This is a genomic window from Mameliella sp. CS4, from assembly GCF_019392335.1.
GTDB lineage: Bacteria > Pseudomonadota > Alphaproteobacteria > Rhodobacterales > Rhodobacteraceae > Antarctobacter.
In genome coordinates this window covers 1-55,952 of record NZ_JAHXRQ010000026.1, presented here as the reverse complement: position 1 = coordinate 55,952, position 55,952 = coordinate 1, and the positions used below count along the sequence as shown (strand labels likewise).

The window sequence follows — 55,952 nt, the reverse complement described above, 5'->3', positions numbered from 1 at the left end:
CAAGATCTGGTCGCGCCGCTCGACGATCCTGCCCCAGTTCGTGGGTCTGACGTTTGGCGTCTACAACGGCCAGAAGCATATCCCGGTCAACGTGTCCGAGGACATGATCGGCCAGAAGTTCGGCGAATATGCACCGACCCGTACCTACTACGGTCACGCAGCCGACAAGAAAGCGAAGAGGAAGTAAGCCATGGGCAAGGATAAGAATCCCCGCCGCGTGGCGGACAACGAAGCGATGGCAAAGCTGCGCATGCTGCGCACCAGCCCGCAGAAACTCAACCTCGTCGCACAGTTGATCCGCGGCAAGAAGGTGGACAAGGCCCTCACGGACCTGACCTTCTCGAAAAAGCGGATCGCCGTTGACGTGAGAAAGTGCCTGCAGTCGGCCATCGCCAACGCCGAGAACAACCACGGTCTGGACGTCGACGAACTCGTCGTTGCCGAGGCTTACGTGGGCAAGAACCTGGTCATGAAGCGCGGACGCCCCCGGGCCCGCGGTCGTTTTGGCCGGATCAACAAGCCGTTCTCGGAACTCACCATCAAGGTGCGCCAGGTTGAGGAGCAAGCCTAATGGGTAACAAGACCAATCCGATCGGCATGCGCCTGCAGGTGAACCGCACCTGGGACAGCCGCTGGTACGCCGACACCAAGGACTATGGTGATCTGCTTCTCGAGGATCTCAAGATCCGCGAGTTCATCTTCAACGAGTACCGCAACCCGCCGAAGCAGGCTGGCATCAGCCGCGTTATCATCGAGCGTCCGCACAAGAAGTGCCGCGTCACGGTGCATACCGCGCGCCCCGGTGTCATCATCGGCAAGAAGGGCGCGGACATCGAGGTGCTGCGCAAGAAGCTCTCGTCGATGACCGACTCGGAACTGCACCTCAACATCGTTGAGGTCCGCAAGCCCGAGCTCGACGCACAGCTGGTCGGCGAGTCGATCGCCCAGCAGCTGGAGCGCCGTGTCTCCTTCCGCCGCGCGATGAAGCGGGCTGTGCAGAACGCCATGCGCATGGGCGCCCAGGGTATCCGGGTGAACGTGGCTGGCCGTCTGGGTGGCGCGGAAATCGCACGGACCGAATGGTACCGCGAAGGCCGCGTGCCGCTGCACACGCTGCGCGCCGACATCGACTATGCCAACGTCGAGGCAACCACGCCTTACGGCATCATCGGCATCAAGGTCTGGATCTTCAAGGGTGAGATCATGGAACATGATCCGCAAGCCCGCGACCGCAAGAACCAGGAACTCCAGGACGGTCCGGCCCCCCGTGGTGCCGGTGGCGGCCGCCGGGATGATCGGAGGTAACCATGCTTCAGCCAAAGCGTACTAAATTCCGCAAGGTTCAGAAGGGCCGTATCAAGGGCCTGGCCAAGGGCGGTTCCGATCTGAACTTTGGCGGCTACGGCCTCAAGGCTCTTGAGCCCGAGCGCGTGACCGCGCGCCAGATCGAGGCAGCCCGTCGTGCCATGACGCGTCACATGAAGCGTCAGGGCCGCGTCTGGATCCGTATCTTCCCGGACACCCCCGTGACCGCCAAGCCCATCGAAGTTCGTATGGGTAAGGGTAAGGGCTCGGTCGACCGCTGGACCTGCAAGGTCAAGCCCGGTCGCGTGATGTTCGAGATCGACGGCGTGAACGAGGAAATCGCCCGCGAGGCGCTGCGTCTGGCCGCCATGAAGCTGCCGATCAAGACCCGCGTCGTGGTCCGCGAGGACTGGTAAGGGAAGGGTCTGTGACCCGTCCCAAAAAGTTTGGCCCCCGGCGCGACAGCGGCGGGGGTTTTTTTGTTTATCCTGCGTAGTGCGATCCAGATTTCAGATTCTTGAGGTTCTTAGTGAAACGTGTCGATCCGATCATGCCTTGGCGGGCGCCCGCGACGCGGTTTCCCACATTGGTGGAAGGCCAAAGCCCTCACTTGTTGTTAGAGACTCTTGGTGACGTCTTGCTGCCGCCGCTGGCCAAATTCCACGACACCGCAGGCCGTCGCATGCCACGGTTCGACAACAAGGACATGATGAGGTTCGTAAACTCAGGCACTATGTCCTGGGGTCAGGCCTTGTTAATCACCGAGGCCAATCTGAAGGGGGAGATACTGAATGGCGGGGTAGACCAGTTCTTTTTCAACAGCCCCTTTCTTGCCATTGAGATACCCGAGGTGCTGGACCGGTTCGCGCCGGCGGAGATGGCGCTGGTATACCGGCGGATCATTCCGGAAATGACTCGATCCATGGCGCGATTTTCTCTGGAAGACCCGGTGGACCATGATCTCCTGCACGAAATCTGCGAATTGCCGAGATCGCGTCATGGCGATGTGCTGAGTGATTTCGAGGACGCATTTTGTGGACTCGATGAGACCCTTCGGTTCGCCGATGATCCTGTTTCGGAATCGTCCTGGTCAAACATGCTTGCCGACACGGTCGTGAGATATGTGATGGCCAACAAGACCGAGTTCGTCATGGGAGCGTAACGGTCACCCCGCAAAAATCCTTGCCATCGCCCCGTCGAACCGCGCCCAGGTCATCGTCGCCTTGTTGCCGGCGTAACCCTCGTAATAGCTTTCGCCTGAGGGCAGGGGGAGCCCGGCCCAGACCTTGGCCAGCCGGTACATGAAACTGCGCCGCGTGATCTCTTTGCGCTGGAAGGCCAGGAAGCCGGCATCGACCAGAAGCTCATGCGCCAGACGGTCCTGCAGATCGGGGGAGAAGCGCGCGCCGGGATGAACGCCAAGTTCCCGGATCAGGTGCCGCAGCGTATCGGGAATGAACTGATAGCGCCCGATGGCGTGGGGCTGGCCTGGCGTGGCCTTGATCCAGTTCAGGATTTCCTGAACCGTCATTTCCGTGGGACGCTTGGGCGGTTTGACACGAGCGCCGTGGATCACGGCATCGTAGCCGCCATGGGCCGATTCCGCCTCGGCAATAAGGCTAAGCAATTTCGCGGCGGCGGTATTGCCCGCCAGCGCGTCGCCCCGGTCGGCCCGCGGCTGATCGACGGGCTTGGGCAGAGGGGCCAGGAAGCCGAGTCTTTGGCCCCCGGCGAACAGGCTGCCACCTTGCGCCTGCGGCATGGGCGAGGGTTTGCGCATGGCCACGAGAGGCGCGCGCGCGCTACTGTCACCATGCGGGAAAAGAGACGCGCTTTGCGCGGCGGCGGCGTTGCCAAGGGCCAGCAGTGCCATCAGGATCAGGCAGCGGATCGGGAACATTCTGTTCTCACTTCTCGTTTGGCTGCGACCATGCCGCCGAGAGGTTGAGATTCCATTTCCCCCGGTGGTCACCTTGGGCTAAAGCGCGGACATGACCCAGATCCGTTCGCTTTTTGCCACCCGTCTCTACCAGGCCCGGCTGTCCGAGCATGGCGCCATCGACACCGATGAACTGGAAGGTTCGTGCTATTCCATCGCCGAGGATGACGAGGCGGGACAGGACTGGTGCGAGCAGCAGGGGTATCCCGGCTACACCTCCTATGCTTCGCTGACGGATCTGCCCTGGCGCTTCCCGATCTTCGCCGATCTCGTAAAGGTTCTCGACAAGCATGTGGCGGCCTTTGCCGAGGATCTCGAATTCGATCTGGGTGACAAGAGCCTGGTGCTCGAGGATATCTGGATCAACATCCTGCCCGAGGGTGGGACGCATTCCAGCCATATCCATCCGCATTCGGTGATTTCCGGGACCACCTATGTGGCCATGCCCGAAGGCGCCTCGGCGCTGAAGCTGGAGGACCCCCGGCTGGCGATGATGATGGCCGCCCCGACGCGCAAAAAGGGCTGCCGCGAGGAGCTGCGCTCTTTCATCTACGTGGCGCCTGGGGTGGGCGAGGTTCTGTTGTGGGAAAGCTGGCTGCGCCACGAGGTGCCGCTGAACATGGCCGAGGAAAACCGGGTCTCCGTCAGCTTTAACTACAAGTGGGAGTGAGGCGCGGTCCGGCCTAGCTTGCAAGCTCTCCACCAGAGAGATCGAGCGCCGAACGGGCGGAGGTTGTCAGCCCCCCGGGGTGACCGACTGTCGAGGCATGGGCCTGACTTTCTCAAGCAAGGTCGTGATCGCCGCGCGCAGGTCCGGGGCGGGCACCGGTTTTGCCAGGACGAGGTCGATCCCTGACCCCTCACCACCTGTGCCGGGCTTGGCGAGGCCCGTCAGCAGGATCGTCGGTGTCGTCGGGTGCCGGGCCTTTATCTGCGCGGCAATCTCGGCGCCGGTGGAGGCGCCGGGGACATGGTTGTCCAGCAGCGCAAGGTCGAACGTGGCGCCATCAATGGCCATCAGGGCCTCCTCGGCAGAGGCTGTGGCTGTGACGGAGAACCCCCAGCTGCGCAGGTTGCGCAGCAGCACGTTGCGGATCGAGGCCTCATCTTCCAGCAACAGCACATGCAGCTTGTCGAATTGCGCAGGCTCGCCGGTGGGCGCCGGGGTCTCAACCGTGCATTTGCCCTTGTGCAGCGGAAAGAACAGGCGGACGCAGGTCCCGACATCCGGCTCAGACTCGATGGCGATTTCGCCGCCCAGCTGCCGCATGAAACCGGCCGCCATCGACAGACCCAGGCCCGACCCCTTGGAACGCGGCTTGGTCGTGAAGAAGGGTTCGGTGACGCGGGCCAGATGCTGGGCGGCGATGCCCTTGCCGTCGTCCCGGATCGACAGGCAGGCGTATTCGCCAACTGCGACCATCGGGCTGGCGGCTGCTGTTTCACTGCTGATCCGGATCGTCCCGCCTTCGCGGATGGCGTCCAATGCGTTGATGAGGATGTTCAGGATCACCGATTGCAAGTTGTCGCGGTCGGCAAAGATGGGAATGACCCCTGGCGTGCGATCGACAAAAATGGTCGGCTTTTTGAAGGAGGTCCTTGCGAACATGGCGACGGCGCGCGCCGTTTCTTCGCCCAGATCCAGTGCGACAGGTCGGATCGTGGCCTTTTGGGCAAAATTCAACAGGCTGCGGGTCAGGGTGCCGCCGCGTTTGGAGGCGGTGACGATTTCCGTCAGCAGCTGGTCGGTCAGCGCGCTCTCGGCGTCCTGCTGGAGCAGTTCGGCGTTGCCCATGACCACGGCCAGGATGTTGTTGACGTCATGCGCGACACCGGCGGTCAATTCACCCAGGGCGGCGAGCCGGTTGGCCTGGGCGCGGCGTTCCTCGGCGCGGCGGGCATCGGTGACATCCAGGCTGCTGCCCAGGCCGCGCACGATCTCACCGGTCTCGCCAGCCTCGGGGGCGACGATTTCGCGGATGTAGCCAAGGCTGCGATCAGGGCGGAAAAAGCGGTATTCCATCTCGATGGTCTCACCCTGCAGGAGGCGCTGATAGGCCTCGCGCAGCAGGTTGCGATCCTCGGGGTGGATCATCTCCATCTCGCCTTCCAGGCCGCTGACGGAGGCGATGAATTCTTGCGGGGTCTGCCCGAATATCGCCGCGTGGCGGACCGAGCAGACCTCGACGATGGACTGTCGCACGTTGAAGACGAAATAGCCCAGCTGCGCGATGCGCGCGGCCTGTTCCAGCATCAGGGCATGAGACTGTCCGTCGACCCCGATCCGGCTGTAAAGCGCGTCGTCGCCAGAGGTCGACCGATCCGACATGCGCTGCATCTCCCTGCTCGTCAGGTGCGACTATACCGAGGCCACGAATGCCTCGGCAAGCGGGCAGAACGGAGCGCGAGAAGAAGACGCAGGCGCGCGCGGGCTCTTTCTTTCGGGTTTTGACATGATTCCCACGGAAGCGTTGAGCATTGGTTAATTTCCGTGCCGGAGTCCCTTTCGAATCCCCGACAGTTTACGGCCATTCGTAGACCAAGAATTCACGTTTCTCCCCGCGTACTAGGAACGGAGATAATTCGGGGATTCAGATGGACAGTCACATCACCGGGAGCGGGCCATTGGCGGCAAAGCCTCATCGCCACCAGGCACTTTTGCAGAGTTTGGAGCGGGGCCAATCCGCCAACTCCGTGGGGCATCGCGCCAAGGCCCTGGCGCAGGCAGCCTGTGCCGAGGGTGAATGCTTGCGCCAGGGGCAGGCGGCGTCGCGGGTCGCGCGCAGGGCAGAAGGGAGCGCGGTCCTCGAGACCAGTTTTGTCAGCCTGACCTATAGTGCGACGGCCGTCTCCGCGCATTTCGGGTCCGACCTGCCCACGGACCCCGCAATGGCAAAGGTAGAAGAGGCGGCCCCGGGCCCGGCGCAAGGAGAAGAGGAGGGGGCCAACGCCTACAGTGCATCGGCAATCTTTGTCTCGGCCCATGTCACCTATTCTGCCGCGAGCGTGGCATTGGAACTGCTGCGTTAGTCGGACGACCCGCCCCGCTAGCCGCCGGTGGAAATTGTTCGAACAAACCGGTTGGCGTAGAAAAACAACAGGGCTACGAGACACTTGGGCCAATGCGGTGCGCCGTGTGTCCGGGACGAAGACAGGTGATTTAAAGAGGAGGTTGGCCATGCGGTTTGCCATTGTTTCCATCGTTGTGGGGCTTGTCCCCTTGGCCGCACAGGCACAGGATCTATCGCCCTGCCTCGGGCTGACGGACGATCAGGCCCGCCTGATCTGTTACGATTCCCTCGCAGGTTTTGACCCCGCGCCCGCCCCGGCCCCAGAAGCTGACGCGCCGGATGCGCCCGACCCCTCGAAATGGACATTTGTCGAGAAATCGGACCCGTTTTCCGGCGAAGACACCTCTTATGTCGTGCTCGAAAGCGACAAGGCCCACCTGCGCATGACGGATGCGCCCGTCTCGACCTTCGTACGGTGCGACGGCAAGGGCGGTCACGAGATCTTTGTGGTCTCCGGCGGATATATCGGCAGCACCCGGGACACGGTCCCGGTGCGCTACAAGTTCGGTGACAACGCGCCGATTTCGGAACGGTGGGGCGAATCCACCAGCGGCAAGGCGGCCTTCCTGCCAGAGCGTTTCAGGGATTTTCGTGCCGGCCTGATGACTGGTGAGAGCTTTGTCTTCGAGCTCACCGATTTCCGCGGATCGCGCTCGAACGCGCGCTTTCCGGCAACCTCCCTGGGCGATCGGTTCGACTATGTGATCGGCGGCTGCCGCGAGCGCTGACGGCCAAGGCCCCGTGCCGGACCAGATAGTCCTTGCATGGGCTGGGATTCTGGCCTAATGGGGCCGCTCATCCACGGACTCCACCGGAATCAGGGTGACCCTGCATGCTCGCAGGCAGGGGCCTACCGGTGATGTTGAAACAAAGGAGAGGCGCATGAACGCCCAGGACCTCCGTGACAAGTCCCCGGACGAACTCCGGGACCAGCTTGTCCAGCTGAAAAAGGAGGCTTTCAACCTCCGCTTCCAGGCGGCCACGAGCCAGCTGGAAAACACGGCGCGCATGCGCCAGGTGCGCCGCGACGTCGCGCGCATCAACACCATCCTGAACGAAAAAGCCGCTGCTGCGGCCTCGACTGCGGAGGCGTAACAGATGCCCAAGCGTATCCTGCAAGGCACCGTCACATCGACCGCCAACGCCCAGACCGTGACCGTTCAGGTCGTCCGTCGCTTCAAGCACCCCGTGCTGCAGAAGACCATCAAGAAATCCAAGAAGTACCGCGCCCATGACGAGGCCGGTGCCTTCAACGTCGGCGACAGCGTGATGATCCGCGAATGCGCGCCGAAGTCCAAGACCAAGCGGTGGGAAGTGATGACCGCCGAGATGCTTGACGAGCACAACAAGGCGCGCGCCGAAGCGGCCGCCGCCGAAAAGGCTCGCTTTGAGGCGCAGATGTCCGCCGAGGCAGAAACCGCCCAGTAAAGGGCAGAGCCGAGCCCCGTTCGCGGGGCTCGGTTGCATACGAAACCCCCGGGTCAATGTTCTCTTGTGAGCGGCCCGGGACGTCGGGAGAAAACTTATGATCCAGATGCAGACCAATCTGGATGTCGCTGACAATTCCGGAGCCCGGAAAGTTCAGTGCATCAAGGTTCTGGGCGGTTCCCACCGCCGCTATGCCTCTGTCGGCGACATCATCGTGGTGTCGGTGAAAGAGGCCATTCCGCGTGGTCGCGTGAAAAAGGGTGACGTCCGCAAGGCCGTCGTCGTGCGCACCGCCAAGGAAGTTCGTCGTGAAGACGGCACCTCGATCCGCTTTGACCGCAACGCTGCCGTGATCCTCGGCAACAATGGCGAGCCGGTCGGTACGCGTATCTTCGGACCGGTTGTGCGCGAGTTGCGCGCCAAGAACTTCATGAAGATCATCTCGCTCGCCCCGGAGGTGCTGTAAGATGGCCGCGAAACTGAAAAAAGGTGACACCGTCATCGTCCTGACCGGCAAGGACAAGGGCAAGACCGGTGAGATCGTCAGCGTCGACCCCAAGGCCGGCAAGGCCATCGTCGACGGGCTGAATGTCGCCATTCGCCACACCCGCCAGAGCCAGACCAGCCAAGGCGGCCGCGTGCCCAAGGCGCTGCCCGTGGACCTGTCGAACCTGGCTTATGTCGATGCCAACGGCAAACCGACCCGCGTTGGTTTCCGCATGGAAGGCGACAAGAAGGTTCGCTTTGCCAAGACCACGGGGGACGTGATCGATGCTTGATATGGACAACTACACCCCGCGCATGAAGGCCCAGTATCGCGAGACGATCAAGGCCGCGATGAAAGAGCAGTTCGGCTACACGAACGACATGCAGATCCCGAGCCTGCAGAAGATCGTGCTGAACATCGGTTGCGGCGCCGAGGCGGTTCGTGACTCGAAAAAGGCCAAGTCGGCCGTCGAGGACCTGACCAAGATCGCCGGCCAGCAGGCCGTCGGCACCAAGGCCAAGCACTCGCACGCCCCCTTCCGCCTGCGCGAAGGCATGATCATCGGCGCCAAGGTCACCCTGCGTGACGTGCGCATGTATGAATTCCTCGACCGCCTGGTGACCGTTGCAATGCCGCGCATCCGCGACTTCCGCGGCGTGAAACCGTCCTTCGACGGTCGCGGCAACTTTGCAATGGGCCTGAAGGAACACATCGTGTTCCCCGAGATCGATTTCGACAAGGTCGACGAGGTCTGGGGCATGGACGTGATCATCACGACCAACGCGAAGGAATATGGCGAGCATTCGGCCGATGCACAGGCCCGAGCGCTGCTGACCCATTTCAACATGCCGTTCACCAAGGCGTAATAGGAGCGATATCATGGCTAAAAAAGCAATGATCGAGCGCGAGAAGAAGCGCGAGCGCCTGGTGGCCCGGTATGCCGCCAAGCGCGCTGAACTGAAAGAAATTGCAACCGACGAATCGAAGCCGATGGAAGAGCGTTTCAAGGCCCGCCTCAAGCTGGCCAAGCTGCCGCGCAATTCCTCGCCCACCCGGCTGCACAACCGCTGCCAGCTGACGGGCCGTCCGCACGCCTACTACCGCAAGCTCAAGATCAGCCGGATCGCCCTGCGCGAACTCGGTTCGAACGGCAAGCTGCCCGGCGTCGTGAAGTCGAGCTGGTAAGGAGGGGATGAGATGAACGATCCTATCGGCGATATGCTCACCCGTATCCGCAACGCACAATCGCGTGGCAAGTCCACGACGTCGACACCGGCGTCCAAGCTGCGCGGCTGGGTTCTGGATGTGCTGGCTGACGAAGGCTACATCCGCGGCTACGAAAGCAGCACGGACGAGCGCGGCCACCCCGCGTTCGAGATCAGCCTCAAGTACTTCGACGGCACGCCTGTCATTCGCGAAGTGAAGCGGGTCTCCAAACCCGGCCGCCGCGTCTACATGAGTGTCAATGACATCCCGCAGGTCCGTCAGGGTCTGGGTGTGTCGATTGTCTCCACCCCCAAGGGTGTGATGTCGGACGCAAATGCACGCGCAGCCAACGTCGGCGGCGAAGTGCTCTGCACCGTATTCTAAGGAGGCCTGATCACATGTCTCGTATTGGTAAGAAGCCGGTCGAACTGCCCTCGGGCGTCTCGGCCAGCGTCTCCGGCCAGACCATCGAAGTGAAGGGCCCGAAAGGCACCCAGAGCTTTACGGCCACGGATGACGTGACCCTCACGGTCGAGGAAAACGCAATCTCGGTGGAACCGCGTGGCAAGTCCAAGCGCGCCCGCCAGCAGTGGGGCATGTCCCGCACTGTGGTTGCGAACCTCGTCCACGGCGTCCAGAACACCTTCAAGAAGGAACTGGAAATCCAGGGCGTCGGCTACCGCGCTCAGCTGGCAGGCAAGGTCCTGAAGCTGAACCTCGGCCTGTCGCACGATGTGGATTTCGAGATTCCTGACGGCATCACCATCACCTGCCCCAAGCCCACCGAGATCATCATCGAAGGGCATGACAACCAGCAGGTGGGCCAAGTCGCGGCCAACATTCGCGACTGGCGCCGGCCCGAGCCGTATAAGGGGAAGGGTATTCGCTACAAGGGCGAGTACATCTTCCAGAAGGAAGGCAAGAAGAAGTAAGGACGCAGGAACATGGCAAATAGCAAACGTGTATTGTTCCAGAAGCGCCGCTTGCGCGTCCGGAACAAACTTCGCAAGGTCAATGCAGGGCGCGTGCGCCTGAGCGTGCACCGATCGAACAAGAACATCTCGGTCCAGCTGATCGACGACGTCCAGGGCAAGACCCTGGCCGCCGCCTCTTCGCTGGAGCCCAGCCTCGGTGTTATCGGTAAGAACAACGTCGAGGCCGCGGCCAAGGTGGGTGCGGCAATCGCCGAACGCGCCAAGGCGGCCGGTGTCGAAGAAGCATACTTCGACCGCGGTGGATTCCTCTTCCACGGCAAGGTGAAGGCCCTGGCCGACGCCGCGCGTGAAGGTGGCCTGAAGATCTGAAGTTTCGGTGCGCAGCTCTTGCGCACCGTTCGCAAGCTGCGCCTTCGGGCGCAGCTTCATTTGCAGGCGGAGACGCCTCGATGATCGAGGGGCCGCTCGGCCCACTGCGATTGAACAAACCGGTGCTCTTGGGCACCACGAGAAAAGGAATGCCTTATGGCAGAACGTGACAACAAGCGTGGCGGCGGTCGCGGTCGTCGTGACCGCGAAGAACAGACGCCCGAATTTGCCGATCGCCTGGTGGCGATCAACCGTGTGTCCAAGACCGTCAAGGGTGGTAAGCGTTTCGGCTTCGCCGCACTCGTCGTCGTGGGCGACCAGAAAGGCCGTGTCGGCTTTGGCAAGGGCAAGGCCAAGGAGGTCCCCGAGGCCATCCGCAAGGCCACCGAGCAAGCCAAGCGCAAGATGATCCGCGTGCCGCTGAAAGAGGGCCGCACCCTGCACCACGACGCCAAGGGTCATCACGGCGCAGGCAAGATCACCATGCGGACCGCCCCCCAGGGTACCGGTATCATCGCCGGTGGTCCGATGCGTGCCGTGTTCGAGATGCTGGGCGTTCAGGACGTTGTCGCCAAGTCGACCGGCTCGCAGAACCCCTACGCGATGATCCACGCCACGCTGGACGCCCTGCGCAACCAGCAGTCGCCGCGCAATGTCGCGCAGCGTCGTGGCAAAAAGGTCGCCGACATCCTGCCCAAGCGTGATGAAGCGCCCGCAGCCGAGACCGAGGAGGCCTGATCATGGCTAAGACCATTGTCGTCAAACAGGTCGGGTCGCCGATCCGTCGCCCCGCCATCCAGCGCCAGACCCTGGTCGGCCTGGGCCTGAACAAGATGCACCGCGTGCGCGAGCTGGAAGATACCCCGGCGGTTCGCGGCATGATCCGCAAGATCCCGCATCTGGTGGAAATCGTCGAAGAGCGCGACTGAGCCTCTTTTTCGAAGTGAACAGAAACGCCCTCCGGTCCGTCCGGGGGGCGTTTTTCGTTTCACCGGGGGCCTGTTGCAAAGTTCGATTTGTCGAAGGTCGGGGGCGTACTACCCTTTCTGGAGAACAGACCACAGGGAGCGCCAACCATGACCTTTACCCGCCGCAACTTCCTTCACACCGCTGCTGCCGCAGGCAGTATCACGGTACTGCCCTTCGCGGGCCGGGCCGACGGCCACCTGTCCAACGAGTTCCAGACCTCGGAAGGTACGATCATGGTGCATCCCGTCCATCATGCCTCCATCGTGCTGGAGACGCCGGTTGGCACGATCTATGTCGATCCGGTGGGCGAAGTTTCGGAGTACGAGAGTTTTCCCGATGCCGACCTGATCCTGATCACGCACCAGCACGGGGACCATTACAATGCGGACGTCCTGACCGCGCTGAAGGGGGAAAACACCCAGATGCTGACCAACCCGGCGGTCTTCGACATGCTGACCGATGAGTTGAAGGTGAACACCAGCGCGCTTGCCAATGGCGCCAGCGCCAGCCTGACCGGTCTGCAGGTGGACGCGATCCCGGCCTACAACATGACTGAAGGGCGCGAGAACTTTCACCCCAAGGGCCGCGACAACGGCTATGTCCTGACCATGGGCGATTTCCGCATCTACGTCTCGGGCGATACCGAGGACATCCCGGACATGCGCGCACTGGACGGCATTGACCTGGCGTTTGTCTGCATGAACCTGCCGTTCACCATGACGGCAGAGGCGGCGGCGGACGCGGTGCGCGACTTCGCCCCGACCTATGTCTATCCCTACCATTATCGCGGCCGGGACGGCGGCACGCAGGACCCGGCGATGTTCGCCGAGATGGTCGGCGACGCGGCCACCGTGAAGATGGGCGATTGGTACAAACCGGGCGAGCTTGGCTGACCGGGCTTTGGCCCCTTGCCGAACGGAAAAGCCTCCCGCAAAGTCGTTGCGGGAGGCTTTTTCATGGCACTGGATGTTTCGACTTTCGATCTCAACGCGATCGGCCCGGATTTCATAGAGAATCCACACCCCGTCCTGCACCGGTTGCGGCAGGAAGACCCGGTTCACCGCAATGCGGACGGTTCTGTCTTTCTGACCCGCTTTGACGATTGCATGGCGGTCTATCGAAGCCGTGACATGCTGTCCGACAAGACAGAGGCCTTTGGCGAGAAATTCGGCCAGTGCCCGCTGCAAAAGCACCACACGACCAGCCTGATCTTCAACGATCCTCCCTATCACACGGTGGTGCGCAAGCTGATCTCCGGCGCCTTCACGCCGCGCAAACTGGCCGAGTTCGAACCGCTGATCGACAAGATCGTGGACCGACTGCTGGACCGGGTCGAGGACCTTGGAGAGCTGGACCTGATCGAGGATTTCGCCAAGGTCCTGCCGACCGAGATCATCAGCTTCATGCTGGGTATCCCCGAGGAACACCGCGCGCGACTGCGTGGCTATTCGCTGGCGATCCTGGGGGCGCTGGACCCGGTTGTGCCGCAGGACCGTCTGGCCGAGGGAAACCGCGCGGTCGAGGAGTTCGGCGAGATCCTGGGCGACCTCATCGACCACCGTCGCCGGAATCCGGAGGGCGCGCATGAAGGCGAGGTGCTGGAATCGCTGATCTTCGGCGAACACGAGGGGCGGCGCCTGACCCAGGAAGAGCTGATCCAGAACTGTATTTTCCTGCTGAACGCGGGGCATGAGACGACGACGAGTTTCGTCGGAAACTCTGTTGGTCTGCTGATGGACAACCCCGACCAGCACCGGATGCTGCTGGACGACCCGGATCTGATCGGTTCGGCGGTCGAGGAGTTCCTGCGGGTTGAAAGCCCGCTGCAGATCGGCAACCGGCTGGCCGGCGAGGATATCGAACTGTCGACCGGCGTGTTGCCCAAGGGCACCTATATCCACACCTCCATCGCGGCGGCGAACCGCGATCCAGATGTCTTTCCCGATCCCGACCGGCTGGACATCAGGCGCAGGCCCAACCGGCAGATCGCTTTCATCACCGGGATACACGTCTGTCTTGGTGCCTCGCTGGCGCGGGTCGAGGGCAAGATCGCTCTGGGGAAATTCGTGCGGCGTTTTCCGAAACTGGCGGCGAACGGCCCGCGCACGCGGGTGCCGTTGGCGCGGTTCCGGGGCTATGCGACCTTGCCCGTGCGTGTGCGATGAGCGACGCGCCCCGGGTCGACCTGGCCCCCGCAGAACTGGTTGCCGATCCCTATCCGGCGCTGGCGCGGTTGCAGGCAGAAATACCCATTGCCTATGTCCCGCAACTGGGCGCGACGCTGATCACCCGGCGAAACGTGATCTTTGAGCAGGAAAAGCGGATCGAGGTGTTTTCCTCACGCCAGCCGCAGGGGCTTATGACCCGCCTCATGGGCGAAAACATGATGCGCAAGGATGGCGAGGAACACGGGGCCGAACGACGCGCCTGTTTCCCCGCCTATTCACCCCGTACCGTGCGCGACCGTTGGTCCGACGCCTTTCGCACAGCGGCAAAGGATGCGCTGGAGGACATGGCGCGGCAGGGGCAATGCGATCTCGTCCCCGACTACGCCATGCGGCTGTCGGGAGAGGCCTTGCGGGCGATCACCGGGCTGCACGGGCTGACCTGGCAAGAGATGGATGCTGTCAGCCAGGGAATGATCGACGGGATCGCCAACTACACCGGCGACCCGGAGGTTGAGGCCCGGTGCCATGCGGCGACGGCCCGGATCGATGCGGCCATCGACGCGCAGGCGGGCGATCCGCCGGAAATGTCCCTGTTGGACGTGCAGATGCGCGCCGGGCCGCCGATGGACAGCGTTCGGGCGAATATCAAGCTGGCGATCTCGGGTGGGCAGAACGAACCGCGCGACGCGATTGCGGGCTGTGCCTGGGCGCTCTTGACCCACCCGGCAGAGCTGGCCCGAGTGCGGGCGGGCGAGGCAAGCTGGCAGGATGTCTTCGAGGAATTCACCCGCTGGATCGCCCCCATCGGTATGAGCCCGCGCGAGGTGGCGCGGGAGGACGTGGTGGAGGGGGTCCGGTTCGATCCGGGCGACCGGGTGTTCCTGATGTACGGCATCGGAAACCGCGACCCGGAGGTCTTTGAGCGGCCAGAGGTCTTTGACGTGTCGCGCGACACGCGGCCGAGCCTGGCGTTCGGCGCTGGTCCACACTTCTGCGCAGGGGCGGCGGCGTCGCGATCGCTGATCGCCGAGGTCGCGCTGCCGATGCTGTTCGAGAGGTTTCCGGGGATGGAACTGGCCGGGCCGGTGGAGTTCACCGGCTGGGCGTTCCGGGGGCCGAAATCGGTCCCCGTAAGGCTCGGGGGCGCCGTTTAGCGCCCCCGGTCAAACTCAGGCCGCCTTGGAGCGGCGGGTGCGGCTGCGCCGCGGGCGTCCGGGTTTCGCGGCGTTGCCACCGGGGCGATTGCCGGGGCGCCGGTTTCCGCCGCCGCCGCCACCGCGAGAGGGCTTCTTGACCGGCTCCCACGGTTCACCGCCCGCCACTGCGATGTCGCGGCCCATGACCTTGAGGATCGCATGGAACTCACCCATCTCGGTGGGCGCGCAATAGGCGATGGCCGTGCCGTCCAGCCCGGCGCGCGCCGTACGCCCGATGCGGTGGACATAGTTGTCGGCAACGTTCGGCAGATCAAAGTTGTAGACGTAGCGCACCGAGGGAATATCGATGCCGCGCGCGGCCACATCCGTGGCGACCAGCACCTTCAGTTCGCCGTCACGGAACGCCTTGAGCGCGCGGTCGCGCTGGCCCTGGCTCTTGTTTCCGTGGATCGACCCGGCAGCAAAGCCCTTGGCTTCGAGGTGCTTCTTCAGCTTCTCAGCGCCATGCTTGGTGCGCGAAAAGACCAGCGCGGCCTCTGCGCGGTGTCCGTCCAGGTGGTTGACCAGCAGGGAGGCCTTGTGCGCCTGTTCGACGAAGTGCACGCTCTGCTCGATGCGCTCGACGGGTTTGCCCGGAGGTGTCACCTCGATCCGCACGGGGTTGGTCAGGTAGGTGGCCGCGATCTCTGCCATCTGCTTGGGCATCGTGGCCGAAAACAGCATGGTCTGACGTTCTGCGGGCAGATGCTTGGCGATCTGGCGCAGCGCATGGATGAACCCGAGGTCCAGCATCTGGTCGGCTTCGTCCAGCACCAGGAAGTCTGTCCCGTCGAGGCGCACGGATTTGCGCTCCATCAGGTCGATGAGGCGGCCGGGGGTTGCGACCAGCAGGTCGGTGCCCTTGGCCAGCCGCTGGGTCTGCGCGTTGATCGAGGTGCCACCGGTCACGATGCCGATCTTGACCGGGGTTCCGGCGGCGTAGATGCGCAGGTTGTCAACGATCTGCTTTGCCAGCTCGCGCGTCGGGGCAAGGATCAGGCCATGCACGGACTTGGCGGCGGGCCGGGTCTGTTTGCGCATCAGGGTGGAAATCAGCGGCAGGCCGAAGGCGGCGGTCTTGCCGGTGCCGGTCTGCGCCAGGCCCATGACATCGCGGCCATTCATGGCGTGCGGGATGGCCTGGGTCTGAATCGGGGTGGGGGTGGTGATGTTCTGTTCGGCCAGGTTGGCCAGAAGGCGGGGCGGCAGCCCCAGCATGTCGAAATCCAAGAGTACGTCCTTTAGTGCGGGCCGGGCCCGCGAAATCATGCGTTTCCCACCACGATCAGGATCGCGGCGCGCACGGGTGAGACCACAAGCGGGGACGCGAGGTATCGTGCCGGCGCGCCTGTTGCGGTTCTGGACCCCCGCGTGAAATGGGAACCATGTGGAAAAGATGTGCCGAGAGGGCGCTTTCGCCCGTCAGCCCCGCTCACGCGGCGGGTGCGGCAACTGAATGCTAAATGCGGTGCTGCGATGCAGAAGTCAAGGGCTCAGGCGGGAATGCCCTGCATTGCCAGCGGGCGCAGCGGTGCAAGGCGCAGGGCCATCTCCTCGCGTTCGCGCCGTTCGCGGCGATAGCCGAGGAACATGGCCGCCAGGATCGCGCAGTACAGGGCCAGCAGGTAGGCCGGGTAGGCGAGCAGAACCGGCGAGAAGGATCCGACCGACAGGAGGCCCAGAAGCGAGGCCACTGCCGACAGGCCCCAGCAGGCCGCGGTTTCCGTCCTGGGGGCTGCATAGGCCTTGAGAACGGTCGGGATGCCACCCAGCGCACTGATCCCGATGGCGATGGCCAGGGCAAAGACGGCATCGTCGGTCATCCACCACAGGACCAAGCCAATTGCCGCCACCGCATAGATGGCCAGGTCTCGGGCGTGCAGAACGCCCCCTATGCCAAAACGGATCGAAAGCACGAAGATCAGCACCGTCTCGGCGGTTTCGACGCCGACAAAGAACAGCGAGGCATCGGCGCCCTTGTCGATGTTGGACACCAGGCAGATCCCCGACAGCACCGACCAGATCAGCCAAGTCGACCGTACCGGACGGGTGCTGCCGGTCAGCATGTCGCGGATATAGGGCAGGCAGGCAAGGTTGCTGACCGCGACGGAGGCGATGCCAAGGATCAAGAGCCAATCGGCGTCAAAGGGCATGGTCAGGTCTCCGGGGTTGGTCGCGAGACGTAACGAGTACGCGATTGCCAACACCCTGGCGGGGCGTCGCGGACCATGCCATTCAGGGATTCCCGACCGTCGGGAATACCCGACCCGCGACCCTGCCGCGTGGAGGAGTCCGAACTTCAGGGAAGGCTTGTCTTGGCCGGGGTGCTTCGCTATACGCCCCCGGTGGCCTTCCGGCCCGATTCACAAGCAAGAAACGCCGTGGTCTGTCCATCATCGCTTCGCGGGCAGCATCCGGCATAGGAGAAGCGACATGAAACTCAATGAACTGCGCGACAATCCCGGCGCAACCAAGACGAAGAAACGCATCGGCCGCGGCCCCGGTTCGGGCAAGGGCAAGATGGGCGGCCGTGGTATCAAAGGCCAGAAATCGCGTTCGGGTGTGGCCATCAACGGCTACGAAGGCGGCCAGATGCCGCTGTACCAGCGCCTGCCCAAGCGTGGCTTCAACAAGCCGAACCGCAAGGCATATGCCGTCGTCAACCTGGGCCTGATCCAGAAATTCGTCGACGCGGGCAAGCTGGATGCCGGCAACATCACCGAAGAAACCCTGGTTTCCTCGGGTCTCGTCCGCCGTTCGCTGGATGGCATCCGCGTCCTCGCCAAGGGCGACGTGACCGGCGCCCTGACCATCAACGTGACTGGCGCGTCGAAATCGGCTGTCGCCGCCGTTGAAGGCAAGGGCGGTTCGCTGACCGTCACCACCGCGGCAGCGGCGGAATAACGACTTGTGAGCGGCGCGCCCGCCGCTTACATGTCCAACAGTTTTCCATTGCGCGCCGCCCGACGGAAAACCCGTCGTGGCGGCGTTTGACTGAAAAGAGAGATCCGCATGGTATCTGCAGCAGAGCAAATGGCCGCCAACACCAGCTGGGCGGCGCTTGGCAAAGCAACCGACCTGCGCAATCGCATCTTCTTCACCCTCGCCCTTCTGATCGTCTACCGGCTTGGCACCTACATTCCCGTTCCGGGGATCGACGGCGCCGCGCTGCAAGAGTTCGTCGAGCAGGCCGGGCAAGGCGTTGCGGGCATGGTGTCGATGTTCACCGGCGGCGCGCTGGGACGCATGGGGATCTTTGCGCTGGGCATCATGCCCTACATCTCGGCCTCGATCATGGTGCAGCTTCTGACGGCCATGGTGCCGGCGCTGGAGCAGCTCAAGAAAGAGGGTGAGCAGGGCCGCAAGAAGATCAACCAGTACACCCGTTACGGCACGGTGGCTCTGGCGGTGATCCAGTCCTACGGCCTCGCGGTCAGCCTGGAGGCCGGGGATCTTGTGACCGATCCGGGCTGGTTCTTCCGGGCCGCCTGCATGATCACGCTGGTCGGCGGCACCATGTTCCTGATGTGGCTGGGTGAACAGATCACCGCGCGCGGCATCGGCAACGGCATCTCGTTGATCATCTTCGTCGGCATCATCGCCGAGGTTCCCGCAGCGCTGGCACAGTTCTTCAGCCAAGGCCAGTCGGGCGCGATCAGCCCGGCGGTGATCGTGGGCGTGATCCTGATGGTGGTGGGGGTCATCACCTTCGTCGTCTTCATGGAGCGCGCGCTGCGAAAGATCACGATCCAGTACCCACGCCGCCAGGTGGGCATGAAGATGACCGAGGCGCAGCAATCTCACCTGCCGGTCAAGGTCAACCCGGCGGGCGTCATCCCGGCGATCTTCGCAAGCTCCCTGCTGCTGCTGCCGGTCACGATCTCGACCTTCTCGGGCGGCTCGGATACCGGCCCGATCATGTCGACGATCCTTGCCTACTTTGGCCCGGGACAGCCGCTCTACCTGCTGTTCTTCGGCGGCATGATCGTCTTCTTCGCCTATTTCTACACCTTCAACGTCTCGTTCAAACCCGATGACGTTGCGGACAACCTGAAGAACCAGAACGGTTTCGTGCCGGGCATCCGTCCCGGCAAGAAGACCGCCGATTATCTTGAATACGTCGTGAACCGCGTACTGGTTCTGGGCTCTCTCTACCTGACGGCGGTCTGCCTTCTGCCCGAGATCCTGCGCACCCAATACGCCATCCCGTTCTACTTTGGCGGCACTTCGGTTCTGATCGTGGTCAGCGTGACCATGGACACCATTCAACAGGTCCAGAGTCATCTCTTGGCACATCAGTACGAAGGTCTTATTCAAAAGTCGCAGCTGCGCGGCAAGGGTAAGGGCCGCAAGAAACGGGGGGCACCAGCGCGTCGATGAACATCATTCTTTTGGGACCGCCGGGGGCGGGTAAGGGCACACAGGCACGTATTCTCGAAGAGAACCGTGGCATGGTCCAACTGTCGACCGGCGACATGCTGCGCGAGGCCAAGGACAGCGGCACCGAAATGGGCAAGATCGTCGCTGACGTGATGGCCCGCGGTGACTTGGTCACGGACGAGATCGTGATCGGTCTGATCCGCGAAAAGCTGGAAACGGTAAAGGCCAACGGCTTTATCTTCGATGGCTTCCCGCGCACGCTGGCGCAGGCGGACGCCCTGGGCAAGCTGCTCGCGGATGAGGGCCAGACCCTGGACAAGGTTATCGAACTGCGCGTCGATGACGATGTCCTGGTGCAGCGCATCACCGCTCGCTCGACCTGCGGCAGCTGTGGTGAGGTCTACAACGACCTGACCAAGCCGATCCCCGAGGACGGCAAATGCGTGAAGTGCGGCGGGACAGAGTTCAAGCGCCGCGCCGATGACAACGAGGACAGCCTGCGGACGCGGCTGATGGCCTACTACAAGCAGACCTCTCCGCTGATCGGTTACTACTACGCGCAGGGCAAGCACAGCAGCGTCGATGGGCTTGGCGAGATCGCCGAGATCCAGTCGGCGATCGCCGGGCAACTCGACGCATGAAATCAGGCCTGACGGCGGCGGCCCTTCTGACACTCGGACTGTCCGCTGCCGCCCCGGCCAAAGCTGAAGAGTTCCTCGAAAACCCGGGCTATTGCGATCTTCCCTACGAGGATCGCGAAATGGCGGATATCGTGTCGCTGATGCCCACCGGGATCGAAAGCCACGGCGCGCGCTGTTACTGGTCGGGCGCCCGTTTCGTTCCCGGGCAGTCCCTGTCGGTCACGGCAACCTGTGACGATGGCGGCAGCCAGTGGCAGACCGGGCTCTGGATCAGCGAGACAAAGGGGGGGTATGTGCGGGTTGTGCCTGACGGAATCTTCCCTTTGCCAGAGATCTATTTTCCCTGTTCGCAATGGTCGCGAAAATAGCCTTGACAGGGGGTTGACCTTCTGGGCCCTGCCCAATAGGTAGCCCCATCCCGCAAGGGATAAATTGCCCGAATCGTGGAACAGGATTCGGGACGATCACCTGAGTTATGACAGACGCCCGGCAGCCGCATGGCCCGGGCTTCCGTTGTGAAAAAAGGGCCTGGTGCTACGGGCTCGCAACGAAAGGAACAGAGACTTGGCACGTATTGCCGGCGTCAACATCCCGACCCACAAGCGCGTCCCGATCGCGCTGACCTACATCCACGGCATTGGTCCGTCCACCGCCAAGGAAATCTGCGCGGCCACCAACATCGACGTGGCCCGCCGCGTCAATGAGCTGAGCGACGCAGAAGTCCTGGCCGTCCGTGAGTTCATCGACGCCAACCTGACCGTCGAAGGCGACCTGCGCCGCGAAGTTCAGATGAACGTCAAGCGCCTGATGGACCTCGGCTGCTACCGTGGCCTGCGCCATCGCCGCAACCTCCCCGTCCGCGGTCAGCGGACCCACACCAACGCACGCACGCGCAAGGGCCCCGCAAAGCCCATCGCTGGCAAGAAGAAGTAAGGGGAGAACGGAACCATGGCACGCGATACTCGCCGCGGTGGCGGCAAGAAGAAGGTCTCCAAGAACATTGCAGCCGGTGTGGCGCATGTGAACTCGTCCTTCAACAACACCAAGATCCTGATCTCGGACGTGCAGGGCAACGCGATCTCCTGGTCGTCGTCCGGCACGATGGGCTTCAAGGGCTCGCGCAAATCGACCCCCTACGCCGCTCAGCTTGCCGCCGAAGACGCCGGCAAGAAGGCGCAGGAACACGGCGTGAAAACGCTCGAAGTCGAAGTGCAGGGCCCCGGTTCGGGCCGCGAATCCGCGCTGCGCGCGCTGGCTGCCGTCGGCTTCAACATCACGTCGATCCGCGACGTGACGCCGATTGCCCACAACGGTTGCCGCCCGCCGAAGCGCCGCCGCGTCTGATCTATCGGACAGATTTTCGCGGGGCCGGGCCTTTTGCCCGGCCTCGCGCCGTCGTTTTGAAACCTCGGGCGTCGGTGCCTTCGGACATGGGGCGCTGGCAGGTATGGAGGGAACTGCATGATCCACAAGAACTGGGCTGAACTGATCAAGCCGACGCAGCTTGAGATCAAGCCGGGCGCCGATCCGTCGCGCATGGCCACCGTCGTCGCCGAGCCGCTGGAGCGCGGCTTTGGTCTGACCCTGGGCAACGCGCTGCGCCGCGTCCTGCTGTCGTCGCTTCAGGGCGCCGCCATCACCAGCGTGCAGATCGACAATGTGCTGCACGAATTCTCCAGCGTGGCCGGTGTACGTGAAGACGTCACCGACATCATCCTGAACCTCAAGGGTGTGTCGCTGCGTATGGAAGTCGAAGGCCCCAAGCGCCTGTCCGTGACGGGCAAGGGGCCGGGCGTCGTGACCGCCGGCGACATCGCCGAAAGCGCGGGCATCGAGGTCCTGAACCGCGAGCACGTGATCTGTCACGTCGACGAAGGCGCCGAAGTGTACATGGAATTCACCGTGAACACCGGCAAGGGCTACGTCAGCGCGGACAAGAACAAGCCCGAGGACGCGCCCATCGGCCTGATCCCGATCGACGCGATCTATTCGCCGGTCAAGAAGGTCGCCTACGACGTGCAGCCCACCCGTGAGGGCCAGGTGCTGGACTATGACAAGCTGACCATGAAGATCGAAACCGACGGCTCGATCACGCCGGAAGACGCGGTGGCCTTTGCCGCGCGCATCCTGCAGGACCAGTTGTCGATCTTCGTCAACTTCGAAGAGCCGGAGTCGGCGGGCCGCCAGGACGAGGACGACGGGCTGGAATTCAACCCGCTGCTTCTCAAGAAGGTGGACGAACTGGAACTGTCGGTACGGTCGGCCAACTGCCTGAAGAACGACAACATCGTCTACATCGGTGATCTGATCCAGAAGACCGAAGCCGAGATGCTGCGCACGCCGAACTTTGGCCGCAAGTCCTTGAACGAAATCAAGGAAGTGCTGTCGGGCATGGGCCTGCACCTGGGCATGGACGTCGAGGACTGGCCGCCGGACAACATCGAGGATCTGGCCAAGAAGCTGGAAGACTCGTTCTAGGATCGGCGGGATAAATCCCGCCCTACGGGTTCTGCGTAGGGCGGGGTTCACCCCGCCACCCCGGGCATGATGCCCCAAGGAGAGTGGCCCGCACGCATGGGCTGCCGGACAAAGCAAAACCGCCTGTAGAGGGCAAAAACGGAGTAAAAACAATGCGTCACGCAAAAGGTTACCGCCGCCTGAACCGCACCCACGAGCACCGCAAGGCGCTGTGGGCGAACATGGCCGGCTCGCTCATCGAACATGAGCAGATCAAGACCACCCTGCCGAAGGCCAAGGAACTCAAGCGCGTCATGGACAAGCTGATCACCCTGGGCAAGCGCGGTGATCTGCACGCCCGCCGCCAGGCGCGCGCGCAGCTGAAGGAAGACAAGGACGTCGCCAAGCTTTTCGAGATCCTCGGCCCGCGCTACGCCGAGCGTAGCGGCGGCTATACCCGTGTTCTCAAAGCAGGTTTCCGCTACGGTGACATGGCTCCGATGGCCATCATCGAACTGGTGGACCGCGACGTCGACGCCAAGGGTGCAGCCGACAAGGCCCGCGTGGCAATGGCCGAGGCCGACGAAGAGTAAGCTGCTCTTCGACCCGAGTTTCATGAAGGCCCTGCCGGTGACGGCGGGGCCTTTTTCATGCCGGGTGGACGCCCCGAAATTTTGTACAAAACGTACGAAACGTACATCGATTCCAGCATTTTGTACAAACGGGTAAGGATCGGTTCACCCCGGTAAACCGATTTCGATTTTCCAAATCCGTGAGGCCGGTGCGCCGGGGCGCAATCACTGCGATGCGGGCGGTTCCCGCATGTCGCGGGCCAGGGCCTGAAGCTCGCTGCCGAAGCCCTCGGTCACCCTGTCGGCGGCGGCAAGGCGGACCTCTTCGGGTTTGTTCTGACCCAGCTTGAAGGTGCTCTGGACCTCGCCGATCTCCAGCCGGAACGGCAGGATCATCCGCAGGAAGCGCGCCTTGGTCTCGGCGCTCATCTTGTCCATCGTCCAAGGAGATTTGCCGGGCAGGCGGCCCTCGTACGCGGCGCTTTGCGCCGCCAAAAGCGGCTCCAGTTCCGCCAGCGGGCAGGGGTGCAACTGGCCGGTCAGATGGACGGCGACGTAGTTCCAGGTCGGCACCTGGTCCTCGATCCCGTACCAATCGGGCGAGATGTAGCCGTCCGGTCCGCTCACAGCTAGGGTGACGGGTTGTGGAGCGGCGCAGGCCCGCGCGATGGGGTTGGACCGCACCAGATGAAGGTCGGCCTCTGTGCCGCTTTCAGACAGCAGGAAGGGCACATGCGCCAGCAGCGGCGCGCCCTCGGTCGAGAGAACGAGGGTACCGAAGGACCGCGCCCGCACAAGTGCCAGTGCGGTATCCCGGTCGGTCTGCCGGAAGGTGGGGTTCGGGTGCATGGGCTCAGGCCGTCAGTTGCTGGCCGTCAAAGCCGGTGATCCGCGCAGGCACGATCTGGCCGACGGGCTGAGACGCGGCAAAACGCACCTCGGTGAATTGTTCGGTCCGGCCCATGTCGGGCGCCTCCATCAGCACCGCGTGGTCGCGGCCGGTCTGCGCGGCAAGATGCGCCTGCACCTGCGTCTCTCCGGCGGCGCGCAGGCGCGCGGCGCGCTCTTTGATGACCGTGCCGTTGATCTGCTGCGGAATGCGCGCGGCGGGGGTGCCGGGGCGGGCCGAGTAGGGAAAGACATGCAGCCATGTCAGGTCGCAGTCCGAGACCAGCCGCAGCGAGTTCTCGAAATGCGCCTCGGACTCGGTCGGGAACCCGGCGATGATGTCGGCGCCAAAGGTCATGTCCGGGCGCAGACGGCGGGCCTCCTGACAAAAGGCGATGGCATCGTCGCGCAGGTGGCGGCGTTTCATGCGTTTCAGGATCAGGTCGTCGCCATGCTGCAATGACAGGTGCAGGTGCGGCATCAGGCGCGGCTCTGACGCGATGGCCAGCATCAGGTTGTCGTCCGCCTCTATCGAATCGATCGAGGAGATGCGCAGGCGCGGCACATCGGTCAGCCGCAGGATGCGCATGACCAGATCGCCCAGGCGCGGTTCCCCGGGCAGGTCGGCGCCCCAGGAGGTCAGGTCGACCCCGGTCAGCACCACCTCGTTGTATCCCTGGTCCACCAGCCGCTTGATCTGGTCCACCACGACACCGGCGGGGACAGAGCGCGAATTGCCCCGGCCATAGGGGATGATGCAGAAGGTGCAGCGGTGATCGCAGCCATTCTGCACCTGGACATAGGCGCGGGACCGCGTGCCGAAGCCGTCGATCAGGTGACCGGCGGTTTCGGTCACCGACATGATGTCGTTGACCTGCACTTTTTCGGTCTCGCCGATGAAATCGCCGGCGAGGCCTTTCCATGTGTCGGGGGCCATCTTCTCGGTGTTGCCGATGACGGCGTCGACCTCGTCCATCGTGGCAAAGCTGTCGGGGTCGATCTGGGCGGCGCAGCCGGTGACGATGACACGGGCGTCCGGGTTTTCGCGGCGCAGGCGGCGGATCTCTTGCCGGGCCTTGCGCACGGCCTCCTGCGTGACGGCGCAGGTGTTGACCACCACGGCATTGCCGACGCCCGCCGCTGAGGCGAGGTCCTTCATCGCCTCCGTTTCGTAGGCGTTCAGGCGGCAGCCGAGGGTGGTGAATTTGGGGGCACTCATGGGTTCGCGTCCAGCCATTGGGCGGTGAATTGCCCGTCAAAGACATGCGCTGTGCCGCCGGTCATCCAGACGCCATCCTCACGCCAGTCGATCTGCAGCGATCCGCCGTCGAGGTCGATTCGCACGCTGCGCCCCGTCAGCCCGCGCCGCGCGGCGGCGACGGCGGTGGCGCAGGAGGACGAGCCCGAGGCCAGCGTCACGCCCACGCCGCGTTCCCAGACGCGCATCCGCAGGTGGTTTTCGCCCAGAAGGCTGGCCACCTGCACGTTGGTGCGCTGCGGATACAGCGGGTGGTGTTCGTAGCGCGGGCCGAAAGTGGCCAGCGCCACGGCCTCGGCATCCTCGACGAAAAAGGTGCAATGCGGGTTGCCCATGCCGGTGGCGGTCGGCCCACCCTCGATGGGCAGTTCCAGCGTGTCCATCTCTTCGGCCAGGGGAATCTCGGCCCAGTCCAATTGCGGTGGCCCCATGTTGACCGAGGTCAGCCCATTGCCCGCGTCGACGGCCTCCAGCGTGCCGCGGTCGGTGGTGAGGCTCAGGCGGGTCTCTCCGCTCTGGTCCATCAGGTGGCGGGCGATGCAGCGGGTGGCATTGCCGCAGGCCGCCGAGGTCGAGCCGTCGGAGTTGTAGAAGGTCAGGTGCGGCTGGGTCCCGGTCTGCGTGATGACGGCCAGCTGGTCGAAACCCACGCCCATGTGGCGGTCGGCGATGGCCGCGACCCGCGCAGGGGTCAGCGCCGCCTCGCGCGCACGCGAGTCGATCACCACGAAGTCATTGCCAAGCCCGTGCATTTTCATGAAGGGCAGTGCGCGCGCGTCCTGTGTCATGGCGGGCGATATACGCCTGTCGCGGGGTGGTTTCCAGTGTCCCGGCGAGCGATGAGAAAAAGCCTGCAAGATTCCTGATTTTTTGGCTTGACCCGGACCGGCCATATTCATAGTTAGGCCGCCACAGTGGGCCGTTAGCTCAGTTGGTAGAGCAACTGACTTTTAATCAGTGGGTCGCAGGTTCGAACCCTGCACGGCTCACCACTGAATCAAGGGCTTGGCCAGAGATGGCCAAGCCCTTGTTCGTTTCCGGGGGTGGGACGCCCTGCTTTCACGACTTCGATCACCCGGTTTTGACGCCTTGCATAATTCTGCGGCAGGGTGGGGCTGTTTTCTTCTGTGATCCGGTGGGCGCCGTGCGGTTCTTGACTCCGATCAAGGGGTCACCTTTCTGGACGTGGGATGACGGGGCAGGGAGCATGCCCGGGAACAGGAGCTCTGGACCGTATGACGGATCAGGAAGAGGTCGTGACCTTGTTGCAGCAGCCCGCGCTTTACGCGGGGGCCGTGGATGTGGACGTGGTCCGGACGCATGGGGCCTATGTCTTCCTCGGCGGGGACACGGCGCTCAAGATCAAGCGGGCGGTGCGCTACGACTATCTCGACTATTCGACGCCGGAGCGGCGCGCGGCGGCCCTGCGGCGCGAGCTGGAACTGAACGCGCCCGCCGCGCCGATGATCTACCGTGACATGGTTGCCGTGACGCGCGGGGCGGAGGGTGCGTTGGAGCTCGATGGTCCGGGCGAGGTCGTCGAATGGGCGCTGCGGATGTGGCGGTTTCCGGACGCGGATCAGCTTGACCGGGTGGCAGGGCGCGGCGGGCTGGACCGGCCCCTGGCCGAGACGCTGGGCGCCAGCATCGCGCAGTATCACGCGGCGGCCCCGGCCCATCCGGCGCCGGACGGTGCGCGGCGGATCGGGGACATCCTCGATGAACTGGGGCGTGAATTCGCCGGCATGGAGGACGCGCTGCCCGCCGAGGAGATCGCGCGTTTTCTGGATCGGGCAAGGACAGCGCTGGCGCGGCAGGGGGGCTTGCTGGACAGCCGGGCCGAGGCGGGCCACGTCCGGCGCTGCCACGGCGACCTGCACCTGCGCAACATCGTCCTGATCGAGGGACGGCCCGTGCCCTTCGACGCGCTGGAATTCAGCGAAGAGCTGGGCACCTGCGACGTGCTGTACGACCTGGCCTTTCTGCTGATGGACCTGCGCCACCGGGGGCTGGCCTGGGCGGCGAACGCGGTGCTGAACCGCTACCTCTTTGGCGCCGGGACAGAGGACCATTATCGCGGGCTGGCCGCCCTGCCGCTGTTCCAGGCGGTGCGCGCGGGCATCAGCGCGATGGTGGCGGTCCAGACGGCGCGGGCGCAGGGCGGAGGCGAGACGCTATTGCGGGACGCGCGGCGCTACCTTGACGATGCCATCGCCGTGCTGGAACCGGGGACGCCGAGGCTGGTGGCCATCGGCGGGGTGTCAGGCACGGGCAAGACCACGGTGGCGCGCGGGCTGGCGCCGGAGCTGGGGGCGCCTCCGGGTGCCGTCCACCTGCGCAGCGACATGATCCGCAAGGCGCTGTGCGGGGTCGATCCCCTGACGCCGCTGGATGCGGAGGGCTATCGGCCAGAGGTCAGCGCAGAGGTCTATGACCGAATCGAAACGCTGGCGCGGGAGGTCCTGGAGGCGGGGCAAACGGTGATCGCGGATGCCGTTTTTCTGGACCCGGACGACCGCGCGGCCATCGCGCGGGTCGCCCGTGACCAAAGCGCGGGCTTCACCGGGCTCTGGCTGGAGGCGGAGGGCGCCGCGCTGGTTGCCCGCGTGTCGGACCGCCGGGGCGATGCCTCGGACGCGGATGCCGGGGTTGTCCGCGCACAGTTGGACAGCGACGCCGGAGAGATCGGCTGGACACGTGTCGATGCCGCCGGGGACGTGGACAAGGTGCTGGCAGCTTGCCGGGGCGCGCTTGTGGCGACTGCACAGGCGCGCCCCTGACAGGACTTCAGACTTGCAGGACGTAGCTGCCCGGCGCCGCCATCAGCGGCGGCAATCCGGCCTCTGCCCGGCCCATCGGCGGCGGGGCGCCCCTTTCGCCGGTGCTCTTGCCGTCCAGCCAGTCGAACCAGACCGGCCACCAAGAGCCTTCCTCGGTCTCGTGACAGGACAGCCAGGTGTCGGGGTCCATGTAGTTGCGGCCCGGCGGACGATGGCCCCGGCGGAAATGGCGGTGCTTTTGCCCCGGCACGCTGAGCACGCCGCCGTTGTGCCCGCCCGAGGTCAGGACAAAGGTCAGGTCGCCATCGGTGAACAGGGCCGTCTTGTAGACCGAGCGCCAGGGCGCGATGTGGTCCTTTTCCGTGCCCAGCACGAAGAAGGGGGCAGAGATGTCCTTGAGCGCGATCACTTTTCCCTCGACCGAAAAGCGCCCGGCGGTCAGGCGGTTTTCGAGGAAGAGCCCGCGCAGGTATTCCGAGTGCATCCTGTAGGGCATCCGCGTGGCGTCCATGTTCCAGGCCGCCAAGTCGAACACGGGGTCTTCTTCGCCCAGCAGGTAACGACGCAACAGGCGGCTCCAGACCAGGTCGCGCGCGCGCAGGATCTGGAAGGCGCCTGCCATCTGCGGCCCGTCCAGATAGCCCTTGTCCCACATCATGTCCTCGAGAAAGGCGATCTGGCTGTCGTCGACGAAGAGCATCAGCTCGCCCGCCTCGGAGAAATCCGTCTGCCCGGCCAGCAGCGTGATCGAGGCCAGCCGGTCGTCGCCGTCGCGCGCCATGGCCGCCGCCGCAATGGCCAGGATGGTGCCGCCCAGGCAATAGCCGCAGGCATGAACCCGGGGCGCCTTGGTGACGACCTGCACCGCCTCCAGCGCCTCCATCACGCCGCGGCGGCGGTAGTCCTCCAGCGACAGCTCGCTCTGGTCGGCGGTGGGGTTGCACCACGAGATCGCGAAGACGGTGTAGCCCTGCGCGACCAGCTGCGCGATCAGCGACTTGGGCGGGCTGAGGTCGAGAATGTAGTACTTCATGATCCAGGCCGGGACGATCAGCAGAGGCTCGGCGTGGACGGTTTCGGTCTGCGGCGCATACTGGATCAGTTCGAACAGGTCGTTGCGATAGACCACCTGTCCCGGCGTGACGGCCAGGTCCTTGCCCACCTCGAAGCCTTCGGGGCGCGGCGCGGGCTGTTGCGCGATCATCCGGGCGCTGTCTTCGGCCAGGTGCCTTGCACCCTCGATGAAATTGCGCCCGCCGGTTTTCAGCGCGGCCTCGACCACCTCGGGATTGGTCAGCGGAAAGTTGGAGGGAGAGACCATGTCCAGCCCCTGCCGCACCATGAACCCCACCCTGTCGGCGCTGATCTTGCGCATCCCGCGGATTTCCGTGGTCGCCTCTGTCCACCAGGCCTCTTGCGCCAGAAAGGCGGTCTTCATCGCGCGGAAGGGGGGCAGCGCCCAGCCGGGGTGATCGAATCGGTGATCGTCGGGTGCGGGCTGCGGCCCTTCGGCCCGTCCGGCAAAAGACAGCGCGGTTTCGCCCGCGAGGCGGGCCGCCTCTTGCGTCAGCGCGGTCATCCGCCCCGGCGCGGCGGCCAGATGCGACAGCCAGTCCATCCAGGCCGAGGCGGCGGAATGCGGCGAAAGGCCCCCGGTGGCGCGGGCGCGGGTGGCGCGCAATGCACGGTCCAGCGTGTTGCTGTCGGTATCGGTCATGCCTGGTCCTTGCGGTCGTTGGCCGGAAGATGAGTCGGGGGCACCCTAGGCGACCCCGTGCAAAATCCCGATGACGTGGATCAAAGTTTCGGCGCGTCGTCTTGCCAGATGGCTTGTCGTGCGTCAAATCGTACAGACCGGCCATACCATAGGTTGTCCGCGAACGGGACGCGCGTGATCCTGAAATCCTGAACAAGACAAACGAGGTGCAGCATGGCAGGGGACACTGGCGGGGCAGCCTTTGGGCTGACGTCCACACAGGCGGCAGAGCGGCTGGCCGAGGTCGGTCCGAACCAGCTGGCCGAACGGAAACCCGTCTCGCGCTGGGTGATCCTGGCGCGGCAGTTCACCAGCCCGCTGATCGTGATGCTGATCGTCGCCGCCGGGATCGCCGCCGCGCTGGGCGAGACGGTGGATGCCGTGGCCATCGTGCTGGTGGTGTTGCTCAACGGGTTGCTGGGCTTCGTGCAGGAATGGCGCACGGAAACGGCGCTGGCGGCGCTGCGGAACATGCTGGCGACCGAGGCGCGGGTGGTGCGCGACGGGGCGCAGGTGATGATCGACACGCGCCAGATCGTGCCGGGCGACCTGGTCATCCTCGACAGCGGCGACAAGGTGCCTGCCGACCTGGTGCTGACCTCGGGCATGCGGCTGAAGGTGGACGAAAGCATCCTGACCGGGGAATCGGTGCCCGTGGACAAGCATACGGGCGACGAGGACGTGCCGCTTTACATGGGGTCGAACGTTGTGGCGGGCCGGGCCGAGGGCGTTGTACGCGCCACCGGGCCACGGACGGAATTCGGCCATATCGCCGAGCTGACCGCCTCGATCGACGTGGGCGAAACCCATTTGCAGGCCCAGCTTGCGCGGCTGGCGCGCCTTCTGGGGGGCATGGCGCTGGGGCTGGCGGGGCTGGTGCTGGCGGCCGGGTTGATGTCGGGGCGCGACTTGCACGAGATGTTCCTGACCTCGATCGCGCTGGCCGTCGCGATGGTGCCCGAGGGGCTGCCGGCGGTGGTGACGATCACCCTTGCGCTGGGCGCCTCGGCGATGCTGCGGCGGCAGTCACTGGTGCGGCGGTTGCAGGCGGTCGAGACGCTGGGCGCGGCGACGGTGATCTGCACCGACAAGACCGGCACGCTGACGGAAAACGCCATGACCGTGACGCGGATCTGGACGCCGGGGCGCAGCTACGATGTGACGGGCACCGGCTATGATCCGGCGGGCCACATCGCGGCGGAGGGCGGCCGGGTGCGCGCGGCGGACGATCCCCGGCTGGCCGAACTGATCGACGTGGGCCTGTCCTGCAACCATGCCGAACTGGGCCACCGCGAGGCGGGCTGGCACATGGTCGGCGACCCGACCGAGGGCGCGCTGGTCACGCTGGGGTTCAAGGGCTGGGCCGAGCTGCCGAACCCGGCCGACCGGCTGGCCGAAATCCCCTTTGACGCCGAACGCAAGCGCATGAGCGTGGTGATGCGGCGTGGCGGGGCGCTGGTGCAGATGGTCAAGGGCGCGCCGGAAATGGTGCTGGACGTCTGCACCCGGGTGCAGGGGGCGGGCGGCGACCCCGAACCCCTGACCCCGGCGCGGCGGGCCGAGATCGAAGGCGTCGCGGCCGAGATGGCCTCGAACGGGCGGCGGCTGCTTGGGCTGGCGATGCGCAGGGTCGAGGACCCTCTGGCCGGGGAGGAAGGGCTGGTCTTTCTCGGGCTGGTGGGGATGATCGACCCGCCACGCGCCGAGGTGAAACAGGCGGTGGGCCTGTGCCGCCGTGCGGGCATCCGGGTGGTCATGATCACCGGGGACGCGCCCCTGACCGGCGCGGCCATCGCGCGCGAAATCGGGCTGCAGGTCGATCGCATGCTGATCGGGGACGATCTTGACCGGCTGTCCGAGGAAGACCTGCACGAGGTGCTGAAAGGCAACGTTCATTTCGCCCGTACCGCCCCGGCTCACAAGATGCGGCTGGTCGGCGCCTTGCAACAAAGCGGCAATCTGGTTGCGATGACCGGGGACGGGGTCAACGACGCGCCCGCGCTGCGGCAGGCCGATATCGGCATCGCGATGGGCCATCGCGGCACGGACGTGGCCAAGGACGCCAGCGACCTGGTGCTGCTGGACGACAATTTCGCCACCATCGTCGGCGCGGTCGAAGAGGGCCGCCGCCAGTTTTCCAACATCCAGCGTTTCGTCCGTTACCTGCTGTCATCCAACGCGGGCGAGGTGCTGGCCATCGTGGCCAACCTCTTCCTTGGCGGGCCGCTGATCTTCCTGGCGACGCAGATCCTGTGGATGAACCTTGTCACCGACGGGGTGACGGCGGTGGCGCTGGGCATGGAAAAACCGGCGCCCGACCAGATGGATCAGCCGCCGGTGCCCGGGGATCACCCGATCCTCGACCTGCCGGGCCTGATGATGATCGCCTGTTTCGGCCTGTACACCGGGGGTGTCAGCCTCTGGCTGTTCTACAGCCACCTGGGGCAGGGAGAGGACCTGGCGCGCACCATGGCCTTTGCGGGCATCGTGGTCTTTGAAAAGGCCAGCGTCTTTGCCTTTCGGTCGTTCCGGCTGCCGATGTCGCGAATCGGGTATCTGTCCAACCGCCCCCTGCTGCTGGCCTTTGCGGTGACGATGGCGATGCAGGTGGCCGCGATCTACTGGCCGCCGCTGCAGCACCTGCTGCACACCGTGCCGCTGAGCGGAGAACAGCTGGGCCTGTTGGGGGCGCTGGCGCTGCCGCTGCTGCTGGTGCCGGAACTGGTGAAATATGCCCGCCGGTCGCGGGCGCGGGGCCTGTCGGTGGCGGCGCGTTGACCTGAATCAACGAAGCGCAGAGCGCTTCCTCTACCCTTCGGGCATTCCGAGGGGAGGAGGACCCGATGGCTGACAAGGACACGGACGAGACGCGCACCCTGATCTGGTTCGAGCATCTCAGGCGCGGGGACGTGGCGCTGGTGGGGGGCAAGAACGCCTCGCTGGGCGAGATGGTGCAATCGCTGGATGCCAGTCGCATCCGCGTGCCGCCCGGTTTCGCCACAACCTCGGCGTCCTATCGCGCCTTCATCGAGGCGAACGGGTTCGGCGATGTGCTGCGGGACGAACTGGCGGCGTTGGGCGAGGGGTGCAAGACGCTGGCGCAGGCGGGCCGCGCAATCCGCGAGACTCTGGCCACCGGGGCCTTTCCGCCGCAGATCGAGGCCGACATCCTGGAGGCCTACCGGGACCTCGGCCACAGGGTGGGGCGGGAAAATCCCTCTGTCGCCGTGCGGTCATCCGCCACCGCCGAAGACCTGCCGGACGCCAGTTTCGCGGGCCAGCAGGAAACCTTTCTGAACGTCGAGGGCGAGCGCGCGCTGCTGATGGCCTGCCGCCGCTGTTATGCCTCGCTGTTCACCGACCGGGCGATCACCTACCGCGAGATCAACGGCTTCGATCACCTGGAGGTGGCGCTGTCCATTGGCGTGCAGCTGATGGTGCGGTCGGATATCGCCGGGTCGGGGGTGATGTTCTCGATCGACACCGAAAGCGGCTTTGACAAGACGGTGCTGATCAACGCCGCCTGGGGCTTGGGCGAAAACGTGGTGCAGGGCGCGGTCAGCCCGGATGAATACCAGGTCTACAAGCCTTTCCTCGACCGGCCCGACCTGGTGCCCATCACGCACAAGGCGCTGGGCGCGAAAGAGATCAAGATGATCTACGGCACGGGCGAGGGCGCGGCGACGCGCAACGTGCCGACCTCGAAGGCGGAGCGTGAGAGTTTCGTGCTGTCCGACGGCGAGATCCTGGAACTGGCCCGCGCGGCGGTCGAGATCGAGCGGCATTATGGCTGTGCGATGGACATGGAATGGGCGCGCGACGGGATCGACGGGCAGCTGTATATCGTGCAGGCGCGGCCCGAGACGGTGCAGTCGCGCCGGGATGCGGGTGCCATGAAAAGCTACACGCTGGGCGCGCATGGCGAGACACTGTTGACCGGGCTCAGCGTCGGCGGGGCGGTGGCGAGCGGCGAGGTCATCATCATCGAGAGCGCGGCGGACATCGACCGCTTTGTCGACGGGGCGGTTCTGGTGACGTCGACCACGGACCCGGACTGGGTGCCGGTGATGAAACGGGCCGCCGCCATTGTCACGGATCACGGCGGGCGGACCTCTCATGCGGCCATCGTCAGCCGCGAACTGGGTGTTCCGGCGGTGGTCGGCACCGGCAACGCGACCCATGTCCTGCACGACCAGCAACAGGTCACCGTCTCCTGCGCCGAGGGCGAGGAGGGGGTGATCTATGCCGGTGAGGCGGAGGTGACGGTAGAGGAGCTGGACCTGGCCCATGTCCCCGAGACCCGCACGCAGGTCATGCTGAACCTTGCCAACCCCTCGACCGCGGCGCGCTGGTGGCGGCTGCCGGCGGATGGTGTCGGGCTGGCGCGGATGGAATTCGTCGTCTCGAACGAGGTCAGGGTGCATCCGCTGGCGCTGACCCGCTACGATCAACTCACCTCTGACGAGGACCGCGCGGCGATCGATGCGCTGACACGGGGATACGACGACCGCACCGGGTATTTCGTCGAAACGCTGGCGCGGGGTCTGGCGCGCATCGCGGCGGTCTGGCATCCGCGCCCGGTCATCGTACGGATGAGCGATTTCAAGACCAACGAATATGCCGACCTGCTGGGCGGGCGCGCCTTTGAGCCGGACGAGGAGAACCCGATGATCGGGTTCCGTGGCGCCTCTCGGTACTATTCGGAAGGGTATCGCGACGGGTTCGAACTGGAATGCCGGGCCATCCGGCACCTGCGCGAGGAAATGGGGTTCGACAACGTGGTGATCATGATCCCCTTTTGCCGCACCGTGGGCGAGGCGGACCGGGTGCTGGAGGTCATGGCCTCGCAGGGGCTGGAACGCGGCAAGGCGGGGCTGGAGGTCTACGTCATGTGCGAGATCCCCTCGAACGTGATCGAGGCGGAACGGTTTGCCGAGCGGTTCGACGGGTTTTCCATCGGCTCGAACGACCTGACACAGTTGACACTGGGGATCGACCGGGATTCCGAGGCCCTGGCGGAGCTGTTTTCCGAGCGGGATCCGGCGGTTTTGTGGATGATCGAGACGGTGATTTCCAAGGCCCGCGCGGCCGGGCGCAAGATCGGGCTTTGCGGTCAGGCGCCGTCGAACGATCCGGGGTTTGCGCGGCTGCTGGTTCAGGCGGGGATCACATCGATTTCGGTGACGCCGGACAGTTTCCTGGCGGTCAAGCGCAACGTGGCGGCGGCGGAAGAGGCGGGATGAGCCGGGACGACGGACGGCGCTTGTCGCGGCTTTGCCGCGACGTCGCCCCGCCCACCGTCCCGCTGAACGCGCCATGCGGCGCGTTGGCCGCTTTGTGACTCACCAGGGAACAGGCACTGGCGGGTGTCAGGGCGAGAGGGGGATCTCGGTGCCCTGCTTGATCCGGCGCAGGACGAACATCGTCGCGGTGCCGGCGACGTTTTCATGTTCCAGCACGTGGCGCATCAGGATCGATTCCAGGTCGGCGATGTCGCGCACCAGGAGATGCAGCAGGTAATCCCATTCGCCGGAGATCGAGTAGACCTCGGTGATCGCGGCTTCCGCCTCCATCGCGCGCTGAAAGTCGGCGCGAGCGGCGGCGTCCTGGGATTTCATACGGACCTGCACGAAGGCATCCATGCCGCGCCCCACGGCAGCCGGATCGACATGGCGCACCGGCGGTCCGATCACGCCGCGATCCTCGAGCGCGCGCAGGCGGCGCCAGCAGGTGGCGGGGGAACTGTTCACCCTGTGGGCCAGGTCCTGCATGCTGCCGGAGGCGTCCTTTTGCAGGACGGCAAGGATGCGGCGGTCGAGATCCGAGAGTTGAGACATCTGGTTCGCTAATTGGCCTAAGAGTGAACGGTTTACTGCAAGATGTGACCCATCTCTGAGAGATTGGAAGGTCTTTTTCAGAGAAACAGGTAAAAATCCCCCGATCCGCGACAGGGAGGATGCCATGACGGACCAGACGCCGATTCTGACCGATTACGCCTTGGAAGACCGCTATACCCGCACCGAGGGCCGGGTGTTCCTGACCGGGACACAGGCGATCCTGCGGATCGCGCTGGACCAGGCGCGGCGTGACAGGGCGCGGGGGCTGGACACGCGGGGCTATATCTCGGGCTATCGCGGCTCTCCGGTGGGCGGCGTTGACCTGGAAGTGGCCGGGCATGCCAAGCTGGTCGAAGAGGCCGGGATCACCTTCCTGCCCGCGATCAACGAGGAACTGGGCGCGACCCAGATGATCGGCACTCAGCAGGTGGAGACCGACCCCGACAAGACCTGCGAGGGGGTCTTTGGCCTGTGGTACGGCAAGGGGCCGGGGGTGGACCGGGCCGCTGACGCTCTGAAACATGGCAATGCCTATGGGTCTTCTCCACATGGCGGCGTGCTGGTGGTGGCGGGCGACGACCACGGATGCGTGTCGAGTTCGATGCCGCACCAGTCGGATGTGGCCTTCATGAATTTCTTCATGCCGACGCTGAACCCGGCCAACGTGGGTGAGTTCCTGCCTTTTGGTGAATGGGGCTACGCGCTGTCGCGCTTTTCCGGCATGTGGGTCGGTTTCAAGGCGATTTCCGAGACGGTGGAATCCGGCATGTCGGTGGAGTTGCCCGCGGACCGGGCGTTTGTCGCGCCGGAGTTCACGCCGCCCAAGGATGGGCTGCATTACCGCTGGCCCGATCTGCCGGGGATGCAGATCGAAGAGCGGATGGAGGCCAAGAAAAACGCCGTTCTGGCCTTTGCCCGCGCCAATCCCATCGACCGGGCGGAATGGGGGCACGAGGCCCGGTTCGGCATCGTGACCACCGGCAAGGCGCATCTGGACACGCTGGAGGCGCTGCGCCTTCTGGGGGTCGACGAGGGTGTCGCGCGCGAGCTGGGCATCGACCTTTACAAGGTCGGCATGGTCTGGCCGCTGGAAGATCGCGGGGCGCTGGGCTTCGCCCATGAAAAGCAGGAACTGCTGGTCATCGAGGAAAAGCGCGGGGTCATCGAAAGCCAGCTGAAAGAGTATTTCTACGACTTCCCCGGGCAAAAGCCCGACCGCATGGTCGGCAAGCGGGATGAGCACGGCGAGCGGCTGATCCCCTGGACGCATGAACTGGGCGCCGTGATGCTGGCGCGGATCATCGCGAAACGACTGGATCTGAATCTTGGCACATCGCTCACGGAACGTGCCGAGGCGCTGGTGCCGCCCCCGACCCTGATCGAAGTGCCGGGGGCGGCTCGTACGCCCTATTTCTGTTCGGGCTGTCCGCATAACACCTCGACCAAGGTGCCCGAGGGCAGCCAGGCGCTGGCGGGGATCGGCTGTCACTTCATGGCCAGCTGGATGAACCGCAACACGACCTCCCTGATCCAGATGGGCGGCGAGGGCGTCAACTGGGTTGCGCGGTCGAAGTTCAACGGGAATGCTCATGTGTTCCAGAACCTGGGCGAGGGGACCTATTACCACTCGGGGTCGCTCGCGGTGCGGCAGGCGATTGCGGCAGGCACCAACATCACCTTCAAGATCCTCTTCAACGACGCGGTGGCGATGACCGGCGGGCAGGTCGTGGACGGGCCGATTTCCGTGCAGGCGATTGCGCATACGGTGCTGGCCGAAGGGGCGAAAAAGGTCGTCGTCGTCTCGGACCAGCCGGAGAATTTCCGCAAGGGCGACTTCCCGGCAGGCGTCGAGATCGAGCACCGGCGCGAGATGGACCGCGTGCAGCGCGAGTTGCGCGAGGTGCCCGGCACCACGGTGCTGATCTACCAACAGACCTGCGCGACGGAAAAGCGCCGGTTGCGCAAGCGCGGCAAGATGGAGGATCCCAAGCGGTTCGCTGTCATCAACGCGCTGGTCTGCGAAGGCTGCGGTGATTGTGGCGTGGAGTCGAATTGCCTGAGTGTCGAGCCGCTGGAAACGGAATTCGGTCGCAAGCGGCAGATCAACCTGAACTCCTGCAACAAGGATTTCACCTGCCTCAACGGGTTTTGCCCCAGCTTCGTCACCGTCGAGGGCGGTACGCTGAAGAAAGGGCGGGGCGTGTCCGAAGCGCAGCTGGACGAGATGGTGGCCAAGCTGCCGGCGCCGGATCTGCCCGCGCTGGACGCGCCCTGGGATATCCTTGTGACCGGGGTTGGCGGCACGGGCGTCGTGACCGTGGGCCAGTTGATCGCGATGGCTGCCAACCTCGAAGGGCGCGGCGCCAGCGTGCTGGATTTCATGGGGTTTGCGCAGAAGTTCGGGCCGGTTCTCAGCTATTTGCGCATGTCGGCGCGGCCCGAAGAGGTCAACCAGGCGCGGATCGAGCCCAGCAGCGCGGATGCGCTGATCGGCTGTGATCTTGTGGTGAGTTCCTCGCCCAAGGCCTCGATGACCTACCGGGCGGGGCATACGCGGGCGGTGGTGAACACGGCGCTGATGCCGACCGGGGATTTCACCCGCAACCGGGATGCGGACTTGCACCCGGGTGAGCGGCTGGCGCGGATTTCGCAGGCCGTGGACGGTGCCGCGCTGCAATCGCTGGATGCCAATGCGCTGTCAGAGGCGCTGCTGGGGGATACGGTCTTTGCCAACGTCCTGATGCTGGGGGCGGCCTGGCAGGCGGGGCTGGTGCCGCTCACCGAGGCGGCTTTGATGCGGGCGATTGAACTGAACGGGGTCAAGCCGGACCTCAACAAACAAGCCTTTGCCTGGGGGCGGGTTGCCGTCACGGACCACGCGGGCGTGGAGCGGATCGCAGGGATCGAGGCGCGGCCTGTGATGACGCTGGAGCAGATGATCGACCGGCGGGCGGATTTCCTGGCGGAGTACCAGAGCCGCCGCTGGGCACGGCGCTATCGTGATGACCTGCAAAAGGTGATCGAGGCGGAAACGCGCGTGGCCGGCGCGCCGGGCAAGCTGTCCGAGGCGGCGGCCAAGGGGCTGTTCAAGCTGATGTCCTACAAGGATGAATACGAGGTGGCGCGGCTGCACGCACAGACGGGTTTCATGGAGGGGCTGAAAGACCGGTTCGAGGGCGAGTTCACCGTGCGTCACCACTTGGCCCCGCCGATGCTGTCCTCGGGGACGGATGCGCGCGGGCGCCCGTTGAAACGCAGCTTTGGCCCCTGGGTGCAGGTGGCCTTTCGCCAGTTGGCGCGGATGAAACGGTTGCGCGGCACGCCCTTCGATCCCTTTGGTCGCACCGCCGAACGGCGCATGGAACGGGCGCTGATCGGGGAATACCGCGATCTGCTGGATCGGCTGGTCAACGGTTTGACCGCAGACAACCGTGACGAGGCGGCGCGGATCGCGGCGATGGTCATGGAAATCCGTGGTTTCGGCCCGGTCAAGGAGGAGGCCGCGGAGACGACCCGCAAGGCGATCGCCGAGGCTGTTACGCAGTATGCTGCCTAAAATCCTTTAACCGACCGCACGTTTGGGTTATCTCCCTCGCAAGACGCCCGCGCCAGCGGCGAGGAGAGGAGCCTTGACCATGACAACCGACAGCCCCGTTACCGTCAGCCGCGAAGGCGACCTTGCCTGGGTGACCATCGACAATCCGCCCGTCAATGCCACCAGCGCGGCGGTGCGGGCCGGATTGGCCGAGGCCGTAAAAGAGGTTCAGGGCGCGCGCGTCGCGATCCTGACCGGGGCGGGCCGGACCTTTGTCGCGGGCGGTGACATGGCGGAGTTCGACGCGCCGCCGGTCGAGCCGCATCTGCCCGACGTTGTGCAGATGATCGAGGATAGCGAGACGCCCTTTGTGGCGGTCCTGCACGGAACCGTGCTGGGGGGCGGGTTCGAGATCGCGATGGCCTGTGCCTGGCGGATCGCGCAGGCAGGCACCCGCTTTGGCCTGCCCGAGGTCAACGTCGGCCTGATCCCCGGTGCGGGCGGCACGCAACGCGCGCCGCGCCTGATCGGGATGGAAGCCGCCATCGACATGGCGGCCTCGGGGCAGATGCTGGATGCGCAGGCGCTCAAGGCGCTGGGCGGTCTGGACCTTGTGTTCGAGGGGGATCTGCAGGCCGCGGCACGGACCTTTGTCACGGATCTGCCGGAGCGGCCCGAAAAGGTGTCCGAGCGCGTGGTCGAGCCGCTGGCGGCGGACGCATTGGAGGTCAAGCGGGCGGCGGTGATGAAACGCGCGCGCGGGCAGATGTCGCCGCTCTTGAACGTCGATGCTTTGCAATGGGCCTATCTGCCCTTTGCCGAGGGCCAGCCCAAGGAACGCGCCTTGCACCTGGAGATGCGCCAGAGCGCCGAGAGCCGCGCCCTGCGCCATGCGTTTTTTGCCGAACGCGAGGTGGCCCGGCCCAAGGCGGCGGCGGGCGCCGCGCCCCGTGAGTTGCAGCGTATCGCGGTTGTCGGCGGCGGGCTGATGGGGGCGGGCATCGCCACGGCGAGCCTTGGCGGCGGTCTTGAGGTGGTGCTGATCGAGCGCGACGCCGAGGCGGCAACAGCCGCCAAGGACCGCGTTGCCGGGCTGATCGACGGCGCCGTGAAGCGCGGCAAGCTGAGTGAGGCCAAGGCGGCAGAGCAGAAGGCCCGGTTCACGGCCACGGCGGAATACGCCGATGCGGCGGGTGTCGATCTGGCGGTCGAGGCGGTGTTCGAGGATCTGGAGGTCAAGCGCGCGGTGTTCCGGCAATTGGCAGAGGTGGTTTCGGCCGATGCCATCCTGGGCACCAATACGTCCTACATCGACCCGCGTGAGATTTTCGACGGTATCGAGAACCAGGGGCGCTGCATCGGGCTGCACTTCTTCTCGCCCGCGCATGTGATGAAACTGCTTGAAATCGTGGCCCTGCCCGAAACCTCGACAGAGGTGCTGGCGACGGGCTTTGCCTTTGGCAAGCGGCTGCGCAAGGTCTCGGTCCTGGCGGGGATCTGCGACGGGTTCATCGGCAACCGGATGCTGGCGGAATACCGGCGGGCGGCGGAATACATGCTGGCCGATGGCGCCCTGCCGCAAGAGGTGGATGCCGCCGCACGCGAGATCGGTTTTCCGATGGGGCCGTTCGAACTGCAGGACCTGACGGGCCTTCAGATCTCATGGGCCAACCGCAAACGACAGGCAGCGACGCGCGACCCGGCGCAGCGCTATGTGACGATTTCCGACCAGCTGTGCGAGATGGACCGGCTGGGCCAGCGCAGCGGCAAGGGCTGGTACGACTACGCCGAAGGGGATCGCAAACCGCGCCCCTCGGCAGAGGTCGAACAGGTGATCCTGGACTATGCGCAGGCGCAGGGTATCACGCGCCGCAGCTTTGACCGCGAAGAGATCATGGCGCGCATCCTGGCCGTGCTGGCCAACGAGGGCGCGCGGATCGTCGAGGAAGGCATCGCGGAAAGCGATTCCGCCGTCGACATGGTGCAGATCCACGGTTACGCCTTTCCGCGCTGGCGCGGCGGCCCGATGCAATCGGCGTCTGAACGCGGCTGGAACGAGGTCGGCGACATCATGCGGCGACTTGCCGGGGAAAGCCCGGACAGCTGGGTATTGAGCGACCGCGTCGCGGGCGGCTGACCGAGCGGGTCAGCCCCAGGACGCGTCTTGGGAGCCATGCAGGATGGCCCCCTGTTCGCAGCCCCTGTCCGTGGATGTGTCAGGCGAGGCGGGGCCAGTTTGAATGCCGACCTGCTATTGCCGAGGTGTCCTCGATCACGGCCAGCCCGACGCCGAGAATCCGTTTCTGACCGTGCTCCGGGGGCCGCAGCCGGAGGCTGACGGCGCGCCAGTCCTGCCCATGCTCGGATTTGTTGAGCCGGGTTTTGATTGAGCGCGGCGGGGGTGTTGCTTCGGGCACGCACAGTTCCTGCAATTGCATCCGGGAGCTTTCTCGTTCATCTGTTTTTAAAGGATTTGACTCCAGATTTGATTGAAAATGGGTGAAGGAATGGTGCTGATAGCTCCCTGGCGCCAAACATTCGGCCTATTTCGGATAATAATATGAGAAATATTGAGACATGAGCATTTCGAGGGATGTTGAAACGGTTGTGGGCCTTGCCGCGTCCGCAGGCGGGTTTGAGGCGATGTCGCTGCTTGCCCAGCATCTGCCGACCGACGCGGGCTGCGCCTATGTGCTGGCTCAGCACCTGTCGCCCCACCACGAAAGCGTCCTGACGACCCTTCTGTCGCGCGATATCCGGCTGAATGTGGCGGCGGTCGACCAGTCGAGGCCGCTGAAGCCGGACACGATCTACGTGCCGATCCCCAAGTTCGACCTGGTGGTCGAGAATGGCGCTGTCCACCTGCGCCCTCCCTCTGGCCGCGCGGCAGAGCCGAAACCCTCGGCGGACCGGCTTTTTGCTTCTATTGCAGAGCAGTACGGAGAGATGAGCGTGGGGATCGTTTTGTCCGGCACGGGCAGCGACGGGAGCTATGGCGTGCAGGCGATCCACGAGGCGGGCGGTATCACCATCGCCCAGGACTCGGCCTCGGCCCGCTATGACACGATGCCCAATTCGGCCATCGAAACCGGCTGCGTGGACCTGATCCTGTCCCCCGGTCAGATCGGCGACCAGCTGGATGCCATCCTGCGCCGTCCGCGCGACCTGGCGGCGCTGCAGGCGCAGATGGATCAGCCGACGGAATTCGACGACCTCTTTCACCTTTTGCAGGTGCGCACGCGGGTGAATTTCCGAAACTACAAGGAAAAGACCGTGGGGCGGCGTATTCAACGGCGCATGATTGCGCGCGGCTTCGAGGGCTACCGGGAATACGTCAAGTTTTGCCGCGACACGCCCGAGGAGCTGGATTCGCTTTATCGCGACCTGCTGATTTCGGTCACCCGATTTTTTCGGGACCGCGACCAGTTCGACGCGCTGGCCGATGCCTTGCGGACCTATGTAGAGCAGACAGAGACCCGCCCGATCCGGGTCTGGGTGCCCGGCTGCGCGACAGGCGAAGAGGCCTATTCCATCGCCTTTATTCTGTGCGATCTTCTGGGATTTTCCACGCACGACGGGACCCGGCCCTTTCAGATCATCGCCACGGACCTGGACACACAGGCCCTGGCCCGCGGGCGCGCCGGCGCCTATCCGGTCAGCGCCGCGGCCGATATGCCCCAGTCGATGGCAGAGGCTTTTTTCACCACGCACGATGGTGTCTTGCGGGTGTGTCAGGACGTGCGCAACATGATCCTCTTCTCGCAGCACAACGTCTTTCATGATCCGCCGTTCAGCGACATCGACCTTGTCAGCTTTCGCAACACGCTGATCTATTTCAACTCGGCGCTGCAGGAAAAGGTGATGTCACGCCTGTTGTACGCAATGCGTCCGGGCGGGTTGATATTCATCGGAGCGTCCGAACAGATCGGCGCGCTGGAACCCTATTTCGAAAAGGTGGGCGAGGGTGTTCGCCTGTTCCGCAAGCGCAAGGGCGCATCTCTGGATCGTACGCAGCTGGCCCGTTTCGGAATGTCGGCCAGGGGCGAGTCGACAAAGCGGGATGGCAAGTCGCATGTCGTGTCCGAGTCGCTGGAGGACAGCGAGGTATTCGGCACCATTGCCGCGTCTGTGGCGCCGCTTGGGTTTCTTGCCAACGATCAGAAGGATCTGCTGCGCATTTTTGGCGACATCAGCCCCTTTATCACTGTGACCGACGACGTGCGTGGACGGTTGACCACCCGTATGCTGAAACCCGAGATCGCCGCGGAGGCCTCCAGCCTGATCCCGCTCTGCCTGAAACACGGCAAGCCCCGCAATGGCGTCTGGCGCGAGATGGCGGGCCGCGGGTTCAACCGGGTCCGCCTGCGCGGCTACCCGATCAAGATGGACCGCCCGGTGCTGGTATTGGTCTCGATCGAGACCGATCTTGTCGAAGAGACGGTGCTGCCGGACCAGGCGCACCACGAGTCATCGGATTACCTGGCCTATATCGAGCGTGAACTGGCGGATGCGCGTGAGGCGTTGCAGATCACGATGGAGGAACTGCAGGCCTCGAACGAGGAACTGCAATCCACCAACGAGGAATTGCAGTCGACCAACGAAGAACTGCAGTCCACCAACGAAGAGCTGGAAACCTCGAACGAAGAGCTGCAATCCACGAATGAGGAACTGATCACGGTCAACGAGGAACTGTTGATCAACTCCGAGGAACTCAACGGCCTGGTGGCCGAACACGCGGCGATCCAGGCAGCGCTGCCGATGCCCCTGCTGGTGCTGGACACCAAGCTGAACATCAAGAGCGCCTCGTGCAACGCGATCCAGTTGTTCGCCCTGACGGAACACGGAACGCATTTCGGCCACATCAGCCAAGTGAGCTTGCCGACAGAGGGGTTTCCTCAGCTGGTGAATATCTGCAACGAGGTCCTGATGCTGCAAAAGACGCATAGCGAAACCTTTGACGTTGACGGGGGTGTGCAGGAACTGCGGGTGGCGCCCTATTTCCTGAAAGGCGCCGAACTGGCGGGCCTGACGATCACCTTGCAGCGGGCCTGACCGGAAAAGGTCAGACCGGCCCGCAGTTACCGGTCAGCCGCGCGACAATCGCCAGCAGATGCGACGGCGGAAAGGGCTTGCCCAGGGTCTCTGTCGCGCCAAAGCTTTGCGCCGTCTTCAGCAGGTCCTTGGTCCAGTGGGTGTTGACGGCGCCGGCCATGGCGATTGCGGGAATGTCCCTTGGTGTCCTGAAGGGCCGCGAGGGCGACTGCTGGCGCAGCCGGGTCAGCAACAGCAGGCCGCCGTCCGGCGACAGGACCCCGTCCACCCGGATCAGGATGTCGACGATGACCAGGTCGATTCGCCGGGTCATGACGATCTCGAGCGCGGCCTCGCCCGTTGGGGCGATGGCCACGCTGTGCCCGGCTTCGGTCAAGCTTTGCCCGACGAGCCCGGCAAAATGCGCATCGTCCTCCATGATGACGATTTCGGCCATGTCGGAGGTTTCCCTGCCCTGCACGCCCTTTTTGTATCCGGGGTGGGCAAACACTTGAATGCGAATGTTTAAATGTGACCCGCTGCCGCGCGGTGAGGTGGGATCCCGGCTGATCCCGCCCATGTCAAAATCCGCCGAGACCGCTTGCATCCGAAGCTGGAAACTGTAATTGAGTAAAAGAGTAAGGAATTAATCGAAGGGAGAAACGCATGACCCTCAAGACTGGACTCGGCGCCGCGGCGCTTGTTGCCCTGACCGGACTGGCCCCGACCGTGGGCGTGGCGCAGGGCGAGGTAAACATCTACTCGTCGCGCCATTACGACACGGACGAACGTCTGTATTCGGACTTCGAGGATGCAACGGGCATCATCATCAACCGGATCGAGGGCAATGCCGACGAGCTGATCGCGCGGATGCAGGCCGAGGGGCGCAACTCGCCCGCCGACATCCTGCTGACCGTCGACACCTCGCGCCTGGAGCGGGCCAAGGACGCCGGTGTCCTGCAGCCGATCGACAGCGCCGTGCTGGAGACCCGCGTCCCCGGCTACCTGCAGGATGCGGAAAACGAGTGGTTCGGCTTTTCGCAGCGGTCGCGGATCATCTTCTACGACAAGCAGGACGTGACCGAGCCGCCGGCCACCTACCAGGATCTCGCCGACCCGAAATTCAAGGGCCAGGTCTGCATCCGTTCGGGCACCAACGCCTATATGCAGACACTGCTGGCCGCACTGGTCGAACACATGGGCGAAGAGGCTGCGCGTGACTGGGCAGCAGGTGTCGTGGCGAATTTCGCACGCGATCCGCAAGGCGGCGACACCGACCAGCTGCGCGGCATCGTCTCGGGCGAATGCGACGTGGTTCTGTCGAACACCTACTATTTCGCACGGGCGATCCGGACCGAGGTCGACGGTCTCAGCGACAGCCGCGACATGATCGGCTGGGTCTTTCCGAACCAGGACAGCACCGGCGCGCATATGAACCTGTCGGGCGGCGGCGTGGCCGCGCATGCGCCCAACAAGGAAAATGCGATCAAGTTCCTGGAGTACCTGGCGAGCGACCAGGCGCAGAAATACTTCTCGGCGGGCAATGACGAATACCCGGCCGTGCCGGGCGTGGGCCTGAGCCCCTCCGTGGCCGAGCTGGGCTTCTTCAAGCCCGATGACGTGGATCTCTCGGCCGTGGCCAAGCAGATCCCCACCGCCCAGAAAATCTTTAACGAGGTGGGCTGGAAGTAACTCCGGCCAGTGTTCCGAGTGGAAAAGGCGGGGGAGACCCCGCCTTTTTTCTGTCCGCGCGCCTATTCCAGAGGTGGACCGGTGAAGATCTGGCCGAACTCCTCGGAAATGCGGGTCAGCTTGTCCATGTCGTCGGGCAGCTTGAGGTGCTTGGTTGCCTCGAAGAAACCCTCGAATCCGCCGGGGGCGACGATCACCAGGATCTTGCCGCCATTCTCGCCGGTCAGGCGAAAGGTGTGATCCACGCCCTTTTGGACAAAGGCGGCCTCGCCGGCCTTGACCGGCATCACCTCGCCGTCGGCGAGGAACTCTGCTTCCCCCTCGAGCACGTAGAAGGCCTCTCCGGCGTCGTCGTGGATATGGCGCGGCGGGCCACCGGGGCCGACGAAATGGGTGGTGAACATCCCCATTTCGCCACCTGTCATCTCCTTGTCGAGCAGGACGTGGATGGTGGAGCCCTGCCATGAGATCGGGTCATGCGCCAGGGCGGGGCCGGCCAGGGCCGCGAATGCGGCAGCCAAGAACGAAAATCTCATCTCTTCCTCCAATCATGTGGCGGCGCGCCTGCGCTTGGCGAAATGCGCCAGGTTGACGTATGGTAAGATGAGACCAGCCAAGTGATGGATTTACCGAACGAAAACCGGTGAAAATTTACGAATTCGAAACTTCGGACTGCACCCTGGACGGCACGGACGGGGCGCTGCGGACGCCCACCGGCGCGCTGGTGGACCTGCGCCCGCAATCGCGCGAGGTGTTGCGGTTGCTGGCCACGTCGCCCAACCGCACCATCGAGAAGGCGGATTTTGCCGAGGCGGTCTGGGGCGGGCGGACCGTCGGCGATGACAGCCTGGTGCAATGCATCGCCGAGATCAGGGGTGCGCTGGGCGACCGCGAGCGCAAGGTGATCCAGACCGTGCCGCGCAAGGGCTATCGGTTCGTTCCGCCCCGTGCCGGAGTGGCCCGGGCCGGGGCCCCCAAGCGCATCCTCCCGCTGCTGCTGGCGGTTGTCCTGTTGTTTGCCGGTGTCCTGGTCATGGCCTTCTATCCCGAGAACAACAGCCATGCGCGCGCGCCGGTTCTGGCGGTGCTCCCGCTGGAGGACCTGAGCCCGGAGCCGCAGCAGGGCTATCTGAGCGACGCGCTGGCCGAGGGCATCATCACCGAGCTGGCACGCTTTCCGCAGTTCCGGGTGGTCGCGCGCAATTCCAGTTTCCAGTTCCGCGAGATGCCGACCGACGTGCGAGAGATCGGTCGGGTGCTGGGCGCGGGCTATGTGCTGGAAGGCAGCCAGCAGTTCGACGGCACGCGGCTGCGCGTCACCATCCAGTTGATCGAGACAGGCACCGGCGCGCATATCCTGTCAGACCGGTACGAGCGCGATCTCGACGACCTGTTTGCGGTTCAGAACGAGATCGTGCGCCATGTGGCCTCGGTCGTCGGCGAAACGGTGATGATCGACCTGCCCGACCGGACCGGCGAGGGCGGCGTGGATTCGCTGTTGCGGGGCATGCAGGCGCGCAAGCTGATGAGCCAGCTCAGCCGCGCCCGCTGGGAACAGGCCATCGCATTGGAGCGGACCTCGATCCGCGAGGAACCGGAGTCCGAATGGGGCTATATCGGCACCTCGCTGATGCTGGGCACGGCCAGCAACATGGGTTGGATGACCCCGATGGAGGATGTTCTGGACGAAGCCGAGGAGCTGGCGGAAATCGCCATGCGCAAGAACCCCCGGAACTACATGTCGCATTACACGCTGGCGCGGGTGCTGTCCCGGCGCGGTCGCCATGTCGAGTCCATCGAGCATTACAAGCGCGCGGCAGAGCTCAATCCCTCGGATTCGCTGGTGCTGATCGCCATGTCCATTCCCCTGCTCTACGAGGGCCGGGCCGAGGAGGGGATCGAGGCGCTGGAACGGGCGAAACGGGTGGACCCGCTGCACGGGGACTGGCTGCGCTGGCAGATGGGCTGGGCCTATTGGCAAAGCGGTGACTGCGAGGCGGGGCTGGAGGCGATGCTGAGCATGTCCTCGCCGCCGCCGCCGTCGAACAAGGCGCTGGCCGCCTTGCTGATCTGCCTGGGCAAGCCCGATGAGGCGCGCGCCGCGATGGCGCGTTTCCTTGAGGTCGAGCCGGGGCACACGCTGCGGGTCGAGGTCACGCGGATGGCGCCCAACTGGAAACCCGAGGGCATCGCCGAGCGCTGGCTGGATGTCATGCGCGAGGCGGGGATGCCCGAGGGCTAGTCCTCTTTGCGCATCCGGTGGATCAGCAGGACCACCGGCAGAAGACCCAGCACGGCGATCACGAGGCTGGGCACGGCGGCGCCTTCCAGCCGTTCGTCCGCGGCCAGCCGGTGCGCCTGTACCGCCAGCGTGTCATAGTTGAACGGGCGCATGATCAGCGTCGCGGGCAGTTCCTTCATCACGTCGACAAAGACGATCAGCCCGGCGGTCAGCAGGCTGGGCCTGAGCAGGGGCATGTGGATGCGGCGCACGGTGCCGACGGCGTTCTGGCCCAGCACGCGGGCGGCGGCGTCCATGTTGGGGCTGACGGTGGAAATCCCGCCTTCGTAGGCGCCGATGGCGGCGGCCAGAAAGCGGATCATGTAGGCGCCCACCAGAACCCAGATCGAGCCGGTGAAGAGCAACCCGGTGGAGATGTCGAAGGTCTCCCGCATCCAGCTGTCCAGCGCGTTGTCGAAGGCGGCGAAGGGCACCAGAAGACCGACGGCGATCACCCCGCCGGGCACGGCATAGCCCAGACGCCCGACATAAAGCGCCGTGCCGGTCAGCCGGCCGGGCAGGATGCGGCTGATGCTGCCAAGGATGACCGCGGCGCCCACGGTGACGATCGCGGCCACGGTGGCCAGTGTCAGCGAATTCTCGATAAAGCGGATGTAACGGCGGCTGAGGATGTCCTGCTCCGCTCCGATGGCCATCGTCAGCAGGGCAAGCGCCGGGATCAGCGCCCCCAGCAGCACCGGCAGGCTGCAGGCCGCCAGCGCGGCGGCGTTCAACCCGCCTTTCAGGGGGGTGCGCGGCACAGGCTCTCGGCGTCGGCCCGAGTGGTAGCGCGCCTGCCCCCGGCTCTTGCGTTCCAGCACCGCCAGCAACAGGGCAAAGGCCAGCAGCCCCAGCGCCAGCTGCGCCGCGCCCGCCCGGTCGGCGAGCGAGAACCAGCTGGTATAGATGCCGGTGGCAAAGGTCTGGACGCCAAAATAAGAGACGGTGCCGTAATCGGCGATGGTCTCCATCGCGGCCAGCAGGACACCGGCGGCAATGGCAGGGCGCGCCATCGGCAGGGTGACGGAGAAAAAGGCCCCCAGCGGTGTTCGGCCCAGCGAACGGGCGGCAAAGATCGTCGTCGCGCTCTGGCCGATGAAGGCGGCTCGGGCCAGCAGGTAGACGTAGGGATACAGCACCAGCATCAGCATGGCCGCCGCGCCCCCGGTCGACCGGATTTCCGGGAACCAGTAATCGCGCGGACCCCATCCGGTGACCTCGCGCAGGGTGCTTTGCACAATGCCGGGATGGTCCAGCAGATGCGTATAGGCATAGGCGATGACATAGGCCGGAAAGGCCAGCGGCAGCACCAGCGCCACCTCCAGGATGCGGCGCCCGGTAAAGTCGGTCATGACCACAAGCCAGGCCGCCCCGGTGCCGATAAAGAGCGTCCCGACAGAGACCAGCGTCAGCAGGATCAGCGTGGTCGCGGTGTAGCGGCCCAGCACGGTTTGCGCGAGATGGGCCAGCGTATCGCTTTCGGCAGAGACCGCGGCCAGCAGGACGCCAATATGGGGCAGGGCGCAGAATGCCGCAATCAGGATGGCGACGGCGTATAGTAGCCGCTCGGTCACTGTGCGGTGCCTTTGCTGCATGGCTGCCTCCTCTGGGCGCGGGTCGTTCACCCGGCCGAGCGTTTTAATCGGGATTGGCGAGGATCGGCAGGAGAGTCAAGCGCCCGGTCCCGGTCGGGACCGCAGCGCGGTCACGCGTAAAGGATCATGTCGGTGGTGATCTGGTCCAGCTGCTGGTCGTCGAAGACAACGATGACGCCCTGGTCCTGAAAGATGACGTCATCGCCCTGTTGGGACATTCGGGCCAGCGCCGCATCGGCATCGGCATAGCCGAAGTCGGACAGGTCCACCCGGTCCCAGCGTTCCAGATCGGTGACAAGGTGGGTGCCGTCGTCGCCACGGTCAAAGACGAAGGTATCGCTGTAAAGCCCCCCGGACAGGACATCGTCGCCGGTCCCGGCTTCCAGCACGTCATCGGGGCCGAGGCCCAGAATGTAGGCCGTCACCGCCGCGTCATTGGCCGCGATGGCCGCGGGACTGTCGACGAGGTTGAGGATCACCGCCGACCTGTCCAGCCCGCCGTCCAGCGCCGCCGTCCAGCTGGCCAATTCGGCGCCGTTGGGGCTGCGGTCGAGGAGGTTGCGATAAAGCCGGGTGACGAACTGGTCGTCGCTCGTCGCCCCGAGGCCGGATTGATAGGCGGGCAAGGCCATGAGACCGGCTACCGCATCCTCTATCGTTGCGCCCTCTGTCAGGGCCTGCATCCAGTCCTGGAATTGGGCGGGGTCAGGCTCTGTGCCCAGCATGGCCTGGTAGAGCCGGAACAGGTCATCCGACCAGCTGGCCGCGTCCCAACGCCCGTCGAATTCGGCCTGGGCCACCTGTGTGCTGGCCTTGTTCTCGGGGCTTTCGGCGAAATGCCGGACAACCATCTGGCGCGACATGCCACCGTCGAGAGAAGCCAGCCATGAGGCCATGCCGGCGGGGTCCGGCGCGCGGGACAGGACGTTCTGGTACAGCAGGGTGACGAATTCCGCGTCGGTGGTGGTGCCATAGGTCTGCTGGAACTCGGGCGAGGACATGAAATGCCCCGACACTTCGGCGTGGGTCATCGCCGAAGAGGCCAGCTGTTGCACCCAGTACTGGTGCCCGTTCACATCCGGTTCCCGGCCAAAGACCGCGTTGTAGATGCGATAGACCTGTTCCGAGAACTCGGTTCCGTACAGCCCGCGCCCCTCGGCGATCAGCAGGTCGTCTCCCTCGTCGCCGATCAGTGTGTCCTGTCCGCCGTGGCCGAGCAGGATGTCGCGGCCTGCGCCGCCGCTGATGATCTCGTTGCCGGATGTGCCGGTCAGCAGGTCATCGTTCGAGGTGCCGTATATCCCGCCGGGGGCGCTGCCGATCTCGTTGAGGTAGTCGGTGACGGAAACGGTCCGGTTGTCGAAGTCCAGCACCTCGACCCCCTGAAGGCGGACATCGGAATCGGCGCTGAGAAGCCGCAGGACCCCGTTGCTGAAACTGGCCGTAAAGCCGCCGCTCGCGCCGTCCAGCCGCACCGTGTCCTGGCCCCCGCCGCCCTGGATGGTCTTGGTGCCGGTCCCCGCCACGATCAGATCACCCCCGGCGCCGCCGAGAACGGTATCATTGCCGCTGCCCGCGACGATGTAATCGGCCCCCGAACCGGCGTCGAGGTGATCGTCCCCGTATCCACCCTTGACCGTGTCGTCGCCCTCGCCGGTCGCGATGGTGTCATTGCCCTCGCGTCCCAGAATGACGTCCTGACCGATTCCGCCGGTCAGGCGTTCGTTCGCGGCGGAGCCCTCCTGGATCCATTTCTTTTCGATCACGATCTGGGCCACGTCGTAGGGCAGCATGGCCAGCCCGACGCTGCCGCTGTTCAGGTGGTCGCCCGGCACGTCCACCAGCATCGGCGCCACGTCGACCTCTGTGGCAAAGTAGTAGTCCGAGATGTCCCGGGGATTGGTGACCAGCGCCACGATGCCCGTCGCGGTCGGCAGGTAGGTGCGGTACTGGCCGCCGCCCAGGTCCTGAACATGGTTCTTGTTGGTCTCGTCGAAGAAGGCCAGTTGCGACAGGGCCGCCAGTTCCTCGGCGTCGATGTAGCGCCGTCCGATCCGGTTCAGGCCATCCTCGTCGGCCAGGTCGCTCAATCCGTCCGAAGAGGCGGGATCCATCGTCAGCCGCGTCACCGTCACGCCCGTGGCGTCGTCTAGGAACGGCGCAAGGTCCAGCGTGATCGACCCCGGATCGAGGTCGCGCAGAGAGACATAGATCACGTCGTGATAGGGGCTGGCGTAATAGTTGATCTCGACCTCGCCGCTGCTGCCGTTCCACGCGGTCTCGATGCTCTCAAAGCGTTCGACATGCCCCGTTTCCGCGCTGGTTTCCGGGCGCAGGCTGTCGGCCATCATCCGGAAGGCGCCGCCGCCCGCCGACAGGTCCATGTCCTCGGCGCCGCGGTTGCCGGCGATGGTGTTCGAGGTGCGGTGCTGCAGCGGCCAGATGAAGGCGTCGGCGGTGTCCGCCTGCACGATGAACTCGAACATCTCGACCAGGGTCGAGGCGGCGGCCATGCCCTGCTGGTTCGTGTTGGAATTCAGGACGTTCCATTCGGTGATGTAGACGGGCACCTCGCGCCCGAGGTGCATGTTGAAATTGTCGATGCGCAGGTCGATGCTGCGCCCCTTCTGGTTGCTATCCTCGAAGACCACCGAGTCCGTGTGCTGGATGTTGTAGTAGTAATGCGCGACGGCACCGTCGATCGCGTCCAGCGCGCGCTGGTCCAGCCAGGACAGGATCGCCTCGTTCGCCTCGTCCCAGTTGCCGTTGCCCTTGTAGGCGCTGCCAGCGCCGCTGATGTCACCCAGCTGAAGCAGGATGGCCGGGTCGTGGCCCAGGTCCGGGTGGTCGCGTGCCAGCCGGTCGATGGCATCCTGCGCGGCGTTGATGACCCGGTTCGCGGCGATCCCGTATTCGGTCTCGTTCATGGATGAGACGAAATCACTGTCGGGAATGTCCTCTGGGTGTGTGCTGCGGTCAAAGCCGTCGACACGCTTGCCGATGGAATACTCGTTGCCAATCTCCAGTCCCGAGACATGGTCGCCGTACTCCTGCAGCAGCAGGTAAACGAAGGCCTCAATCTGGGCGGCGGGGATGTCCACCTTGGTCGGCAGCACGAAAGTGACCTGGATCATGTGGCCGGGCGTGCTGTTGGCAACCACCCAGTCCATGAAGGCGCGCACCTCGGCGCGCAGCTGGCCGTTGTCCAGGCGCGTGATGTCGATCGTGTTCTCGGCATGGCCGCCGGGATAGCGCAGATGCGTCAGGTCCAGCGCATCCACCGCCGCGATGAACCCGTCATGGGGCAGCATGTCCCCATCGGTGGCGATGTTGATCTCGTGCAGCGCGTTGGTGCCGAAATGATAGTCCTGAACAAAGGTCCCCGTGGCCGTCGCCGATGCCAGGGACATGTTGAATGCCGCCATGACTCACCCCTCTTTGAGGGGCAGGTTCGAACTGGCGCGCGCCGCGCCCGGGGCGGAGGTGTGGCAAAAAATTGCACTTAAGATGCTATTTTAAATTGTTTTTATGCGGTAAGCCGTGCGGCAAACTGCAACGTTATACGAAAAGGCCCGCGCAGGTGGCGCGGGCCGGAATGGCGCACAGGGTCGGGCCGTCAGCGTCGGGCCGTCAGCCCGCCTGTCGCATCTGGGCGATGTCGGGGCCCATGTCCAGCCCGAGGTCGGTCAGCGCGCTTTCCGCGATCAGGACGATCTGGCCCAGGTCCGGGGCGTCCTCCGTGGGCAGGGTGGCCAGAACCTCATCCCCCATCAGGATTTCCGTCACAGACGGGTTTTCGGCATTGGGGCGCATGGCGAGGTCCGGTTCGTCGCCGTGCAGGTCGTCGTTGTAGACGACCATCAGCTGATCCTCTTCGTCATCGTAGTCGAGGATGTCGGCGCCACTCTCGGTTATCCATTCGCCGAGGACCAGCACATCCGCCCCGGCCCCCAGCGAGACCACGTCGCTATCGCCCGCGATAACCGTGTCGTCCCCTGTGCCCCCGTTGAGGAAATCTCCCTCGTCGTCATCCTCGCCCGTCTCGTCCAGGTGGATGCCGGACAACACATCGTTGCCTCCACCGCCGAACAGCGTGTCCTCTCCCTTGTCCCCCATCAGCGTGTCGGCGCCGTCGCGGCCATGCAGCGCATCATCATGCGCGCCACCGCGCAGGACATCGGCGTCATCGCCGCCATTCAGCGTGTCCTCGCCATTGCCGCCGGACAGCAGGTCATCCCCGGCGCCACCGTACAGATCATCCGGCCCGGCATTGCCTTCGAGAGTGTCGGCGCCCGCGCCGCCATCCAGCCTGTCGCTGCCGTCATCGCCGTGCAAAAGATCGTTGTCCTCGGTGCCCGGGAGCAGGTCGAAATCTTCGGTTCCGTCGAACTCGGTCACTTCCCGGGTGCCGTCGAGAGCGGGGTCCTCGGAATCGGGGCTGGCAGGTGCGGGTGCTTCGACTGTCTGAGGGCCTGCGCCCGGCGGGGGCATGTCGGGCAGGGGCATGTCGGGCAGGGGAAGGTCATCCAGCATATCGGATGGATTGCCCCCGAGCCCGTCCTCTTCGGGGGTCTTGGTGACATCGTCGTCACCATCGCCGTCATCACCGGAACCGATACCGAAGAAGGCCAGAGATCCGATTGTCATCATGCCCAGTAGGCCGGTCAGAAAGATCATGGCGCCGCCTCGTCGCTCTTGTTGTCTGGCCTACGGAGTGTCGCCACCCGGTCCGCGCAAGGCAAATGTTCTTGGTCCGGGCGGTTAACGCCAGCTTTGGAACGCGGCGCTGGCACGATCATGCGGCGAACCGTCCGGCCAGAGAACCCGCCCAAAGGGAATTTTGAGCAACGACACCGGCAAAGCCATGCCGAATACCCGAGAAAGGTGTTTGCCCTGGTTCGCTTCCCGCTTTGCCGTTCGGTTGGAAACACTTACATCTTGGGGCATGATTCTGCGCAACCGCAAACAGACATCCCAAGGGATGCCCTCCCCGCAAGAACCGCTTCGTCCCGAAACCCCGTTTTTCGCCATCGGCGACGTGCACGGGTGTGACCGCCTCCTGGATCGCCTGCTGCATCGGCTGGACAAGATGGCCCACCCCGATGCGCTGCTGGTCATGGTCGGCGACTACGTCGACCGGGGTGAGGAAACCGCCCGCGTCCTGCGCCGCATGACGGTGCTGAGCGAGGCGGCGGGCGACCTGATGCACTGCATCATGGGCAACCACGAACAGATGCTGCTGGACGCGCTGGATGATCCGGTCGCCAATGGCCCGCGCTGGCTGCGCTATGGCGGGTTGCAGACCCTCGCCAGCTATCGCGTGCCGCCGGTTCTTGGCGACCGTCCCGAGGCCGAGTGGGTCGAGATGCGGGACCGCCTGGCCGAGGCGCTGGGCGATGCCACGATCAACTGGCTGCGCGGGCTGCCGCTGACATGGCAGACAGGCAATGTGGTCGTCGTCCATGCGGGCGCGGATCCGGCGCAGCCGATTGCCGGACAGCCGCGCGGGAACTTCCTGTGGGGGCACCCCGATTTCCGTCGCAGACCCCGGACCGACGGGCTTTGGGTGGTGCATGGTCACACGATCACCGAATCGCCAAAAGTCGAGCAGGGGCGAATCCCGACCGACACCGGGGCCTATGCCACCGGCGTCCTGTCAGCCGCATTGGTCGAGGCGGATGGCGTGACCTATATCCACGCCTAGAATCCGGGCAGGCGTAAGGATGTTTTCGTCCCCCCTGATCTACGGGGTGCCGGTGTTCTTGGCGGATGCTTTGCATGGCTGTGGACGTCGCGGATCACGTTGTTTTTTCTGCAAGTGAAAACGCATGGATAGCGGTGAAACTCCGCTGAAAATTGAATGGCGGCTGATCGGGTCTTGAATCATCTGACTGCCAAGGCAGCACAGAAATACATGTCAAGTTGTTGAATCTTATGTGAATTCATTGTTTCGCGTCAAAATTGTGCGAAATCGTGCCGGTTTGGACTCGGTCCGGGACCTTTAAGGTTTTGTTAATTGACTTCGCGACCGACGCTAGCATAAACCCGTGCTCAATAACGGTGACTGTGCGGGTGCAGCATTTACTGTGAATTTATCCTTTTTTTGGGGGCAGTATGTTTGACGTCAGGACTCTTGATGAGACGGTAATTTCCGCCGGATCGTCGTACCGGAACGC

General features: G+C 64.6%; 53 protein-coding genes, 1 tRNA gene and 1 pseudogene (1 of these 55 running past the window's edge). 40 read left to right on the top strand and 15 right to left on the bottom strand.

Annotated features, from left to right (window positions below; translation table 11 throughout):
- From rpsS to KZZ07_RS22655, 5 genes are all read left to right on the top strand, one after another.
- On the top strand, nt 1–187 hold the 3' portion of the coding sequence (gene rpsS / locus KZZ07_RS22675) for a 30S ribosomal protein S19 (RefSeq protein ID WP_068315468.1). Its footprint begins 92 nt before the window's first position; 187 of the gene's 279 nt are visible here — the last part of the coding sequence; its start codon lies off the left edge, out of view; the stop codon is at nt 185–187.
- 3 nt (nt 188–190) lie between these two features.
- The gene (gene rplV, locus KZZ07_RS22670; protein ID WP_219517669.1) at nt 191–571 is read left to right on the top strand and encodes a 50S ribosomal protein L22; all 381 of its coding nucleotides are present in this window, start codon (nt 191–193) and stop codon (nt 569–571) included.
- Nucleotides 571–1,305: a 30S ribosomal protein S3 gene (gene rpsC / locus KZZ07_RS22665; protein WP_219517659.1), complete on the top strand. Its 735-nt coding sequence runs from the start codon at nt 571–573 to the stop codon at nt 1,303–1,305. Before rplV ends, rpsC begins: the two co-directional genes overlap by 1 nt.
- Nucleotides 1,306–1,307: 2 nt before the next feature.
- Nucleotides 1,308–1,721: a 50S ribosomal protein L16 gene (gene rplP / locus KZZ07_RS22660; protein WP_219517657.1), complete on the top strand. Its 414-nt coding sequence runs from the start codon at nt 1,308–1,310 to the stop codon at nt 1,719–1,721.
- Between the two features lie 113 nt (nt 1,722–1,834).
- A complete protein-coding gene (locus KZZ07_RS22655) occupies nt 1,835–2,467 on the top strand; it encodes a DMP19 family protein (protein WP_219517647.1) in 633 nt (210 codons plus the stop codon).
- A 3-nt stretch (nt 2,468–2,470) separates the two neighbouring features.
- On the opposite strand, the gene KZZ07_RS22650 is transcribed toward KZZ07_RS22655, so the two are convergent.
- Nucleotides 2,471–3,205: a lysozyme family protein gene (locus KZZ07_RS22650; protein WP_255564530.1), complete on the bottom strand. Its 735-nt coding sequence runs from the start codon at nt 3,203–3,205 to the stop codon at nt 2,471–2,473.
- 91 nt (nt 3,206–3,296) lie between these two features.
- On the opposite strand from KZZ07_RS22650, the gene KZZ07_RS22645 reads away from it, so the two are divergent.
- Nucleotides 3,297–3,914 (top strand): 2OG-Fe(II) oxygenase family protein, encoded by a 618-nt coding sequence (locus tag KZZ07_RS22645; protein WP_219517645.1) that lies wholly within the window; start codon nt 3,297–3,299, stop codon nt 3,912–3,914.
- A gap of 66 nt (nt 3,915–3,980) precedes the next feature.
- Here the strand turns inward: KZZ07_RS22645 and KZZ07_RS22640 are convergent, their stop codons facing one another.
- Nucleotides 3,981–5,573, bottom strand: coding sequence for a hybrid sensor histidine kinase/response regulator (locus tag KZZ07_RS22640; RefSeq protein ID WP_219517643.1), 1,593 nt, complete (start codon nt 5,571–5,573; stop codon nt 3,981–3,983).
- A 266-nt stretch (nt 5,574–5,839) separates the two neighbouring features.
- On the opposite strand from KZZ07_RS22640, the gene KZZ07_RS22635 reads away from it, so the two are divergent.
- The 16 genes and pseudogenes from KZZ07_RS22635 (at nt 5,840) to KZZ07_RS22560 (ending at nt 15,031) form a co-directional block, all read left to right on the top strand.
- Nucleotides 5,840–6,274, top strand: coding sequence for a hypothetical protein (locus tag KZZ07_RS22635; RefSeq protein ID WP_219517640.1), 435 nt, complete (start codon nt 5,840–5,842; stop codon nt 6,272–6,274).
- Between the two features lie 148 nt (nt 6,275–6,422).
- Nucleotides 6,423–7,043 (top strand): hypothetical protein, encoded by a 621-nt coding sequence (locus KZZ07_RS22630; RefSeq protein WP_219517639.1) that lies wholly within the window; start codon nt 6,423–6,425, stop codon nt 7,041–7,043.
- 154 nt (nt 7,044–7,197) lie between these two features.
- Nucleotides 7,198–7,410 (top strand): 50S ribosomal protein L29, encoded by a 213-nt coding sequence (gene rpmC / locus KZZ07_RS22625; protein WP_219517630.1) that lies wholly within the window; start codon nt 7,198–7,200, stop codon nt 7,408–7,410.
- A gap of 3 nt (nt 7,411–7,413) precedes the next feature.
- A pseudogene (rpsQ, locus tag KZZ07_RS22620) lies at nt 7,414–7,641 on the top strand (30S ribosomal protein S17); the annotation flags it as partial.
- 199 nt (nt 7,642–7,840) lie between these two features.
- Entirely contained in the window at nt 7,841–8,209 is a 369-nt protein-coding gene (gene rplN / locus KZZ07_RS22615; RefSeq protein WP_219517617.1) for a 50S ribosomal protein L14, read from the top strand.
- 1 nt (nt 8,210) lies between these two features.
- Nucleotides 8,211–8,522, top strand: a complete 312-nt coding sequence (gene rplX, locus KZZ07_RS22610) for a 50S ribosomal protein L24 (protein WP_219517615.1) — start codon at nt 8,211–8,213, stop codon at nt 8,520–8,522.
- The gene (gene rplE / locus KZZ07_RS22605; RefSeq protein WP_219517612.1) at nt 8,515–9,096 is read left to right on the top strand and encodes a 50S ribosomal protein L5; all 582 of its coding nucleotides are present in this window, start codon (nt 8,515–8,517) and stop codon (nt 9,094–9,096) included. The genes rplX and rplE overlap by 8 nt, the downstream gene beginning before the upstream one ends.
- Before the next feature lie 13 nt (nt 9,097–9,109).
- Nucleotides 9,110–9,415: a 30S ribosomal protein S14 gene (gene rpsN, locus KZZ07_RS22600; protein ID WP_219517603.1), complete on the top strand. Its 306-nt coding sequence runs from the start codon at nt 9,110–9,112 to the stop codon at nt 9,413–9,415.
- Between the two features lie 12 nt (nt 9,416–9,427).
- Nucleotides 9,428–9,820 carry a 30S ribosomal protein S8 gene (gene rpsH / locus KZZ07_RS22595; RefSeq protein ID WP_219517592.1) on the top strand — a complete coding sequence of 131 codons (393 nt, stop codon included), beginning with the start codon at nt 9,428–9,430 and terminating at the stop codon, nt 9,818–9,820.
- A 14-nt stretch (nt 9,821–9,834) separates the two neighbouring features.
- Nucleotides 9,835–10,368 carry a 50S ribosomal protein L6 gene (rplF, locus tag KZZ07_RS22590; RefSeq protein ID WP_219517590.1) on the top strand — a complete coding sequence of 178 codons (534 nt, stop codon included), beginning with the start codon at nt 9,835–9,837 and terminating at the stop codon, nt 10,366–10,368.
- Nucleotides 10,369–10,380: 12 nt separating this feature from the next.
- Nucleotides 10,381–10,740: a 50S ribosomal protein L18 gene (rplR, locus tag KZZ07_RS22585; protein WP_219517588.1), complete on the top strand. Its 360-nt coding sequence runs from the start codon at nt 10,381–10,383 to the stop codon at nt 10,738–10,740.
- A gap of 156 nt (nt 10,741–10,896) precedes the next feature.
- On the top strand, nt 10,897–11,478 hold the full coding sequence (gene rpsE / locus KZZ07_RS22580) for a 30S ribosomal protein S5 (RefSeq protein ID WP_219517586.1): 582 nt from the start codon (nt 10,897–10,899) through the stop codon (nt 11,476–11,478).
- A gap of 2 nt (nt 11,479–11,480) precedes the next feature.
- Complete coding sequence (rpmD, locus tag KZZ07_RS22575) at nt 11,481–11,669, top strand: 50S ribosomal protein L30 (protein WP_043137362.1); 189 nt, start codon at nt 11,481–11,483, stop codon at nt 11,667–11,669.
- Nucleotides 11,670–11,816: 147 nt separating this feature from the next.
- The gene (locus KZZ07_RS22570) at nt 11,817–12,602 is read left to right on the top strand and encodes an MBL fold metallo-hydrolase (protein WP_219517584.1); all 786 of its coding nucleotides are present in this window, start codon (nt 11,817–11,819) and stop codon (nt 12,600–12,602) included.
- A gap of 63 nt (nt 12,603–12,665) precedes the next feature.
- The gene (locus KZZ07_RS22565) at nt 12,666–13,874 is read left to right on the top strand and encodes a cytochrome P450 (RefSeq protein WP_219517582.1); all 1,209 of its coding nucleotides are present in this window, start codon (nt 12,666–12,668) and stop codon (nt 13,872–13,874) included.
- Entirely contained in the window at nt 13,871–15,031 is a 1,161-nt protein-coding gene (locus KZZ07_RS22560) for a cytochrome P450 (protein ID WP_219517579.1), read from the top strand. The genes KZZ07_RS22565 and KZZ07_RS22560 overlap by 4 nt, the downstream gene beginning before the upstream one ends.
- A 15-nt stretch (nt 15,032–15,046) precedes the next feature.
- Here the strand turns inward: KZZ07_RS22560 and KZZ07_RS22555 are convergent, their stop codons facing one another.
- A complete protein-coding gene (locus KZZ07_RS22555; RefSeq protein WP_255564529.1) occupies nt 15,047–16,303 on the bottom strand; it encodes a DEAD/DEAH box helicase in 1,257 nt (418 codons plus the stop codon).
- A gap of 263 nt (nt 16,304–16,566) precedes the next feature.
- Nucleotides 16,567–17,226: a hypothetical protein gene (locus tag KZZ07_RS22550; RefSeq protein ID WP_219517577.1), complete on the bottom strand. Its 660-nt coding sequence runs from the start codon at nt 17,224–17,226 to the stop codon at nt 16,567–16,569.
- 280 nt (nt 17,227–17,506) lie between these two features.
- Between KZZ07_RS22550 and rplO the strand changes: the two genes are divergently transcribed.
- The 8 genes from rplO to rplQ all read left to right on the top strand — a co-directional run bounded on the left by rplO (nt 17,507) and on the right by rplQ (nt 23,144).
- Nucleotides 17,507–17,977 (top strand): 50S ribosomal protein L15, encoded by a 471-nt coding sequence (gene rplO / locus KZZ07_RS22545; RefSeq protein WP_219517575.1) that lies wholly within the window; start codon nt 17,507–17,509, stop codon nt 17,975–17,977.
- A gap of 108 nt (nt 17,978–18,085) precedes the next feature.
- Entirely contained in the window at nt 18,086–19,453 is a 1,368-nt protein-coding gene (gene secY, locus KZZ07_RS22540) for a preprotein translocase subunit SecY (RefSeq protein WP_219517573.1), read from the top strand.
- Nucleotides 19,450–20,094 carry an adenylate kinase gene (locus KZZ07_RS22535; protein ID WP_219517571.1) on the top strand — a complete coding sequence of 215 codons (645 nt, stop codon included), beginning with the start codon at nt 19,450–19,452 and terminating at the stop codon, nt 20,092–20,094. The genes secY and KZZ07_RS22535 overlap by 4 nt, the downstream gene beginning before the upstream one ends.
- Nucleotides 20,091–20,462 carry a hypothetical protein gene (locus KZZ07_RS22530; protein ID WP_219517569.1) on the top strand — a complete coding sequence of 124 codons (372 nt, stop codon included), beginning with the start codon at nt 20,091–20,093 and terminating at the stop codon, nt 20,460–20,462. Before KZZ07_RS22535 ends, KZZ07_RS22530 begins: the two co-directional genes overlap by 4 nt.
- A 196-nt stretch (nt 20,463–20,658) precedes the next feature.
- A complete protein-coding gene (rpsM, locus tag KZZ07_RS22525; RefSeq protein ID WP_219517567.1) occupies nt 20,659–21,027 on the top strand; it encodes a 30S ribosomal protein S13 in 369 nt (122 codons plus the stop codon).
- A gap of 15 nt (nt 21,028–21,042) precedes the next feature.
- A complete protein-coding gene (rpsK, locus tag KZZ07_RS22520) occupies nt 21,043–21,438 on the top strand; it encodes a 30S ribosomal protein S11 (RefSeq protein WP_219517559.1) in 396 nt (131 codons plus the stop codon).
- A gap of 117 nt (nt 21,439–21,555) precedes the next feature.
- On the top strand, nt 21,556–22,572 hold the full coding sequence (locus tag KZZ07_RS22515; RefSeq protein ID WP_043137336.1) for a DNA-directed RNA polymerase subunit alpha: 1,017 nt from the start codon (nt 21,556–21,558) through the stop codon (nt 22,570–22,572).
- Between the two features lie 152 nt (nt 22,573–22,724).
- Nucleotides 22,725–23,144: a 50S ribosomal protein L17 gene (gene rplQ / locus KZZ07_RS22510; RefSeq protein WP_219517557.1), complete on the top strand. Its 420-nt coding sequence runs from the start codon at nt 22,725–22,727 to the stop codon at nt 23,142–23,144.
- A 204-nt stretch (nt 23,145–23,348) separates the two neighbouring features.
- Here rplQ and KZZ07_RS22505 read toward each other — a convergent pair whose 3' ends face one another.
- The 3 genes from KZZ07_RS22505 to dapF are packed head-to-tail and all read right to left on the bottom strand — an operon-like array spanning nt 23,349 to nt 26,057.
- Nucleotides 23,349–23,972, bottom strand: a complete 624-nt coding sequence (locus KZZ07_RS22505; RefSeq protein WP_219517555.1) for an FMN-binding negative transcriptional regulator — start codon at nt 23,970–23,972, stop codon at nt 23,349–23,351.
- Between the two features lie 4 nt (nt 23,973–23,976).
- Entirely contained in the window at nt 23,977–25,230 is a 1,254-nt protein-coding gene (gene mtaB / locus KZZ07_RS22500) for a tRNA (N(6)-L-threonylcarbamoyladenosine(37)-C(2))-methylthiotransferase MtaB (protein WP_219517553.1), read from the bottom strand.
- Nucleotides 25,227–26,057 carry a diaminopimelate epimerase gene (dapF, locus tag KZZ07_RS22495; RefSeq protein WP_219517551.1) on the bottom strand — a complete coding sequence of 277 codons (831 nt, stop codon included), beginning with the start codon at nt 26,055–26,057 and terminating at the stop codon, nt 25,227–25,229. The genes mtaB and dapF overlap by 4 nt, the downstream gene beginning before the upstream one ends.
- A gap of 128 nt (nt 26,058–26,185) precedes the next feature.
- Here dapF and KZZ07_RS22490 point away from each other — a divergent pair.
- Nucleotides 26,186–26,261, top strand: a tRNA-Lys gene (locus tag KZZ07_RS22490).
- 243 nt (nt 26,262–26,504) lie between these two features.
- The gene (locus KZZ07_RS22485; protein WP_219517549.1) at nt 26,505–28,049 is read left to right on the top strand and encodes a bifunctional aminoglycoside phosphotransferase/ATP-binding protein; all 1,545 of its coding nucleotides are present in this window, start codon (nt 26,505–26,507) and stop codon (nt 28,047–28,049) included.
- Between the two features lie 7 nt (nt 28,050–28,056).
- Here the strand turns inward: KZZ07_RS22485 and KZZ07_RS22480 are convergent, their stop codons facing one another.
- Complete coding sequence (locus tag KZZ07_RS22480) at nt 28,057–29,766, bottom strand: PHA/PHB synthase family protein (RefSeq protein ID WP_219517547.1); 1,710 nt, start codon at nt 29,764–29,766, stop codon at nt 28,057–28,059.
- 213 nt (nt 29,767–29,979) lie between these two features.
- Here KZZ07_RS22480 and KZZ07_RS22475 point away from each other — a divergent pair, with 213 nt between their 5' ends.
- A complete protein-coding gene (locus KZZ07_RS22475; protein WP_219517545.1) occupies nt 29,980–32,583 on the top strand; it encodes a cation-translocating P-type ATPase in 2,604 nt (867 codons plus the stop codon).
- Between the two features lie 65 nt (nt 32,584–32,648).
- Nucleotides 32,649–35,048 carry a phosphoenolpyruvate synthase gene (ppsA, locus tag KZZ07_RS22470; protein ID WP_219517544.1) on the top strand — a complete coding sequence of 800 codons (2,400 nt, stop codon included), beginning with the start codon at nt 32,649–32,651 and terminating at the stop codon, nt 35,046–35,048.
- 126 nt (nt 35,049–35,174) lie between these two features.
- On the opposite strand, the gene KZZ07_RS22465 is transcribed toward ppsA, so the two are convergent.
- Nucleotides 35,175–35,642 carry an Lrp/AsnC family transcriptional regulator gene (locus tag KZZ07_RS22465; protein ID WP_219517543.1) on the bottom strand — a complete coding sequence of 156 codons (468 nt, stop codon included), beginning with the start codon at nt 35,640–35,642 and terminating at the stop codon, nt 35,175–35,177.
- A 124-nt stretch (nt 35,643–35,766) separates the two neighbouring features.
- Here KZZ07_RS22465 and KZZ07_RS22460 point away from each other — a divergent pair, with 124 nt between their 5' ends.
- Together KZZ07_RS22460 and KZZ07_RS22455 are read left to right on the top strand one after the other, a co-directional pair.
- Nucleotides 35,767–39,198 (top strand): indolepyruvate ferredoxin oxidoreductase family protein, encoded by a 3,432-nt coding sequence (locus KZZ07_RS22460; protein WP_219517541.1) that lies wholly within the window; start codon nt 35,767–35,769, stop codon nt 39,196–39,198.
- 79 nt (nt 39,199–39,277) lie between these two features.
- Nucleotides 39,278–41,314 carry an FAD-dependent oxidoreductase gene (locus tag KZZ07_RS22455; RefSeq protein WP_219517533.1) on the top strand — a complete coding sequence of 679 codons (2,037 nt, stop codon included), beginning with the start codon at nt 39,278–39,280 and terminating at the stop codon, nt 41,312–41,314.
- Nucleotides 41,315–41,393: 79 nt separating this feature from the next.
- Here KZZ07_RS22455 and KZZ07_RS22450 read toward each other — a convergent pair whose 3' ends face one another.
- Nucleotides 41,394–41,615 carry a hypothetical protein gene (locus tag KZZ07_RS22450; protein ID WP_219517531.1) on the bottom strand — a complete coding sequence of 74 codons (222 nt, stop codon included), beginning with the start codon at nt 41,613–41,615 and terminating at the stop codon, nt 41,394–41,396.
- 139 nt (nt 41,616–41,754) lie between these two features.
- On the opposite strand from KZZ07_RS22450, the gene KZZ07_RS22445 reads away from it, so the two are divergent.
- The gene (locus tag KZZ07_RS22445; RefSeq protein ID WP_219517529.1) at nt 41,755–44,229 is read left to right on the top strand and encodes a chemotaxis protein CheB; all 2,475 of its coding nucleotides are present in this window, start codon (nt 41,755–41,757) and stop codon (nt 44,227–44,229) included.
- 10 nt (nt 44,230–44,239) lie between these two features.
- On the opposite strand, the gene KZZ07_RS22440 is transcribed toward KZZ07_RS22445, so the two are convergent.
- A complete protein-coding gene (locus KZZ07_RS22440; RefSeq protein WP_219517527.1) occupies nt 44,240–44,665 on the bottom strand; it encodes a response regulator in 426 nt (141 codons plus the stop codon).
- A 209-nt stretch (nt 44,666–44,874) separates the two neighbouring features.
- Here KZZ07_RS22440 and KZZ07_RS22435 point away from each other — a divergent pair, with 209 nt between their 5' ends.
- Nucleotides 44,875–45,900 carry a Fe(3+) ABC transporter substrate-binding protein gene (locus tag KZZ07_RS22435; RefSeq protein WP_219517525.1) on the top strand — a complete coding sequence of 342 codons (1,026 nt, stop codon included), beginning with the start codon at nt 44,875–44,877 and terminating at the stop codon, nt 45,898–45,900.
- A gap of 62 nt (nt 45,901–45,962) precedes the next feature.
- Here KZZ07_RS22435 and KZZ07_RS22430 read toward each other — a convergent pair whose 3' ends face one another.
- Nucleotides 45,963–46,436 carry a cupin domain-containing protein gene (locus KZZ07_RS22430; RefSeq protein WP_219517517.1) on the bottom strand — a complete coding sequence of 158 codons (474 nt, stop codon included), beginning with the start codon at nt 46,434–46,436 and terminating at the stop codon, nt 45,963–45,965.
- A gap of 107 nt (nt 46,437–46,543) precedes the next feature.
- On the opposite strand from KZZ07_RS22430, the gene KZZ07_RS22425 reads away from it, so the two are divergent.
- The gene (locus KZZ07_RS22425; protein WP_219517514.1) at nt 46,544–48,142 is read left to right on the top strand and encodes a winged helix-turn-helix domain-containing tetratricopeptide repeat protein; all 1,599 of its coding nucleotides are present in this window, start codon (nt 46,544–46,546) and stop codon (nt 48,140–48,142) included.
- On the opposite strand, the gene KZZ07_RS22420 is transcribed toward KZZ07_RS22425, so the two are convergent.
- The 3 genes from KZZ07_RS22420 to KZZ07_RS22410 form a co-directional block, all read right to left on the bottom strand.
- Complete coding sequence (locus tag KZZ07_RS22420) at nt 48,139–49,776, bottom strand: ABC transporter permease (protein WP_219517511.1); 1,638 nt, start codon at nt 49,774–49,776, stop codon at nt 48,139–48,141. The two genes, KZZ07_RS22425 and KZZ07_RS22420, sit on opposite strands and share 4 nt — an antisense overlap.
- A 110-nt stretch (nt 49,777–49,886) precedes the next feature.
- Complete coding sequence (locus tag KZZ07_RS22415) at nt 49,887–53,201, bottom strand: DUF4214 domain-containing protein (protein WP_219517509.1); 3,315 nt, start codon at nt 53,199–53,201, stop codon at nt 49,887–49,889.
- A 205-nt stretch (nt 53,202–53,406) separates the two neighbouring features.
- A complete protein-coding gene (locus KZZ07_RS22410; RefSeq protein WP_219517507.1) occupies nt 53,407–54,453 on the bottom strand; it encodes a calcium-binding protein in 1,047 nt (348 codons plus the stop codon).
- Nucleotides 54,454–54,757: 304 nt separating this feature from the next.
- Between KZZ07_RS22410 and KZZ07_RS22405 the strand changes: the two genes are divergently transcribed.
- Nucleotides 54,758–55,480, top strand: a complete 723-nt coding sequence (locus KZZ07_RS22405; protein WP_219517505.1) for a metallophosphoesterase — start codon at nt 54,758–54,760, stop codon at nt 55,478–55,480.
- Nucleotides 55,481–55,952: the final 472 nt, after the last annotated feature.

Coding starts and splice junctions, on each gene's coding strand:
- rplE (WP_219517612.1), top strand. CDS start 8,515: ATGCTTGATATGGACAACTACACCCCGCGCATGAAGGCCCAGTATCGC.
- rplF (WP_219517590.1), top strand. CDS start 9,835: ATGTCTCGTATTGGTAAGAAGCCGGTCGAACTGCCCTCGGGCGTCTCG.
- rpsH (WP_219517592.1), top strand. CDS start 9,428: ATGAACGATCCTATCGGCGATATGCTCACCCGTATCCGCAACGCACAA.
- rpsC (WP_219517659.1), top strand. CDS start 571: ATGGGTAACAAGACCAATCCGATCGGCATGCGCCTGCAGGTGAACCGC.
- KZZ07_RS22505 (WP_219517555.1), bottom strand. CDS start 23,972: ATGCACCCGAACCCCACCTTCCGGCAGACCGACCGGGATACCGCACTG.
- KZZ07_RS22430 (WP_219517517.1), bottom strand. CDS start 46,436: ATGAGATTTTCGTTCTTGGCTGCCGCATTCGCGGCCCTGGCCGGCCCC.
- KZZ07_RS22440 (WP_219517527.1), bottom strand. CDS start 44,665: ATGGCCGAAATCGTCATCATGGAGGACGATGCGCATTTTGCCGGGCTC.
- KZZ07_RS22445 (WP_219517529.1), top strand. CDS start 41,755: ATGAGCATTTCGAGGGATGTTGAAACGGTTGTGGGCCTTGCCGCGTCC.
- KZZ07_RS22465 (WP_219517543.1), bottom strand. CDS start 35,642: ATGTCTCAACTCTCGGATCTCGACCGCCGCATCCTTGCCGTCCTGCAA.
- KZZ07_RS22480 (WP_219517547.1), bottom strand. CDS start 29,766: ATGACCGATACCGACAGCAACACGCTGGACCGTGCATTGCGCGCCACC.
- KZZ07_RS22535 (WP_219517571.1), top strand. CDS start 19,450: ATGAACATCATTCTTTTGGGACCGCCGGGGGCGGGTAAGGGCACACAG.
- KZZ07_RS22455 (WP_219517533.1), top strand. CDS start 39,278: ATGACAACCGACAGCCCCGTTACCGTCAGCCGCGAAGGCGACCTTGCC.
- KZZ07_RS22460 (WP_219517541.1), top strand. CDS start 35,767: ATGACGGACCAGACGCCGATTCTGACCGATTACGCCTTGGAAGACCGC.
- KZZ07_RS22415 (WP_219517509.1), bottom strand. CDS start 53,201: ATGGCGGCATTCAACATGTCCCTGGCATCGGCGACGGCCACGGGGACC.
- rpsE (WP_219517586.1), top strand. CDS start 10,897: ATGGCAGAACGTGACAACAAGCGTGGCGGCGGTCGCGGTCGTCGTGAC.
- KZZ07_RS22635 (WP_219517640.1), top strand. CDS start 5,840: ATGGACAGTCACATCACCGGGAGCGGGCCATTGGCGGCAAAGCCTCAT.
- KZZ07_RS22450 (WP_219517531.1), bottom strand. CDS start 41,615: ATGCAATTGCAGGAACTGTGCGTGCCCGAAGCAACACCCCCGCCGCGC.
- rplR (WP_219517588.1), top strand. CDS start 10,381: ATGGCAAATAGCAAACGTGTATTGTTCCAGAAGCGCCGCTTGCGCGTC.
- KZZ07_RS22570 (WP_219517584.1), top strand. CDS start 11,817: ATGACCTTTACCCGCCGCAACTTCCTTCACACCGCTGCTGCCGCAGGC.
- ppsA (WP_219517544.1), top strand. CDS start 32,649: ATGGCTGACAAGGACACGGACGAGACGCGCACCCTGATCTGGTTCGAG.
- secY (WP_219517573.1), top strand. CDS start 18,086: ATGGTATCTGCAGCAGAGCAAATGGCCGCCAACACCAGCTGGGCGGCG.
- rplN (WP_219517617.1), top strand. CDS start 7,841: ATGATCCAGATGCAGACCAATCTGGATGTCGCTGACAATTCCGGAGCC.
- KZZ07_RS22560 (WP_219517579.1), top strand. CDS start 13,871: ATGAGCGACGCGCCCCGGGTCGACCTGGCCCCCGCAGAACTGGTTGCC.
- KZZ07_RS22640 (WP_219517643.1), bottom strand. CDS start 5,573: ATGTCGGATCGGTCGACCTCTGGCGACGACGCGCTTTACAGCCGGATC.
- rpsN (WP_219517603.1), top strand. CDS start 9,110: ATGGCTAAAAAAGCAATGATCGAGCGCGAGAAGAAGCGCGAGCGCCTG.
- KZZ07_RS22630 (WP_219517639.1), top strand. CDS start 6,423: ATGCGGTTTGCCATTGTTTCCATCGTTGTGGGGCTTGTCCCCTTGGCC.
- KZZ07_RS22410 (WP_219517507.1), bottom strand. CDS start 54,453: ATGATCTTTCTGACCGGCCTACTGGGCATGATGACAATCGGATCTCTG.
- dapF (WP_219517551.1), bottom strand. CDS start 26,057: ATGACACAGGACGCGCGCGCACTGCCCTTCATGAAAATGCACGGGCTT.
- KZZ07_RS22435 (WP_219517525.1), top strand. CDS start 44,875: ATGACCCTCAAGACTGGACTCGGCGCCGCGGCGCTTGTTGCCCTGACC.
- KZZ07_RS22650 (WP_255564530.1), bottom strand. CDS start 3,205: ATGTTCCCGATCCGCTGCCTGATCCTGATGGCACTGCTGGCCCTTGGC.
- rpmC (WP_219517630.1), top strand. CDS start 7,198: ATGAACGCCCAGGACCTCCGTGACAAGTCCCCGGACGAACTCCGGGAC.
- KZZ07_RS22475 (WP_219517545.1), top strand. CDS start 29,980: ATGGCAGGGGACACTGGCGGGGCAGCCTTTGGGCTGACGTCCACACAG.
- rplX (WP_219517615.1), top strand. CDS start 8,211: ATGGCCGCGAAACTGAAAAAAGGTGACACCGTCATCGTCCTGACCGGC.
- rplO (WP_219517575.1), top strand. CDS start 17,507: ATGAAACTCAATGAACTGCGCGACAATCCCGGCGCAACCAAGACGAAG.
- mtaB (WP_219517553.1), bottom strand. CDS start 25,230: ATGAGTGCCCCCAAATTCACCACCCTCGGCTGCCGCCTGAACGCCTAC.
- rpsK (WP_219517559.1), top strand. CDS start 21,043: ATGGCACGCGATACTCGCCGCGGTGGCGGCAAGAAGAAGGTCTCCAAG.
- KZZ07_RS22405 (WP_219517505.1), top strand. CDS start 54,758: ATGCCCTCCCCGCAAGAACCGCTTCGTCCCGAAACCCCGTTTTTCGCC.
- KZZ07_RS22420 (WP_219517511.1), bottom strand. CDS start 49,776: ATGCAGCAAAGGCACCGCACAGTGACCGAGCGGCTACTATACGCCGTC.
- KZZ07_RS22530 (WP_219517569.1), top strand. CDS start 20,091: ATGAAATCAGGCCTGACGGCGGCGGCCCTTCTGACACTCGGACTGTCC.
- rplQ (WP_219517557.1), top strand. CDS start 22,725: ATGCGTCACGCAAAAGGTTACCGCCGCCTGAACCGCACCCACGAGCAC.
- KZZ07_RS22645 (WP_219517645.1), top strand. CDS start 3,297: ATGACCCAGATCCGTTCGCTTTTTGCCACCCGTCTCTACCAGGCCCGG.
- KZZ07_RS22550 (WP_219517577.1), bottom strand. CDS start 17,226: ATGCCCTTTGACGCCGATTGGCTCTTGATCCTTGGCATCGCCTCCGTC.
- KZZ07_RS22485 (WP_219517549.1), top strand. CDS start 26,505: ATGACGGATCAGGAAGAGGTCGTGACCTTGTTGCAGCAGCCCGCGCTT.
- rplP (WP_219517657.1), top strand. CDS start 1,308: ATGCTTCAGCCAAAGCGTACTAAATTCCGCAAGGTTCAGAAGGGCCGT.
- KZZ07_RS22515 (WP_043137336.1), top strand. CDS start 21,556: ATGATCCACAAGAACTGGGCTGAACTGATCAAGCCGACGCAGCTTGAG.
- rplV (WP_219517669.1), top strand. CDS start 191: ATGGGCAAGGATAAGAATCCCCGCCGCGTGGCGGACAACGAAGCGATG.
- KZZ07_RS22565 (WP_219517582.1), top strand. CDS start 12,666: ATGGCACTGGATGTTTCGACTTTCGATCTCAACGCGATCGGCCCGGAT.
- rpmD (WP_043137362.1), top strand. CDS start 11,481: ATGGCTAAGACCATTGTCGTCAAACAGGTCGGGTCGCCGATCCGTCGC.